44 protein-coding genes (1 of these 44 only partly in view) are annotated in these 57,671 nt (G+C 44.3%); 17 read left to right on the forward strand and 27 right to left on the reverse strand.

The features are described 5' to 3' along the window. Positions 1-32: 32 nt before the first annotated feature. Positions 33-1,232 (reverse strand): multidrug effflux MFS transporter, encoded by a 1,200-nt coding sequence (locus tag GQF63_RS05180; protein ID WP_160368050.1) that lies wholly within the window; start codon positions 1,230-1,232, stop codon positions 33-35. 44 nt (positions 1,233-1,276) lie between these two features. Continuing rightward, positions 1,277-2,107 carry a prolipoprotein diacylglyceryl transferase gene (gene lgt, locus GQF63_RS05185; RefSeq protein WP_160368051.1) on the reverse strand — a complete coding sequence of 277 codons (831 nt, stop codon included), beginning with the start codon at positions 2,105-2,107 and terminating at the stop codon, positions 1,277-1,279. A gap of 94 nt (positions 2,108-2,201) precedes the next feature. Here lgt and GQF63_RS05190 point away from each other — a divergent pair, with 94 nt between their 5' ends. The 3 genes from GQF63_RS05190 (at position 2,202) to GQF63_RS05200 (ending at position 5,493) form a co-directional block, all read left to right on the forward strand. Then, positions 2,202-3,317, forward strand: coding sequence for a M42 family metallopeptidase (locus GQF63_RS05190; RefSeq protein WP_160368052.1), 1,116 nt, complete (start codon positions 2,202-2,204; stop codon positions 3,315-3,317). A gap of 55 nt (positions 3,318-3,372) precedes the next feature. Further along, positions 3,373-3,693, forward strand: coding sequence for a DUF3467 domain-containing protein (locus tag GQF63_RS05195; RefSeq protein WP_160368053.1), 321 nt, complete (start codon positions 3,373-3,375; stop codon positions 3,691-3,693). Between the two features lie 291 nt (positions 3,694-3,984). Further along, on the forward strand, positions 3,985-5,493 hold the full coding sequence (locus GQF63_RS05200; protein ID WP_160368054.1) for a carbon-nitrogen hydrolase family protein: 1,509 nt from the start codon (positions 3,985-3,987) through the stop codon (positions 5,491-5,493). A 42-nt stretch (positions 5,494-5,535) separates the two neighbouring features. Here the strand turns inward: GQF63_RS05200 and GQF63_RS05205 are convergent, their stop codons facing one another. Further along, entirely contained in the window at positions 5,536-6,273 is a 738-nt protein-coding gene (locus tag GQF63_RS05205) for a 3-keto-disaccharide hydrolase (RefSeq protein ID WP_160368055.1), read from the reverse strand. A 78-nt stretch (positions 6,274-6,351) separates the two neighbouring features. Here GQF63_RS05205 and folB point away from each other — a divergent pair, with 78 nt between their 5' ends. The 6 genes from folB (at position 6,352) to GQF63_RS05235 (ending at position 13,732) form a co-directional block, all read left to right on the forward strand. After that, on the forward strand, positions 6,352-6,717 hold the full coding sequence (gene folB / locus GQF63_RS05210; RefSeq protein WP_160368056.1) for a dihydroneopterin aldolase: 366 nt from the start codon (positions 6,352-6,354) through the stop codon (positions 6,715-6,717). A 274-nt stretch (positions 6,718-6,991) separates the two neighbouring features. Then, the gene (locus GQF63_RS05215; RefSeq protein WP_160368057.1) at positions 6,992-7,435 is read left to right on the forward strand and encodes an Hsp20/alpha crystallin family protein; all 444 of its coding nucleotides are present in this window, start codon (positions 6,992-6,994) and stop codon (positions 7,433-7,435) included. Between the two features lie 140 nt (positions 7,436-7,575). After that, entirely contained in the window at positions 7,576-8,217 is a 642-nt protein-coding gene (locus GQF63_RS05220) for a TetR/AcrR family transcriptional regulator (protein ID WP_212592470.1), read from the forward strand. Positions 8,218-8,251: 34 nt separating this feature from the next. Beyond that, positions 8,252-9,616 (forward strand): TolC family protein, encoded by a 1,365-nt coding sequence (locus GQF63_RS05225; RefSeq protein ID WP_160368059.1) that lies wholly within the window; start codon positions 8,252-8,254, stop codon positions 9,614-9,616. A gap of 4 nt (positions 9,617-9,620) precedes the next feature. Next, complete coding sequence (locus GQF63_RS05230) at positions 9,621-10,670, forward strand: efflux RND transporter periplasmic adaptor subunit (protein ID WP_160368060.1); 1,050 nt, start codon at positions 9,621-9,623, stop codon at positions 10,668-10,670. Positions 10,671-10,678: 8 nt separating this feature from the next. Then, the gene (locus tag GQF63_RS05235) at positions 10,679-13,732 is read left to right on the forward strand and encodes an efflux RND transporter permease subunit (protein WP_160368061.1); all 3,054 of its coding nucleotides are present in this window, start codon (positions 10,679-10,681) and stop codon (positions 13,730-13,732) included. A 38-nt stretch (positions 13,733-13,770) separates the two neighbouring features. Here GQF63_RS05235 and GQF63_RS05240 read toward each other — a convergent pair whose 3' ends face one another. Next, positions 13,771-14,490 carry a superoxide dismutase gene (locus GQF63_RS05240; protein ID WP_212592471.1) on the reverse strand — a complete coding sequence of 240 codons (720 nt, stop codon included), beginning with the start codon at positions 14,488-14,490 and terminating at the stop codon, positions 13,771-13,773. A gap of 392 nt (positions 14,491-14,882) precedes the next feature. Next, positions 14,883-15,518 carry an HdeD family acid-resistance protein gene (locus tag GQF63_RS05245; RefSeq protein WP_160368062.1) on the reverse strand — a complete coding sequence of 212 codons (636 nt, stop codon included), beginning with the start codon at positions 15,516-15,518 and terminating at the stop codon, positions 14,883-14,885. Positions 15,519-15,754: 236 nt separating this feature from the next. Between GQF63_RS05245 and GQF63_RS05250 the strand changes: the two genes are divergently transcribed. After that, positions 15,755-16,267, forward strand: a complete 513-nt coding sequence (locus GQF63_RS05250; protein WP_160368063.1) for a PepSY-like domain-containing protein — start codon at positions 15,755-15,757, stop codon at positions 16,265-16,267. Positions 16,268-16,354: 87 nt separating this feature from the next. Here GQF63_RS05250 and GQF63_RS05255 read toward each other — a convergent pair whose 3' ends face one another. Further along, complete coding sequence (locus tag GQF63_RS05255; RefSeq protein ID WP_160368064.1) at positions 16,355-18,970, reverse strand: valine--tRNA ligase; 2,616 nt, start codon at positions 18,968-18,970, stop codon at positions 16,355-16,357. 171 nt (positions 18,971-19,141) lie between these two features. Here GQF63_RS05255 and GQF63_RS05260 point away from each other — a divergent pair, with 171 nt between their 5' ends. Both GQF63_RS05260 and GQF63_RS05265 read left to right on the forward strand, forming a co-directional pair. After that, positions 19,142-21,022 (forward strand): LTA synthase family protein, encoded by a 1,881-nt coding sequence (locus tag GQF63_RS05260; protein ID WP_160368065.1) that lies wholly within the window; start codon positions 19,142-19,144, stop codon positions 21,020-21,022. 11 nt (positions 21,023-21,033) lie between these two features. Then, a complete protein-coding gene (locus GQF63_RS05265; protein WP_160368066.1) occupies positions 21,034-22,956 on the forward strand; it encodes an LTA synthase family protein in 1,923 nt (640 codons plus the stop codon). Between the two features lie 9 nt (positions 22,957-22,965). Here the strand turns inward: GQF63_RS05265 and GQF63_RS05270 are convergent, their stop codons facing one another. From GQF63_RS05270 to GQF63_RS05285, 4 genes are all read right to left on the reverse strand, one after another. Next, the gene (locus tag GQF63_RS05270; protein ID WP_160368067.1) at positions 22,966-23,979 is read right to left on the reverse strand and encodes a hypothetical protein; all 1,014 of its coding nucleotides are present in this window, start codon (positions 23,977-23,979) and stop codon (positions 22,966-22,968) included. A 92-nt stretch (positions 23,980-24,071) separates the two neighbouring features. Beyond that, on the reverse strand, positions 24,072-25,310 hold the full coding sequence (gene odhB / locus GQF63_RS05275) for a 2-oxoglutarate dehydrogenase complex dihydrolipoyllysine-residue succinyltransferase (protein WP_160368068.1): 1,239 nt from the start codon (positions 25,308-25,310) through the stop codon (positions 24,072-24,074). A gap of 67 nt (positions 25,311-25,377) precedes the next feature. Further along, complete coding sequence (locus tag GQF63_RS05280; RefSeq protein ID WP_160368069.1) at positions 25,378-28,122, reverse strand: 2-oxoglutarate dehydrogenase E1 component; 2,745 nt, start codon at positions 28,120-28,122, stop codon at positions 25,378-25,380. Positions 28,123-28,315: 193 nt separating this feature from the next. After that, positions 28,316-29,554 carry a deoxyribodipyrimidine photo-lyase gene (locus GQF63_RS05285; RefSeq protein ID WP_160368070.1) on the reverse strand — a complete coding sequence of 413 codons (1,239 nt, stop codon included), beginning with the start codon at positions 29,552-29,554 and terminating at the stop codon, positions 28,316-28,318. 242 nt (positions 29,555-29,796) lie between these two features. Between GQF63_RS05285 and GQF63_RS05290 the strand changes: the two genes are divergently transcribed. Both GQF63_RS05290 and GQF63_RS05295 read left to right on the forward strand, forming a co-directional pair. Next, on the forward strand, positions 29,797-30,666 hold the full coding sequence (locus GQF63_RS05290) for a Rossmann-fold NAD(P)-binding domain-containing protein (protein ID WP_160368071.1): 870 nt from the start codon (positions 29,797-29,799) through the stop codon (positions 30,664-30,666). 62 nt (positions 30,667-30,728) lie between these two features. After that, positions 30,729-32,567, forward strand: coding sequence for a UbiD family decarboxylase (locus GQF63_RS05295; protein ID WP_160368072.1), 1,839 nt, complete (start codon positions 30,729-30,731; stop codon positions 32,565-32,567). A 351-nt stretch (positions 32,568-32,918) separates the two neighbouring features. Here the strand turns inward: GQF63_RS05295 and GQF63_RS05300 are convergent, their stop codons facing one another. From GQF63_RS05300 to GQF63_RS05320, 5 genes are all read right to left on the reverse strand, one after another. Then, on the reverse strand, positions 32,919-33,758 hold the full coding sequence (locus GQF63_RS05300; RefSeq protein ID WP_160368073.1) for a cyanophycinase: 840 nt from the start codon (positions 33,756-33,758) through the stop codon (positions 32,919-32,921). A gap of 12 nt (positions 33,759-33,770) precedes the next feature. Continuing rightward, positions 33,771-35,162 carry a RagB/SusD family nutrient uptake outer membrane protein gene (locus GQF63_RS05305; protein WP_160368074.1) on the reverse strand — a complete coding sequence of 464 codons (1,392 nt, stop codon included), beginning with the start codon at positions 35,160-35,162 and terminating at the stop codon, positions 33,771-33,773. Positions 35,163-35,174: 12 nt separating this feature from the next. Continuing rightward, positions 35,175-38,555 carry a SusC/RagA family TonB-linked outer membrane protein gene (locus GQF63_RS05310; protein WP_160368075.1) on the reverse strand — a complete coding sequence of 1,127 codons (3,381 nt, stop codon included), beginning with the start codon at positions 38,553-38,555 and terminating at the stop codon, positions 35,175-35,177. 87 nt (positions 38,556-38,642) lie between these two features. Then, complete coding sequence (locus GQF63_RS05315) at positions 38,643-39,815, reverse strand: FecR family protein (protein ID WP_160368077.1); 1,173 nt, start codon at positions 39,813-39,815, stop codon at positions 38,643-38,645. A 105-nt stretch (positions 39,816-39,920) separates the two neighbouring features. Continuing rightward, positions 39,921-40,571, reverse strand: coding sequence for an RNA polymerase sigma factor (locus tag GQF63_RS05320; RefSeq protein WP_246163324.1), 651 nt, complete (start codon positions 40,569-40,571; stop codon positions 39,921-39,923). Positions 40,572-40,831: 260 nt separating this feature from the next. On the opposite strand from GQF63_RS05320, the gene asnB reads away from it, so the two are divergent. After that, on the forward strand, positions 40,832-42,526 hold the full coding sequence (gene asnB, locus GQF63_RS05325) for an asparagine synthase B (protein ID WP_160368079.1): 1,695 nt from the start codon (positions 40,832-40,834) through the stop codon (positions 42,524-42,526). Between the two features lie 48 nt (positions 42,527-42,574). Here asnB and GQF63_RS05330 read toward each other — a convergent pair whose 3' ends face one another. Together GQF63_RS05330 and GQF63_RS05335 are read right to left on the reverse strand one after the other, a co-directional pair. Next, positions 42,575-43,270, reverse strand: a complete 696-nt coding sequence (locus GQF63_RS05330; protein ID WP_160368081.1) for a lysoplasmalogenase — start codon at positions 43,268-43,270, stop codon at positions 42,575-42,577. Positions 43,271-43,291: 21 nt separating this feature from the next. Continuing rightward, positions 43,292-44,722 (reverse strand): amino acid permease, encoded by a 1,431-nt coding sequence (locus tag GQF63_RS05335; RefSeq protein ID WP_160368082.1) that lies wholly within the window; start codon positions 44,720-44,722, stop codon positions 43,292-43,294. Between the two features lie 328 nt (positions 44,723-45,050). Between GQF63_RS05335 and GQF63_RS05340 the strand changes: the two genes are divergently transcribed. Further along, entirely contained in the window at positions 45,051-46,013 is a 963-nt protein-coding gene (locus tag GQF63_RS05340) for a helix-turn-helix transcriptional regulator (RefSeq protein ID WP_160368083.1), read from the forward strand. A gap of 46 nt (positions 46,014-46,059) precedes the next feature. On the opposite strand, the gene GQF63_RS05345 is transcribed toward GQF63_RS05340, so the two are convergent. The 9 genes from GQF63_RS05345 to GQF63_RS05385 form a co-directional block, all read right to left on the reverse strand. Continuing rightward, the gene (locus tag GQF63_RS05345) at positions 46,060-46,635 is read right to left on the reverse strand and encodes an HmuY family protein (protein WP_160368084.1); all 576 of its coding nucleotides are present in this window, start codon (positions 46,633-46,635) and stop codon (positions 46,060-46,062) included. Positions 46,636-46,686: 51 nt separating this feature from the next. Further along, entirely contained in the window at positions 46,687-49,923 is a 3,237-nt protein-coding gene (locus GQF63_RS05350; RefSeq protein ID WP_160368085.1) for a TonB-dependent receptor plug domain-containing protein, read from the reverse strand. A gap of 21 nt (positions 49,924-49,944) precedes the next feature. Continuing rightward, the gene (locus tag GQF63_RS05355; protein WP_160368086.1) at positions 49,945-50,730 is read right to left on the reverse strand and encodes a hypothetical protein; all 786 of its coding nucleotides are present in this window, start codon (positions 50,728-50,730) and stop codon (positions 49,945-49,947) included. Positions 50,731-50,740: 10 nt separating this feature from the next. Then, positions 50,741-51,478, reverse strand: a complete 738-nt coding sequence (locus GQF63_RS05360; RefSeq protein WP_160368087.1) for a hypothetical protein — start codon at positions 51,476-51,478, stop codon at positions 50,741-50,743. Then, positions 51,459-52,916, reverse strand: a complete 1,458-nt coding sequence (locus tag GQF63_RS05365; RefSeq protein WP_160368088.1) for a S8 family serine peptidase — start codon at positions 52,914-52,916, stop codon at positions 51,459-51,461. Before GQF63_RS05365 ends, GQF63_RS05360 begins: the two co-directional genes overlap by 20 nt. Positions 52,917-52,937: 21 nt before the next feature. Further along, on the reverse strand, positions 52,938-53,567 hold the full coding sequence (locus GQF63_RS05370) for an HmuY family protein (RefSeq protein WP_160368089.1): 630 nt from the start codon (positions 53,565-53,567) through the stop codon (positions 52,938-52,940). Positions 53,568-54,225: 658 nt separating this feature from the next. Continuing rightward, entirely contained in the window at positions 54,226-54,462 is a 237-nt protein-coding gene (locus tag GQF63_RS19940) for a FeoB-associated Cys-rich membrane protein (RefSeq protein ID WP_425500383.1), read from the reverse strand. Then, positions 54,384-56,486 carry a ferrous iron transport protein B gene (gene feoB / locus GQF63_RS05380; protein ID WP_160368090.1) on the reverse strand — a complete coding sequence of 701 codons (2,103 nt, stop codon included), beginning with the start codon at positions 56,484-56,486 and terminating at the stop codon, positions 54,384-54,386. The genes GQF63_RS19940 and feoB overlap by 79 nt, the downstream gene beginning before the upstream one ends. Next, positions 56,486-56,728: a FeoA family protein gene (locus GQF63_RS05385; protein ID WP_160368091.1), complete on the reverse strand. Its 243-nt coding sequence runs from the start codon at positions 56,726-56,728 to the stop codon at positions 56,486-56,488. Before GQF63_RS05385 ends, feoB begins: the two co-directional genes overlap by 1 nt. 104 nt (positions 56,729-56,832) lie before the next feature. On the opposite strand from GQF63_RS05385, the gene GQF63_RS05390 reads away from it, so the two are divergent. Next, the gene (locus GQF63_RS05390) at positions 56,833-57,312 is read left to right on the forward strand and encodes a MarR family winged helix-turn-helix transcriptional regulator (protein ID WP_160368092.1); all 480 of its coding nucleotides are present in this window, start codon (positions 56,833-56,835) and stop codon (positions 57,310-57,312) included. On the opposite strand, the gene GQF63_RS05395 is transcribed toward GQF63_RS05390, so the two are convergent. After that, positions 57,309-57,671 carry the end of a ZIP family metal transporter gene (locus GQF63_RS05395; protein WP_160368093.1) on the reverse strand. Its footprint extends 498 nt past the window's final position, so the window shows 363 of its 861 coding nt (coding positions 499-861); its start codon lies off the right edge, out of view; it ends in the stop codon at positions 57,309-57,311. The genes GQF63_RS05390 and GQF63_RS05395 overlap by 4 nt on opposite strands.

A 57,671-nucleotide genomic window follows, 5' to 3' on the forward strand; every position in this document is an offset into this window, starting at 1 on the left:
AAAAAGCGGGCATGATTTCATGCCCGCTTTCTTTATAGGTCAACTTTTACTTTCCGTCTTGCAATCAGATGCAGGGTCAAGGAAATAAGAGCTCCCGCACACATCACCGATAACATGGGCCATGGGGTTTCATTATGTAGAAAACTGACCATGCCCGAGGAGAAGGCGCCTAAGGCCATCTGCATGCAACCCAAGAGGGCAGAAGCGCTGCCCGCCAGTTGTCGCATCGGCGATAGCGCAATGGCTGAGGTATTCGGGAAGATAAAACCATACCCGAATAGGAAAAAGAAAATCAGCGCTAATAATACCGGTAGAGTCAATAGGTTGAGGCTTAACACCGATACCATACAGATTCCGATAAAGGCCTGCCAGATATTGGCCCATTTAGAAATTTCGGCACTTGTCCATTTTTTCAGGAACCAGCGGTTTAATTGGGTGGCCAATACCATGGCCGAGGCCACGAAAGCAAAGGCTAAACCATACTCGCTCTTGGTTAATCCAAAGTTCTTCTGGATAACGAAGGAGGAGCCTGCGAGGTAGGCATAGGTGCCCGAGGACGCAATGGAGCCTATTAAACAATAGGTAATGAAGACCTTATTGCTCAGAACGGTCCAAAAGGTTTTGACAATGGATTTTGGTGCCAAGGATAAGTCCTTGTTGCCTTGGAAAGATTCCGGCAGCAAAAATAGGGTCGCCATAAAGATAGCCAGCGCCATAAAGGCCAGAATAAGAAAGATATAATGCCAGTCGAGGTAGTTTAATAGCATGGCACCAGCACTGGGCGCTAAGATGGGAGAGATCCCGATCACCAGCATCAGCAAGCTGAATACCCTGGCGGCCTCCCGGCTGTTGTAATAATCGGTCACCATCGCACGGGCGCCCACCATACCGCCACAACTTCCTAAGGCCTGTAGAAAGCGTAGAAAAATAAGGTGGTTGATATCGCGGGTAAAGACACACAGCAGGGAGGCTATAAAATAGATGGCTAAGCCCACGAGCAGGGGCTTCTTGCGGCCATACTTATCGAGCAATGGCCCATAGATGATCTGTCCGAAAGCAATCCCGATAAAGAAACTGGTGAGTGATAATTGTACCTTTTCCAAGGGACTATTGAAATCGGCGGCGATGTTTTCAAAGGCCGGCAGATACATGTCGATGGAAAAAGGGCCAATGGCCGAGAGTAGGCCTAAGATCAATAAAGTGACTTTACGGTTGTTCTTGAGTTGCTGCATGGTATAAAAAATGCCCTCCTGATGGGGAGGGCAAAATTAGTGTTTTATTTGCTTTTAACCGGCTTCGGTTTTCGAAGTAACAAAAATATTCCAAGAAGGATGAACGGGATGCTGAGGATTTGTCCCATATTGATAAGCATACCTGCCTCAAAGTCTACCTGGTCTATTTTCACATACTCGATAACAAAACGAGCCCCAAATAAGAGAATCAAGAAAATGCCGAAAAGTTTGCCCGGTACAGGATTTTGATTCTTTTGGTACAGCATCCACATGATGATAAAGATAATAACGTAGGCAATGGCCTCGTACATTTGCGCCGGATGGCGCGGAATATTGTCGATGTTAGAGAAGATGATGGCCCAAGGAAGTTCCGACGGGTTCCCGATCATCTCCGAGTTGAAGAAGTTTCCTAAGCGGATAAAGGCGCCTGCAATCGGCACGACGAGTACCAAACGGTCGGTTATCCACATGAAGTCGGTTTTCGTATTCCGGGAGAATAGCCATAAGGACGTTAGAATACCTATGGCGCCACCATGACTGGCCAGCCCCGTAAAGCCTGTCAGGTGCCAGTTGCCGGAAGCATCTTTCTGGAATGGAATAAATATTTCAAGGATATGATCCTTATAATAAGCGAAGTCGTAAAACAAACAGTGACCCAAGCGTGCACCAATTAAGGTACCCACGAAAATGTAAATCGTAAGCTTGTCCAAAAGATCTTGAGACTTCCCTTCGCGCTTAAAGACTTTCAACATAAAGTAGTAAGAAACAGCGAAGGCAAGCAGCCAGCATAAGGAATAATAGCGAAGACCAAAAGAGCCTATTTTAAAGATTTCAGGTTTGGGATCCCAAATAATATAACTTAATAAATCCTGCATAATGGTTTTAAATGTTCGGTAAATATAAGGTTTCGGATTTTATTTTTGGGAAAATTGCGGAAATACTTAATTTGCAAGGATTAATTAGAATACCATGGCAAAAAAGAAGATCCAAGAGGATTTAACAAAATCCGTAGTAACCAAAGAGTCATTAGCCTTTTTTGAAAAATATATTAACAACCCTTCGCCAACCGGCTTCGAATGGGCTGGGCAACGCATGTGGCTCGACTATATCAAACCTTATGTAGATGATACTTATATCGATAGTTATGGCACTGCTGTAGGGATTATTAATCCGAAGGCTTCCTATAAGGTGGTAATTGAAGCACATGCCGATGAAATCTCCTGGTTTGTGAACTACATCTCCAAGGATGGCTTAATCTATGTGATTCGTAATGGTGGTTCTGATCATCAAATCGCGCCTTCTAAACGGGTAAATATTCATACAGATAAGGGAATTGTGAAAGCTGTTTTCGGATGGCCGGCTATCCATACGCGCTCCGGCGAAAAGGAGGAAGCCCCAACTTTAAAGAATATCTTTCTCGATTGCGGCTGCACCTCCAAAGAGGAAGTGGAAGAGTTGGGTATCCATGTAGGCTGCGTAGTGACTTACGAAGATGAATTTATGGTGCTAAACGACCGTTATTATGTGGGTCGCGCCCTAGATAACAGAGCCGGAGGCTTCATGATTGCGGAAGTTGCCCGCTTATTAAAAGAGAACAAGCAAAAGCTGCCATTTGGATTATACATCGTGAATTCCGTGCAAGAGGAAATCGGATTACGCGGTGCCGAGATGATAGCCCAATACATCAAGCCGAATGTAGCCATAGTAACCGATGTGACGCATGATACCAATACCCCGATGATCAATAAGGTTACTCAAGGCGACTTAGCCTGTGGGAAAGGCCCTGTCGTGTCATACGCGCCGGCTGTACAGATCAACTTAAACAGACAGCTCATCGAAGTAGCCCAGAAGAATAATATTCCTATTCAACGTCAGGCCTCATCACGCTATACGGGAACAGATACGGATGCTTTCGCGTACTCCAATGGAGGCGTACCATCTGCCTTGATTTCCTTGCCATTGCGTTATATGCATACTACGGTAGAGATGGTGCATAAGGAAGATGTAGACAATGTGATTAAGCTTATTTATGAGGTATTGCTGTCTATAGAGAAAGATCAGGACTTCCGTTCCTTCAGTAAATAAACAACAGTGCCCCTAGTAAATAAAAAAAGATAGCAATAAATAGTAAAATAAACCCATGGAAGACAATAATTTAAACAACCCGGAAGGGCAGGAAATCAGCATAGAATTGAGTGAGGAAATTGCCGAAGGGGTATATTCCAACCTGGCCATCATCACCCATTCTAACACCGAGTTTGTCATCGACTTCGTGCGCATTATGCCCGGAGTTCCGAAAGCCAAAGTGAAGTCTAGAATCGTGTTGACACCAGAGCATGCAAAGCGCCTCATGGGTGCCCTGCAAGATAATATCCAACGTTTCGAAAGCCTGAATGGCAAAATCGACTCTAAAGACGTTGCATTTCCGCTAAACTTTGGCGGCCCTAAAGGGGAAGCATAGATACAATCTTTAGACTGGAGATAGGAGATTTGAGATAGGAAAGTATAGCGGATCTCCCTAGCATAGAAAAGGCGCGGCTTAGCTGCGCCTTTTCTATGCTGTTAAATCGAGGAAGGCTACGCAAAGTTTTTATAAAAGCATCCTTCGAAAGTCTTTGGAAATCTCCGGTTTTTAAATATTATCGCCTTCCAGATTCTTTCTACGCTCTTCTGACTAAATATTGGAATGGGATTTGCATATCTTTGGGTATCATAGCAAATTGCTGGAAATCGCTATGCAATCAAATTATATATGGATATTAAAGTAAGAACCCTTAGTAAGAAAGATTACAAGGATTTAAAGATTTCTATGGAGGAAGCCTACCATGGCTTAGGTGATGTTTGGACCAAGGAAAATATTGTAGACCTGATTGATATCTTCCCGGAAGGGCAGATTGCCGTGGAAGTGGACGGCAAGGTTGTGGCTTGTGCCTTATCCATTATTGTTGACTCTGCAAAGACTAATATTTACGATAAATATTATTCCATTATTGATGATGGAAAGTTTGATAAGCATGATTATCAAGGGGATACCATGTATGGTATCGAGGTGTTTGTGCACCCTGACTTTCGTTCCTTACGTTTAGGACGTCGGCTTTACGATGCGCGTAAGGAGCTTTGTGAGCAGATGAACCTGCAGCGTATCGTCGCTGGTGGTCGCATCCCGAATTACCATAATTACTCGGATAATATGACGCCGCGCACCTACATCGAGAAGGTGAAGCGCAAGGAGATCTACGATCCGACCCTAACCTTCCAGTTGTCCAATGATTTCCATGTTAAGAAAATCCTAAAGAATTATTTGCCAGAGGACACCGAATCAAAAGAAGTGGCTACTTTACTGGAATGGAATAACATTTATTACGAGCCTAATACCCCATCTTATTCGGCAACCAAGAAGACCATCCGATTAGGTCTGGTGCAATGGCAAATGCGTCTGTTTAAAGACTTGCAGGAGTTCTATGATCAAGTGGAGTTCTTTGTGGATACCGTAAGTGATTACGGAACAGACTTTATTATGTTTCCGGAGTTCTTCAATACGCCATTGATGAGCCCTTACAACGAGCTGCCAGAGCGTATGGCCATGGAAAAACTGGCCGAGCATACCAAGGAAATTATCGATAAGATCCAGCAGTTTGCGGTGTCTTACAACGTCAATATCATCTCCGGTTCCATGCCTTTAATGGAGCGTGGAAAACTCTATAATGTGTCCTACTTATGCCATCGTAACGGTAGTTTGGATGCCTATAAGAAGATTCACATTACCCCAAATGAGCTTAAATACTATGGCCTTGCGGGTGGTAGTGAAGTTCGGGTGTTTGATACCGACTGTGGAAAGGTCGGACTGTTGATCTGTTATGATGTGGAGTTCCCGGAACTTAGCCGTATCCTTGCCGATCAAGGGATGCAGATTCTATTTGTCCCTTACATGACCGATACGCAGAATGGTTATATCCGGGTGAGAAGCTGTGCACAAGCGCGTGCCATCGAGAATGAGTGTTATGTAGCGATTGCTGGGTCGGTAGGGAACTTGCCGCGGGTAAACAACATGGATATACAGTACTCGCAGTCTGCTGTGTTTACCCCATCCGATTTTGCTTTCCCGAACAATGCGATCAAGGCCGAAGCAACGCCCAACACCGAGATGGTGCTGATTGCGGATGTGGATTTATACGCCTTAAAAGACCTTAACGAATATGGTACCGTGAAGCTTTTACGCGATAGACGAAAAGACCTCTACGAAGTGAAACTACTTAAATAAACATCAAAAAGCCCGCAACAACAGCGGGCTTCTTTATTGGGTTTACAATTCTCTTACCCAAATATTTCGGAAGTTCACCAAGTCGCCATGATCTTGTAGCGATATAGGTCCTGGGCCATGAGCTTTAATCTGCGGAATACCGATATAGCGCGTAGGGCCTTGAATTTCGGTGTTATTTTGCACTAAAACCCCATTATGCAATACGGTCAGCAGGCCTCTTTTTATCAGGTGTCCGTCTTTGTTAAATCGCGGTGCCGTATAAATAATATCATAAGTATGCCAGCCGTCTTCGGGTTTGCGGGCTTCCACCAAAGGTGGATTCTGCTTATACAAGCTTCCTGCTTGTCCGTTTACATAGGTCTTGTTATCGTCATTATCTAAAACCTGAATCTCGTACAGGCCACCAGCCAGAAACACACCACTATTTCCACGGCCTTGGCCTTCCCCTTTTATGGTTTCCGGGCTTTTCCATTCCAGGTGCAGTTGCACATCGCCAAAGCTGCGTTTGGTTTCAATGCCACCTGTTTTTGGCTTTACCGTTAACACCTTATTATGCACCGTCCAGGGGGCGGGGCTCTTTTTATCCTTTTCGCTTACCCATTCGTTCAGGTTGCTACCATCGAATAAGACAATAGCATCACTGGGGGCGGCATGCGCTCGGGTAGTTACCACACGCGGAACAGGCTCGTAAAATTCAGTGTCTTGGGGTTTAAATTCTGTTTGCGCCTGCGCATAAAAGGCGCTAGCCATAAAGGTTAATAAAATGCAATACTTCGACATAGGTTTAAGTTATTTTAGGTTAATATAAGAAATTATGTCTAATTTTAATGTTCTACAAAAGCTAAAATAATTGTTACTATGGCGCAGATCACACAGAAAATTGCACTCGAAGATGTTCGTTTTTTTTCACCTATCGGATTTTATGAGGAAGAGCAACTCTTAGGGAATGAGTTTTTTGTGCATGTATCCGTTAGCTTTCCGTTCAAGAATCCGGATGCCGAGAATATTGAGAATACCCTCAATTACGAAGATCTTTACCGCATTTTGAACGAGGTGATGAGCCCTAGGCGCAAGCTCCTGGAGTCGGCCGCGGAGGATATCCTAAACAAACTCTTGGAAGGCTATGCCTATATTGAAGAGGCGGAGGTGCGCATCAAAAAGATGAATCCCCCCTTCGGAGGCGATTTAGCCAACTCCGTGGTTAGCCTTTCGTTCAAACGCTAAGTCCCATTTTCCTATTTCTTCCTTCAGGTGTTTTTCCTATTTATTCATGAAAAGCAACTTGCAGTATATCATTTTTCCATCCCCAACGTTACTAATACAATGGAGGAATTCGCGGTACATTACGATTAAGCCGACTTTTTGACAGCTAAAAAGCCTTCGGTAATGTCAAAATGACTGCTTATTCCTCGTTTTTTCCCTTGGTACGTAAGTTGAACCAAGGAAGATGTATAACAATGCAAAACATAAAATATTAATAAATAAGGAGGAATAAAACATGGCATTAATTAAGTTACCTGGAAAATCTTACAACACCGATGCAGTGAACCCATTCGTAAACAATGTGTTTGATAACCTGTTCAACGATTCATTTATTTCCGATCGTTTGGTTACCCGCGTTCCTGCAGTAAACATTACAGAGTCTGCTGATGCATTCAACATCGAAGTAGCAGCACCAGGCTTACAAAAATCAGACTTCAAGATCAATGTAGATAAAAACATTATCACGATTTCTGTTGAAAAGCAAGAAGAAAAAGTAGAAGAAGGCAAAGTATATAGCAAAAAAGAATTTAGCTATTCAACCTTCTCCAGATCCTTCACTTTACCAGAGGTAGTTGATTATTCTAATATTGATGCAGCCTATGAAAATGGCGTATTGGATATTAAAATCGGCAAAAAAGAAGAAGCGATCGTTGCAAAGAGACTTATAGAGGTTAAGTAATAAGATTAGTTGTGGTTAGTTGATAGGGGTAGCACTTACGTGCTGCCCCTTTTTTATTTTCCTTCCCTTTTGTCGTTTAATTGTCATTTATGTTCTTTCATTTTTATTTACTTAACACTGTTAAGTAGTTTTGTTTTGCCATGATAGAAAACCAAGCAAAGAAACAGAAGCATCGGGAGGATTTGCGGTTGGCCATATTAGAAGCCGCCAAGAAGCTCTTTGTGCAGGAGGGCTATGAAGCAACCTCCATCCGAAAGATCGCCAAGGAGATTGGGTTTAGCCCAACAACCATTTACCTGTACTACCGTGATAAAAATGATATTGCCTATGCCTTGCATCAGGAAGGATTCCTATTGCTTCGCGATCGTTTTATGGCCCTCATGTCGGTTGATAACCCTTTTGAACGCTTGAAAGCCATAGGTCGTAATTACATTGATTTTGCCTTTCAAAACCCCGATTACTACCAGGTTATGTTTATGATGAAGGAGCCTATGACCTTCCTGGATATGCACTGTGTAGAGGAAGAATGGCCAGAGGGCAAGCGGGTTTTGGATTTTCTGCTCGGTACGGTGCAAGAATGCCAGGCAGCAGGCCTATTTACAAACATGCATCCCTCGCTATTGGCTTTCCAAGCTTGGTCCACCGTCCATGGCCTTGTTACCTTATATATAACCCATCATCTATCAAAAATTACGGAAACTTTTGCTATCGATTTCAACGCAAAGGAATTGGTAAGCCAAACCTTTGAGCAATACATCAGCTTTCTAGACCGGATTAAATAATATTTTTTTAGCGAATCACTTAACACTGTTAATAATGAAGAATAAGCTACTCACACCATTGATCATCCTGTTCATGGGCTTGTTTATCCAAACGGGCACGGCGCAAGAGCAGCTGTTGGATCAATATATTCGTGTAGGCTTGGATAGCAACCTGGTGCTGCAAGAGAAAGGACTCTCTTTAAAGAAAGCCCTGAACGGATTGGAGGTTGCACGGAGTATGTACCTGCCCAATGTTCAATTCGACCTGACCTACTCACATGCCGATGGCGGTCGGTCCATCGACTTACCCATTGGCGATATGTTGAACCCCGTGTATACTACCCTAAACCAATTGACCGGTTCCCAGGCCTTCCCGCAAATCGCCAACGAGTCCATCACCTTTCTACCGAAAAACTATTACGATGCCAAAATCCGAACCTCCGTTCCCTTGATCAATACCGATATAAAACATAACCGGGTTATCCGGGAACAGATCGTCAAGATGAGCCAGCAAGAAATTGAAACCTATCAGCGCGAATTGGTGAAGGATATTAAGATTGCCTATTTCAATTACCTCAGCGCATTAGATGGGCAAGCGATTTATAAAAATGCGCTAAAACTGGCTGGGGAGGGGAAGCGCGTGAATGAGAAATTGTTGGAAGCCGGAAAGGGACTTCCTGCCTATGTCATCCGTGCGAATGCTGAAATGGCGCAACATGAAGCCAAGCTGGCGGAGGCCGAGCAGCTGGTGCGGAATGCGCAGCTCTATTTTAATGCGCTTTTAAATCGGGAACCGGAAGCAGCCATTCAGGTATTTACGCAGCCTATTTCAAAGTTGCACGCTGCAGCCTTGCAGGCCGACGTCAACATTGAAGGCCGGGAAGAGCTGAAGACCTTAACGAATCAGATCCAGATTCAGGAAACGCTGGTAGATATGAACAAGCAGGTATTTGTGCCCAAGCTGAATGCCTTTTTAGATTTAGGCTCGCAGGCCGAAGGTTTGAAAGTCAGCAGTAAATCGCAGTATTATATGGTTGGTGCCCAACTCAGCATCCCTATTTTTGCGGGTAATCGGAACCGATTGAAGATTCAAGAGAGTCAGATTGCCGTTGCCGAGGCGCAGAATAAATTGCAACAGGCCAAACGCCAATTGGAGCTGAAGGCTCAAATGGCACAAAATGAACTAATGAGTACGCACAAAAACTATGAAAGCACGCGGGTGCAATTGGAGGCTGCGGCCACCTATCAGCGCCTTATTCAACGTGGCTTCAACGAAGGCGTGAACAGTTATTTAGAAACGATCGATTCGCGTACGCAATATACCAATGCGCAATTGGCGCATAATATTGCTGCCAATAAATTATTAACGGCCATGGCCAAGTTCGAGCGTGAAAACGCCTCTTATCCCTTAACAAAATAACTTCATGAAACTAATCATAAGCAGCATAGCCCTTTCGGTCTTGTTTTTCAGCAGCTGTCAGCAAGCCGAGCGTAAAAATGCCATACCCGTTCAAGATACCATCCCCGTGAAATTAATGCCCTTAACGGCGACCGGCGAGCAGCAAATTATTGAAGCCACCGGGGTGTTCAGCACCGATGATGAAACTTTGTTGGGTTTTAAAAATGGGGGAGTTATTGCAAAAATTCTGGTTAAAGAGGGGGATGCGGTACGTAAGGGCCAGCTTTTGGCCTCGGTGCATACCTCGGAGGTTGATGCCAAGGCTGGGCAAGTACGTTTATCGGTTGAAAAAGCACGTAGAGATTATGAACGTGCCAGTAAGCTATACCGCGATAGTGTAGCCACGTTAGAGCAATTGCAGAACGCCAAAACAGCCTTAGCAGTGGCTCAAGAAGACTTGAAGTCGGTAGGCTTTAACCAACAATTTTCTCAGATCCACTCGCCTGTGTCGGGTTTTGTATTGGCAAAATTGGCCAATGAGGGTCAGGTGGTTGGCCCCGGCACCCCGGTGTTGCAGGTAAATGGTGCCGGCAGTGGGCAATGGTTGTTGAAGGTAGGGGTAAGCGATAGCCAATGGGCACGCCTAAAAGTGGGCGATAAAGCCATCATACAAACAGATGCACTGCCTAACGATAGTTTGCAAGCCTACGTGTTCAAGAAATCGGAAGGCCTAGATCCGCAATCCGGCACCTTCAGCATACAGTTGGCCTTGCAGGGCAAACCTGCCGGCAAGCTGGCATCTGGGGTCTTTGGGAAATCAAAAATCTATAGCCAAGGGCAAACGAATGCCCAAGGCTGGCGTATTCCTTTTTCTTCCCTGTTGGATGGAAATGGAAAAGAAGGCTATGTTTTCATCACTGAAGATGGTAAAACCGCCAAAAAACAAAAGGTTAGCATCCAGAACATGGAGAAGGATGAGGTATTGATATCTTCCGGATTGGAACAAGCACAGGCGATTATTATCTCCGGTTCGCCTTACCTACAAAATGGATCGGCTATTCGCGTACAAAAATAATTCCCCACATGAGCTTAATTAAATACCCCATAAGAAACTATCAGTTCACCTTAATCATGGTGCTGATGATTATGGTTGTGGCTGCCTCGGCGCTACTGACCATGCCTCGGGCGGAAGATCCGGATATGAAACCCGTGAACTTCCCTGTTATTGTTGTTCATCCGGGAACCAATCCTAAGGACATGGAACAACTCATTGTGAAACCATTGGAGGCCCGCTTCTATGCCTTAGACGATATTAAACGCATTAAAACCAGTATTAATAATTCCGTTGCCGCTTTTTTCGTTGAATTTGAATACGGAACCGATTACGACGATAAATATCAGGAGTTGGTACGCGAGTTAAATGCAGCCCAAACCGAATTGCCCGATAATATCTACAGCATGGAAGTCAAAAAGATTGACCCTACCAACGTATCGGTTATTCAATTGGCGCTGGTTTCTGAAAATGCTTCGCAAAGCAGCATGAAGCAGCTGGCCGATAAGTTAAAGCAGAACCTGGAAAAGGTGAAAGCCTTGAAAGAGGTGGAAATTTCGGGGCTACCCGATCAACAGATCCGCATCGATTTAGATCAAGCCAAAATAGCGGAACTCGGCATCCCGATGAATCGAATTGTTCAGGCTATTCAAGCGGAAAACCAGAACATCCCAGCAGGCAGTGTAAACGCTGGAGCGAAGAGTTACAGTGTGAAAAGCTCGGGCAATTACCAGGATATTGCCGACATCAACAATACCATTATTGCCTCCGGGCAGGGCAAAAACATCCTGCTGAAAGATGTCGCGCAGGTTTACCCCAGCTTCGGAACACAAACCCATATTACGCGCTTGAATGGTTTTCAATGTGTGCTGATAAACGCCGCCCAAAAGGTGGGGATGAATATTTCTGATACACAGGTTGAATATCAAGCCGTAATTGATGCCTTTAAGGCCGATTTACCTGCCAATGTAGCTCTAATTGTGAACTTTGACCAAGCCGAAAATGTAAACAACAGGCTCAGTGGCCTTGGCATCGACTTTATGATTGCCATCAGCCTGGTGCTTATCACCTTATTGCCCTTGGGTACCCGGGCTTCTATTGTGGTGATGATTGCCATACCCTTGTCGCTTGGCTTAGGTGTTATCGCTATGAATGCCTTTGGCTATTCCCTCAATCAGCTGAGCATTGTGGGTTTCGTAGTGGCCTTAGGCTTAGTGGTCGACGATAGTATTGTGGTGGTGGAAAACATCGAACGCTGGATGCGCGAAGGTTATAGCCGTTTTGAAGCTGCCGTAAAGGGAACCGAACAGATTGCTTTGGCGGTATTGGGCTGTACGGTCACCTTGGTCATTGCCTTTATGCCGCTGGTGTTTATGCCTGAAATGGCCGGTGAGTTTATCCGAAGCATGCCTATCGCCGTAATTTCCTCGGTCATCGGCTCCATGTTAATCGCCCTCTTGGTCGTTCCCTTTTTAGCCAGTAAGATGCTAAAACCCCATGAACATGAGGGTGGAAACGCTATTTTGCGCGGCATGCAAAGCCTGATTCATAAAAGTTATGGCGTGTTTTTAGATAAAGCCCTGAAGCATCCCGGCAGAACGACCTTAATTGCGCTGGCCATTTTCTTAGCATCCTTGGCACTGATTCCATTGGTGGGCTTTAGCTTATTTCCGCCTTCGGAGAAACCGCAGTTTATGATTCATATTGATGGGGAATTGCAAGATAATATTTTGACCACCGATAAAATTACCAAACAGATTGAACAGGAGTTGAAAGGGATGGCCGAAGTGAAATATTACACCTCCAATGTAGGCAAAGGGAACCCGCGGGTATATTACAATATGCAACAAGGTGGGGAAGATGTATCTTACGCAGATATTTTTGTGCAGCTCCATCCGGATGTGAAATCGCATGAAAAAATCGCCTTGATTGAAAAGCTCCGCAAGAAATGGACACCCTATCTAGGTGCTAAAATTGAGGTGCGCAATTTTGAACAGGGCGTGCCCATTATTTCACCGGTGGAGGTTCGTTTGTTTGGCGAAAACCTCGATACCCTGCAGGCCATGGCGGCTCAGGTAGAAGAATTGTTGAAAAATACTGCAGGTGCTGAATACGTGAATAATCCGGTAAAAAGCAATAAAACCGATATTAAGGTCAACATCAATCGGGAAAAGGCCATGGCACTTGGGGTACCCACTTCGGCCATAGACCAAACCATTCGCGTGGCCTTGGCGGGCCATGAGGTGGGCACCTATTCCGACCCCACTTCTGACGATAACGATTATGCTTTAGTTGTTTCGGTGCCGCGTCCGCAGCATGCATCCTTAGCTACCTTAACCGGCATATTTGTGGATAATGTTGCCGGAAAGGCCATACCGCTACAGCAATTGGCAAGCCTGGAGTTTGAACCTTCACCTGCCAATATTTTCCATCAGGATAAGGAGCGTACCGTTGCGGTGAATTCTTTTGTGCAGAAAGGTTACAGCAACGATGAGGTCATTAATGCCGTCATCAAGCAGATGGATGAATTCCCTTTCCCGGCAGGTTATAACTATGAAATGGGCGGCGAGGTAGAGAGTAGAGAGATGGCCTTCGGCGGATTTGGAACCATTATCATGATTACCGTTTTTATGTTTATCGCGGTATTGATTTTGGAATTTAAAACCTTCAAAAGCACCCTGATTGTCTTATCGGTCATTCCATTAGGTATTGTAGGTGCCGTGTTGGCCTTATTGGTCACCGGGAACACCTTATCTTTCGTAGCTACTATCGGTATTGTGGCCCTGGCCGGTATTGAAGTGAAGAATACCATTCTGTTGGTCGATTTTACCAATCAGCTGCGTCGAGACGGTATGGAATTGAACAAGGCCATAGAAATGGCTGGAGAGTTACGATTCCTGCCTATTATTTTAACGTCATTAACGGCCATCGGTGGTTTAATGCCTATTGCTTGGTCATCCAATCCCTTGATTTCACCACTGGCCATCGTCATGATTGGCGGTCTCATAAGCTCCACCTTATTGTCCAGAATTGTAACGCCGGTGGTTTACAAGCTTATTCCACCCAAAATTGATACAGCCGACTAAGAAAAAAAGCTATCCGCATCCGGATAGCTTTTTTTTATTTATTTCGCCTGGGTATAATAGGCTGCAACTTGATCCCAATTTACGATAGACCAGAAGTTTTTAACATAATCGGCCCGCTTATTTTGGTAGTTTAAGTAATATGCGTGTTCCCAAACATCCAATCCTAAAATCGGTTTGCCCTGTAGGGCAACGCCTTTCATTAATGGATTGTCCTGATTCGGGGTGCCGCCGATTTTTAGCTGGCCTTTATCAACCACCAACCAAGCCCAACCTGATCCAAACTGACCGGTTGCTGCTTTCGCAAATTCTTCTTTGAATTTGTCGAAACTGCCGAAGCTGCTGTTGATTGCTTTTAATAAGGCGCCGCTCGGTTGGTTGTCGGCTTTTGCAGGGCGCAACAAGCGCCAGAACATGGCATGGTTGTAGGCGCCACCTGCGTTATTTCTTAATTTTGCACTGTATTTATCGATTTGAGCAAATAGGGCTTCTGCCGATTTTACCTGTACGTTTTCTGCTTTTAAGGCATCGTTAGCATTGTTTACGTAGGCTGCATAATGTTTGCCATGGTGAATTTCCATGGTTAAGGCATCAATGGCACCCTCTAAAGCATTGAAAGGGTAGGCTAAAGGCTCTAGGGTAAAGCGGAATTCAGCGGATAATAAGCCGTCTGCTAATCCTGTTGCGAAGGCCGATTGGCTTAGCAAAGTCGCCGCTGCTAATCCCATACTGCTTTTAATGAAATCTCTTCTATTTTTCATGATTGCTATGATTTTATAATCACGTAAGTTTTTATTGTAATTCAATGCTAAATATACTTGTTATACCATACAAATCTAATTAAATGAATGTAAAATAATTAAGATGTTGCAAAGAAGCGATGCTGGCGGTTGAAGATAAGCGCTGGGCGAACAGGGACTGGCATCCTTCGCCTTTTTAAACGGGCCTTCGCCCGATTTTCGAAAGGGATGCTTTTGGCTAGATCCCTTCCATTCCCCTTTCACTTCCCTTTCACTCCCCTTTGAAAGCCTTTGGCAAAGGGGGCGGATAAGGGAGTGAAAAGGAAAGGCATTTGTACATAAAAAGGAAATCGCAGGAGGATGTCCTGCGATTCTTGGAATAAATTTTATGTTAAGTTTCTAGTCTATACCGTTTATTTCTTCGATTGGAAGAATTCCTGACGCAATTGCTCATAGCGTGCTTTCCAATCGTCTGAAATATGATGGACAATATGGTTCAATCGTTTTAATTGGAAGGCTAACACGATGGAGGCAAAGCCCGCCGAAATAATGGCCAAGCCGGTCCAGATAACCAAGGTCATGCCCGCAAAAATCGGGTTCCAAATTAAGATAAAACTGAAGATAATCCCCATGACGCTAAAGGCGGTAATCCAGCCCCAGTTTTGGAGGCCATAGGCTTTCATATCCATGGATATGGATAGCATTTGAAAGGATTTGAACAGGGCATAAAAGCCGATCACAAAGGGTAGGGTGGCCATCGAGATGGCAGGATTGCCAAGTAATAGGCAACCGAAGAGGGCATTTAAGATGCCGGCGGCAAGGTACCATCCCCAGCCTTCGATTTCATTTTTATTATTTAACGCAAAAATAATCTCCAACAAACCCGAAATCAGAAAATACATACTGAAAATGGTGGTCAAAGCCAGGTAGGACGCCAAAGGGGTGGCCATGCTGTAAATGCCGAGGATAATCAGTAAAATCCCGATAATTAAGGGGATATACCATTGTTTAACGGAGCTTTTAATGCTCTTTATGAAATTCGTTTCCATTATACTGTTGAAATAGATGTTTGAACAAATTGTTTTAAAAGTCAATAATTGAGTAAAGGTAGCTAATTAAAAAGGGATAATAAAGGATTTTAGCCTGCGATTTGGATACTTTAGTTTAGGTTAATCTTTTGGAATTTAGCTAAAAAAATAGGTGTTGTAAATCCCTGAAAATGAGGGTTAATGCATATTTTTCTAAACAATTATGGGCAATACTTGTTCTTAAAGAAAAAAAGACGATGAAACAGTTAATGATATGGGCTTCAGCCGCATTACTTATCAGTTGTAATCAGGAACAGAAGAAGCAACAACAAGTGCCGGCTCCAGATGTGGAGATGAGCCCGGCAGGGCCGGTAAATTCCAATGCTACAACCGTTAATACGGGCACTGTGTCCTTACCAGAAGCAGCGCAACGTTTTATTGGGCAGCACTTTAAGGAGGCTAGCATCAGCAAGATTGAAGGTAAGGCAGCCCCCTCAAAAGATGGTACGATGTATGAAAGCAAGCTTAGTGAAGGCACGGAAATAGATTTTGATCAGGATGGCAATTGGACGGAAATCAGTACCGAGGGTACGGTGGCTATTCCGCTAGCCGTATTGCCACAGGAGATTCAAGATTATTTGAATGCGAATTATAACGGCTTAGCCGTAACATCGGCCGATAAGGAGCCTAGCGGCTATGAATTGGAATTGGCCAACGATACAGAATTGTACTTTGACGCAAACGGAAAGTTTGTGCGCAAAGGCAGATAAACGAACAATCAGGTAGTTTAAATAACAGTAAAAGGAGCTGAACCTTGCGGGCAGCTCCTTTTTTAATGCTATTTGAAGGGTTTAGGACTAGCCTAAACTTGCTAAGCTCTCTTGTAAGATTTGAATTTTAGCTTCTGCATCGGCTTTTTTGTTCTGTTCATTCTGCACAATTTCAGGTTTTGCATTCTGCACAAAACGCTCGTTAGAAAGCTTTTTATCTACAGCAGCCAAGAAGCCTTGCAGGTATTCAATTTCCTTGGCAATGCGTTCTTTCTCAGCCTCCACATCAATATTATTCTCCAGGGCTACAAAACACTCGTTTTTACCCGCCAAGAAACTAACTGCGCCTGTTACTTTTTCGTTAACAAAGCTTAGCTCTTCAATATTGGCCAGTTTAATAATACTGTCTTGGTAGCGATCGTAATTCATATCTACCGCATTGATGGCCAATGGAAGGCCCACCTTCGGTGAAATACCTTTGGAATTACGGATGTTACGTACCTCGGAAATAATCTGTTGTACCGTGGCAAATTCCTTGATGATTTTTTCATCATAAGCAGCCGCTTTCGGGAAGGAAGCCACAATAATACAGTCTTTCTCTTCACGTTGGCCAAATAATTCATCATGCCACAACTCCTCGGTCAGGAATGGCATAAATGGATGCGCCAGGGTTAATACCTTCTGGAACAAGCCTTTTACGGTTTCCAAGGTTTCGGCTTCTATGGCGGTTTGGTAGGCTGGTTTTACCAACTCCAGGTACCAGGCACAGAAATCATCCCAAATCAATTTGTAGGTGGCCATTAACGCATCCGATAAACGGTAGTTGGCAAAATGCTCATCGATTTCTACTAGGGCTTGGTTAAAGCGGCTTTCGAACCATTGTGCTGCCGTTTTTTGTGCTTCGGTTGCGGGTTTATCCACCGTTTCCCATCCTTTTACCAGGCGGAATGCGTTCCATATTTTATTGGCGAAATTACGCCCTTGCTCACAATAAGAAACATCGAACATCAGGTCGTTTCCGGCAGGAGAGGAGAGCAGCATGCCCACACGTACACCATCGGTACCGTATTGTTCCATCAATTCAATCGGGTCGGGCGAGTTGCCTAAAGACTTAGACATCTTACGGCCTAATTTATCGCGTACAATACCCGTAAGGTATACATTACGGAATGGCGGCTTTTGCGTATAATCATGACCCATAATAATCATGCGGGCTACCCAGAAGAATAGAATCTCTGGTGCGGTAACTAAATCATTGGTAGGGTAATAATAGTTAAACTCTTCATTGTCGGGGTTTCTAACGCCGTCGAACACCGATAGTGGCCATAATCCGGAGGAGAACCAGGTATCCAACACATCGTCTTCCTGGCGAATGCCAGCAGCTGTTTTGCCTTGCTGTTCAAACTCTTGTACGGCTTCCTCCTGTGTTTTGGCAACTACCCATTCGTTCTTTTCGTTATACCAGGCCGGGATACGTTGTCCCCACCATAGTTGACGCGAAATACACCAGTCTTTTACATTCTCCATCCAATGTTTGTAGGAGGCAAAGAACTTGTCGGGTATTAATTTGATTTCGCCGTTTTCTACGTAATCTAAGGCTGGTTTGGCCAATTGATCCATCTTACAGAACCATTGCATGGAAAGCTTAGGCTCGATAACAGCATCGGTACGTTCGGAGAAACCTACTTGCGATTTATATTCCTCGATTTTTTCAATCTGTCCGGCTTCTTCCAAGAGGGCAATTACCTTTTTACGTGCCGCAAAACGGTCTTCACCAATTAAGATTTCAGCCTTTTCGTTTAAGGTACCATCATCGTTTAAGATATCGATAACCGGCAAGTTATGCTTCTGGCCTAACTCGTAGTCATTTAAATCGTGCGCCGGAGTTACTTTCAAACAGCCCGTACCAAATTCCATCTCCACATAGCTATCTTGGATAACCGGGATTTCGCGGTTCACAAGGGGTACCAATACCGATTTCCCTTGCAGGTGTTTGTAGCGATCGTCCAATGGGTTGATGCAGATGGCTGTATCGGCCATAATAGTCTCCGGACGGGTAGTCGCGATGATGATATACTCTTGGCTATCTTTAATAAAGTAGCGGATGTAGTATAACTTTTGGTTTACCTCTTTACGGATTACCTCTTCATCGGAAAGGGCTGTTTTCCCTTGCGGATCCCAGTTTACCATCCGTACACCACGGTAGATGTAACCTTCCTTGTAAAACTTGATGAAGGTATCGATTACCGCTTCGGAAAGATCCGGGTCCATGGTAAACTTAGTGCGGTCCCAATCGCAGGAAGCACCGAGTTTCTCCAGTTGCTTCAAGATAATACCTCCGTATTTCTCTTTCCACTCCCAGGCGTATTTTAAAAATTCCTCGCGGCTAATGGACTTCTTGTCGATTCCTTTTTCTTTCAGCATAGCGACGACTTTGGCCTCCGTAGCAATCGAGGCATGGTCGGTTCCAGGAACCCAACATGCGTTTTTACCCTGCATACGGGCACGACGAATCAATACATCTTGGATGGTATTGTTCAACATATGGCCCATGTGCAATACACCAGTTACGTTTGGTGGCGGCATCACGATGGTATATGGCTCACGCTCGTCTGGAACGGAACGGAAAAACCCTTTTTCCATCCAGTAGCCATACCACTTGTCTTCTGCTTCTTTCGGATTGTACGTTTTTGCTATGCTCATTATCTATTATTATGCTAAAAAGAAGCACAAAAATACGCATTTAACTGCTTATTTCCCACTTTGTGGACGTAAATAAACTCTTGACTGTTAATTAAAAACAAAAAAAATGTTAAGATAATGTTTACAATCCTGAATTAAATGTAAATTTGGCGGTTTAGTATTTAGTTTCACATGCAAGATGTTGTAAATGAGTTGAAAACGGTAAGTCGTTATTTCGTTTTTTGGCTTTTTATCTGTTTTATTGACCGCCTTCTATTTATCATTTCCTTCTTCGAGAAAATTGGCTGGCCCCATTTTCGAGAAATCTTTAGGATCTATTACCATGGCTTAAATCTGGACTTTTCAGCAGCAGCCTATATTTGTGCCTTGCCTTTTTTGGGCTATTGCATCGCTAGTTTTTTTCCTAAGCTTAAATTGAGCCGAAAACTGCTTGATGCCTATACTTTTTTAGTACTCTTGCTGTTTTTTGTCGTTTCGTTTATCAACATTAACGTTTATCGGGAATGGGGCGACAAGATTTCTAAAAGGGCGGTTTATGCTTTTATGGCTTCCCCATCGGGGGCGGTGGCATCTGCCGAGTCTACGCCTATCTTTATCCCAATCCTGGGCATGATTGTCTTTATTGCGGGTGCCTATTTTCTGTATAAGCGCTGGTTTAGCAAGTTGAACTTCGGGCATATTAAACCCTATTGGGGTCAAGCCCTGCGTTTGCTATTGGGGGCTTTCCTCTTGTTTACTTTTATCCGTGGCGGCTATGGTAGGGCTACCCTAAATCCGAGTAAGGCTTATTTCTCGGAAGAAGCGTTCTATAACCATGCGGCCGTGTCTACACAATGGGCCTTGCTGCGCGATTACTTTAAAAGCAGCACCCTGAAACGCTCGCCATACCAGTATTTCCCAGCCAATGAATCCCAAGCAGCACTTCTGAAGCCTGTGTTTAGCCATAATCCGGATTCGGCAGTTTCCATCCTGAAAACGGAGCGTCCTAATATCGTATTCATCTTGTTGGAGAGCTTCGTTGGCGATTTGATTGAATCCATGGGGGGCGAAAAGGGGGTGACACCACAGTTCGAAAAGCTGATTCAGCAGGGTGTATTCTTTGATCGCATCTATGCAGCGTCCGATCGTTCTGATAAAGGGATAATCGGTACCTTTTCGGCCTTCCCGGCGCAAGGCCCTGAAAGTGTGATCAAGTATATCGATAAGCACGAAAATATGCATGCCTTTATGCAGGAATTGGACTCCGCTGGCTACTATAATTCCTTTTACCATGGGGGGCAAAGTGAATTCTATAATATTAAATCGTATATGCTAACCCATGGCGTGGCCAAGGTGGTCGACAATGCGAACTTTCCGCCTACAAGCGAACGGGTTTCCTGGGGCGTGCCAGATCATTTGGTATTTAACCGAATGCTAAAAGACCTGAAAACCGAGCAATTGCCTTTCTATGCGAGTCTGTTTACCCTGGTGAATCACGAGCCTTTCCAATTGAATGGACCTTATAAGTTCGGAAAAGAGAACAACGCCAATAAGTTTCGCAGCACAGCCTACTATACGGATTCTGTGGTTTATGATTTTATTGAGCAGGCGAAGAAGGAAAGCTGGTATGCCAATACCCTGTTTGTATTGATTGCTGATCATGGTCACCGATTGCCGGCAGAGAAGTATGAGCTTTCGCACCCGAATCGTTTCCATATTCCTTTGCTCTTTTTCGGAGAGGCTATTAAACCGGAATTCCGGGGAAAGCGGATTTCGCACATCGGGAATCAAACCGACCTGGCGGCGACCCTCTTGCAACAATTGCAGTTGCCTAGCCAGCATTACCCTTGGAGTAGGGACTTATTTAATCCGACAACCGCGCAAGTGGCTTTTTATAATTCAAAGGATGCCTTTGGAATCATTACCCCAACGCAAACGATTTCCTATGATAACGTGGGTAATTCCATTAATTACTTGGCCAATAAGGAGCTGCCGAAAGCGCAAACAGATAGCCTGCTAACTATTGCAAAGGCCTATTACCAAGAGGTCTATAAAGAATTTTTAAAATATTAATACCCGGGGAAATGAAATTAAAAGGTTGGTTTGCTCCATATTTTGCCTTGGCGATGCGCTTTGTGTTGCTATTAGGGCTATACGCTTTGCTGCGTCTAGGCTTTTACTGGTTTAATATCGAGCAATTCCCGAACATCAGCACGTCCGAATTGATGCGTATGATGGTCGGCGGATTGAAGTTTGATATCGTCGCACTTCTTTACCTGAACATCATCTATATTCTGATGATGGCTATTCCTTTGCCTTTTAAATCTACGCCCAAATACCAACAAGTTGCCAAATGGATTTTCGTGGTCTGCAATAGCTTGGGTATTGCCCTCAACCTGATCGACTTCGCTTATTATCCTTTTACCCTCAAACGAACCACGGGTACTGTCTTTAGTCAGTTTTCCAATGAAGAGAACTTGGGTACGTTAGCAATCGACTTTCTATTAGATTACTGGTACATTCTTTTGCTTTTTGTGGGATTGGTATACTTGCTTATAAAGTCCTATAATTGGGTGAAATTGGCTGTAGAAAAACCTGCTGGTTGGTTGTTCTATGTGGTTCAGCTGGTTTGCCTGCTCTTTGTTGCCTTCTTGTTTGTTGGCGGCGTGCGTGGCGGATGGGCACATAGTACCCGCCCGATTACCCTCAGCAATGCCGGCGATTATGTGAAATCGCCCGAGGAAATGAATATCGTGCTGAATACGCCTTTCTCGGTGCTTAAAACCTTAAAAGCGGTTAGCCTAAAAGAAAAGGATTTCTTCCCGGAACAAGAAGTGAATGCGATCTACCCGGTTATCCATCAAGTCCAAGATTCTGCTAAATTCAAGCCGCTGAATGTTGTTTTCCTCATTATGGAAAGCTTTGGAAAGGAGCATATCGGCTTCTTTAACAAAGACCTCGATAACGGAACCTACAAGGGCTATACGCCTTTCCTGGACTCGCTGATTCAACATAGTTACACCTTTAAACGCTCCTATGCGAATGGCCGTAAGTCTATCGATGCGCTGCCGTCCATCATCACGGGAATCCCTTCCATTGCGGAACCTTTTGTGTTGTCTATTTACTCTGGAAATAAAACGACCAGTATTGCAAACCTGCTTGGCAAGAAGGGCTATGAAACGGCCTTTTTCCATGGGGCGCCAAATGGCAGTATGGGCTTTTCGGCCTATATGCAATTGGCCGGTATTAAAAACTACTTCGGCAAGAATGAGTACAATAACGATGCTGATTTCGATGGAATATGGGGGATTTGGGACGAGCCTTTTATGCAGTTTATGGCCAATAAGATCAGCAGCTTCAAGCAGCCTTTCTTCAGCAGCTTCTTCTCGCTGTCTTCGCACCATCCGTTTAAGGTTCCTGAGCAATATGCCGGGAAATTCCCGAAGGGGACACTGCCTTTGCACGAGCCCATCGGCTATGCTGACCATGCCTTGAAGCGCTTCTTCGAGACGGCCTCCAAAACTGACTGGTATCCGAATACCTTGTTTGTTATTGTTGCTGACCACGCCAGTATGACGCATTTTCCGGAATACAATACCGTACCTAACTTCTTCTCAATCCCGATTATCTTTTATTACCCGGGTGGGGAGCTGCAAGGCTTATCGGATAAGCTGGTGCAACAGATCGATATTATGCCGACGGTATTGAATTACCTGCACTATGATGAGCCTTATTTCGCTTTCGGATCCGATGCCTTCGACCCGCGAAGAGATAACTTCCTGGTGAATAATATCGGCGGTACCTATAACTTCTTTATGGGCGACTATTTTCTGACTTACGATAATAACAAGCCAAGCTCCTTGCATAACCTGAAACAGGATCCGGCGTTAAAACAAGACTTATTGGGGAAGGAGCCTGCCGTTCGCGATTCGTTAATGCGCCATCTCGAAGCCTTTATACAACAGTATAACAACCGGATGATCCACAATAAGCTGGTAGCTGAATAGTTTCTCGACTTACCTAATCTTTTGTCCAAACTTATAGCGCAGGATGAACATCTGCTGATTGTCTACAAAGCCCGGCGAGAAATGGAAGGAGGCGGTAAATTTGCCTTCAATGCGTTTAGACTTAAAGGGAACCCAGCCTAAGTCCAATCGATCGTAGCTTTTCCGATGGTAGAAGGGATCTCCGTTGGGAAGATTCATAGGGTCGCCAAGATACAGGGTATTCGCCACGAAGAACCGCTTGTAGCCCAAGTGAATTGTACTGATAAATCCTTTATTCTTTTGTTCATATTCGGTCCGAACCCGATCAAAGCCTAAGGCGACACCAGCGTCCAGCGTCAAGGAGTCCAAGAAGGTCTTTCCGGAAAAATCAGCACCTAGCTTGAGCATCAACACGGCGTTATCCTGAATATGCTCGTCCAAGCTATCGTTACTGGTAAGTGCGTTATGATAAAGCAATCCATCGTTGCTCAGGTAGAAATTACCGAAGGCGTATTTACCCGATATCCCGGCTACAAACTGCTCTCGTTTGCTGTAGCTTTGCTTACTCAGCCAATCGATATAAACTGCCTGCTTAAACTTACCTTTGTTGTATTGAAAATACATCCCCTCCACATTAGGTCTGTCGTATTGTAAGGTATCAGCTAGCACCATCTTCGGGACATCCTTTAACCGATCATAACGCGGAATAAGCCCGATCGCAAAGTCGATATGCGAAGTCTTGTAATTATAATACGCAATCGGTTTTACCCGCGTACCATTATCCTGATGGCTCCCGAACTCCTGATTAACATGAACCCCGCCATAAATCCGATGATTCTTTTCCAGTTGGAAATACAGCTGCGGCGATATGGTAGCCCCAAAGAACGTCTTGGGAATGGTATAGGGTGCCTTATATTCTCTATTATCTACGTAGCCAAGGAAGTCAACATGATATCCTAATTGCTGCGCCTTGCTAACGCTTAAATGAATAAGGAGGGTAATGACGAGGAGAACTTTTACAAATACAGAGGACTTCACAAACATGCTTCTAATACTAATTTGGATTCGATTCTTACAAATATAAAAGGTCGCTAGATATTCCAGCGACCTTTTATAAAATATTGTTAATCGGAAACTTATACTTCCAATAATAATCTTGCAGGATCTTCTAAAAGTTGTTTAACACGAACTAAGAAGCTTACAGACTCACGACCGTCGATAATACGGTGGTCATATGATAACGCGATGTACATCATTGGACGGATTACCACTTGACCGTTCTCCGCGATTGGACGTTGAACGATGTTGTGCATTCCTAAGATTGCCGATTGTGGCGCATTGATAATCGGAGTAGACATCATCGATCCGAAAACACCACCATTGGTGATGGTAAAAGTACCGCCAGTCATTTCCTCAATAGTCAATTTGTTGTCACGTGCTTTACCAGCTAACTCTGCAATTGCTTTCTCGATTTGGTAAAGTGCCATGCCTTCAGCGTTTCTGATTACCGGCACTACTAATCCTTTCGGAGCAGAAACAGCAATCGAGATATCCGCGAAATCAGAATAAACGATTTCGTTTTCATCGATACGTGCATTTACAGCAGGCCATTCTTTCAGGGCAGTTGTTACTGCTTTAGTGAAGAAGGACATAAAGCCTAAGCCAATGCCGTGTTTTTCTTTGAAGGTATCTTTATATTTCGCACGAAGATCCATGATTGGCTGCATGTTAACCTCATTGAAAGTTGTTAACATCGCTGTTTCATTTTTCACAGCTACTAAGCGTTTCGCGATGGTTTTACGTAAGGAACTCATTTTCTCGCGACGCTCGTTTCTTTCGCCAGCAACAACAGGCGCTGCAGCCGGAGCAGGGGCAGCAGCAGGTTTTGCCGCAGCTTTAGGAGCCGCACTTACTTGTGCTTTCTCTGCATCTTCTTTGGTAATGCGGCCATCTTTTCCTGTACCTTTAATGTTTGCAGGGTCGATGCCTTTTTCTCTTAATATTTTTGCCGCAGCAGGAGAAGCTGTACCAGCAGCGTATGTTTCCGGACGCTCATCGTCTTCTGCCTTCGCAGCAGCAGCCGGAGCCTCTTCCTTCGCAGGAGCTTCTTCTTTTTTATCAGCACCCGCCGCAGGAGCACCGCCTTCTTCAATTGTACATACAACAGCACCGATCTCTAGGGTATCACCTTCTTGAGCGATGATGCGTAAGATACCGGCTTTCTCTGCAGGAAGTTCAAAAGTAGCTTTATCTGATTCCAATTCGGCGATATTTTCGTCCATCTCGACATAATCACCATCTTGTTTTAACCATTGGGCCAAGGTTACTTCTGTAATTGACTCACCAACTGTAGGGACTTTAATTTCTAAGCTCATATGATATGCTTTTAAACCAACCGTTTTAATAGGCTATACCTTTAAAACGGATGGTTACATAAATTGTTTATTCAAAAGATTTATTTACGATTGCTTCTTGTTGGGCTACGTGTTTTTTCATGTAACCAGTTGCAGGGCTACCACTTGCGGAACGTGCGATATAGTCGGTAAACTCGATATCTGTTCTACGCAAGGTGCGGCAGAAATGTGGCCATGCACCCATGTTTTCATTTTCTTCCTGAACCCAGATGAATTCTTTCGCTTTGCTATATTTCTTATGGATTGCTTGAAGCTGCTCAACAGGGCTAGGGTATAGCTGCTCGATACGCACGATGGCAACATCGGTACGTTTATCTGCTTGTTGTTTTTCCAATAGATCGTAATAGATTTTACCAGAGCAGAACAACACACGTTTCACTGAAGCTGCTTTTACGTAGCTATCATCGATAACTTCCTGGAAGTTAACTTTCGTAAAGTCTTCCATTTTCGAAACTACTTTCGGATGACGCAATAAGCTTTTCGGAGTAAACACCACCAAAGGCTTACGGAAATCACGCACCAATTGACGACGCAATAAGTGGAAATAGTTGGCAGGGGTAGTACAGTTCGCAATAATTAAGTTATCGTTGGCACAAAGCTCCAAGAAACGCTCGATACGGCCAGAAGAGTGCTCAGGACCCTGTCCTTCCATACCGTGAGGCAACATCATCACCAAGCCATTCGATCTTCTCCATTTGGTTTCCGCACTACTCAAGTACTGGTCAACAATGATTTGCGCACCGTTGTAGAAGTCGCCGAATTGTGCTTCCCAAATAGTTAATGAACTAGGGTTAGCCAAGGCATAACCGTATTCAAATCCTAATACTGCGTATTCAGATAATAAAGAGTTGTAGATATTGAATCTTTCACCACCGTTTACCTGTGCTAATGGAATGTATTTTTCTTCAGAATCTTCCAAAGTCAATACGGCATGGCGGTGCGAGAATGTTCCACGTTGCACATCCTGACCTGAAATACGAACGCGTTTGCCTTCGTTCAATAGGGTAGCATAAGCCATTAATTCGCCCATTGCCCAATCGTACGAGTCGTTTTTCACCATGGCAGCACGGTCTTCAAACAATTTAGAAATCTTACGGAAGAACTTCTTATCCTTCGGTAATGTGGTGATTTCTGTCGCTAATTGCGTGAATTCCTTCGCGGTAACTTTGGTGTTTGCCGTAGCGAAGATATCGCCTTTTTTAGCTTGGCGTAATCCTTTCCAGGCGCCTCCAAACATCGGAACTTCATCCTCTAGGGCTTCTGCTTTTTTAGAAGCGTCTAATTGTGTTTGCAGGTATTCTTTAAATTCTTTTTCAATGTCTTTCGCATAAGCCGCATTGATGGTTCCTTCCTCCTCTAATTTCTTTGCATACACATCTTTCGGATTCGGGTGCTTTTCAATGGCTTTGTACAACAAAGGCTGGGTGAATTTAGGCTCATCCGCCTCGTTATGGCCATAGCGTCTGTAGCATAATAGATCGATGAAAACATCGGTCTTATATTTCTGGCGGTATTCTACCGCTAAGTTAATCGCATATACTACGGCTTCTGCGTCGTCACCATTCACATGGAACACCGGCGAAGAAGTGATTTTCGCAACGTCAGTACAGTAAGTTCCGGAACGTGCGTCTTTGTAGTTGGTGGTAAAACCAACCTGGTTGTTAATCACGATATGAATGGTACCACCTGTGCGGTAGCCCTCAAGTTTCGACATTTGCGTCACCTCGTAAACAACACCCTGACCAGCGATTGCCGCATCACCATGAATTAAGATCGGCGCAATTTTCGAAGCATCGCCATCGTATTTCATGTCAATTTTCGAGCGAACCACACCTTCCACAATTGGATCAACAGTTTCCAAGTGTGATGGGTTAGGAGCTAGGGAAAGGTGAATTTGTTTACCTGAATCGGTTGTGATATCGGAAGAGTATCCTAAGTGATATTTCACGTCGCCACCGAATTGTAATTCAGGGTCTTCGTCGATATACATCTTTCCTTCAAACTCCGATAAAATGGTTTTGTAAGGTTTACCCATGATGTTGGCCAGGACGTTTAAACGACCACGGTGTGCCATACCAATCATGAATTCCTGAATACCTAATTCCGCACCTTTCTCGATAACCGAGTCTAAGGCCGGCACTAAGCTTTCCGCACCTTCCAAAGAGAAGCGTTTCTGACCCAAGAATTTCGTTCCTAAGAAGTTCTCGAATACAACGGCTCTGTTTAATTTTTTAAGGATGCGTTGTTTAGTTTCTTTATCGTAATTCGGTTTATTACGATCGGCTTCCATACGATCTTGAAGCCATTTAATTTTCTCCGGGTTACGGATATATTTAAATTCTGCTCCGATTGAGCGGCAGTACGTATCTTCAATTAACTGACGGATATCGCGTAGTTTGGCAGGACCTAAGCCAACTTCCACACCTGCGTTAAAAATGGTGTCCATGTCAGCTTCCGCAAGGCCGAATGTTTCTAATTCCTTGCCAGGATAGTATTTACGGCGTTCGCGAACTGGGTTAGTATGCGTGAAAAGGTGTCCACGGTCTCTATAACCGTGAATCATATTAAGAACATCGATTTCTTTTAATGCATGCTCCGAAACATTTTCAACATCTACTGTGCTTGAAGTACCTTCAGCACCTTGTCCAAATTCAAATCCTTCAAAAAACTTTTGCCATCCAAAATCTACTGCGTTTGGATCCGCTTTGTACGCTTGATATAATCCATCGATATAACTCGAATCGGCATTACTCAAATATGTCAATTTGTCCATGTGGATAGGTAAGATAAAATTTTGCCAAATTTAGGAATAATAATATTAGTTTTCCGCATTTAATACCGATAAAATACAATGTATTATGTGGAATTTCCACATTTCCATTCTATTAAAAATTAAATGTCGATTTTAAATAAAAAACCTATTCATCCTACTAATATAGCCAAATTCTACGAATTTAAAATATGATTTATAATTTATGTGTTTCTAGTTTTTTTGCTAAGTCTTGCCATTTGTTGGCGGTGTTTTCCTTATCGCTTGTGCCTACGCCGGCAATGTGCGACCAGTAGCCATAATTGGATGCTGGAGCGTAATCTAGCAAATGTTCTTCAAAGAAGGAAGCACCCACCAACCAGTTCGGGCTTATCTGCTGGGTAAAGTAGCTTGCCAAGAGTTTCCTATTGCCGTAGGTAATGTTGCCATCCTTGCGTAAGCTAAAGATAGCCTCATCCACCAGTTCTTCACCCGTGGTTCCGTTTTTCCAATTGTTGATGCTCTCGCTCTCCATTTCTTCGGAAATTTCCAGGTCTTCCAGCAAGCCAGAAGGCTTAAAAAATACGTTTGGATATTTCTTGAGCATAAAGCGGAAGTAATCACGCCACAGCAGGGCCGTCAACAAGCGGTCGAAGCGTTTCTTGTTCAGGTGCAAGTTCGAATGCTGCATCTCTGCATAGACATACATGGGCGATAAAGCCCCCGTAGCAATATAGGGCGAAATCAGGGTGTAATTCTGCACGCCGTTATAGTCAGGGTTTAATATTTCCTGCAATTTGGCCATGCCGGCATCCTCACCGCCGTCGAACGACTTTCCAGCAACGGTCTGTATGTCTTCCGCTGAAAAACCCAGTTCTTCCAGTCCCGGAATCTCGGTATGCTCCAAGTGTTGGGGGGAATGAATTTCCTGTGGGGCCTCCAAAGGCTTCCTTACCGTGCTTTCCCGTTCAATTTTTTTACGAAAGATGTTGAATTTATTGGGGATGTCTTTAATCGGGAAGGGGAGGTCTTCTTTGTGGTAGAGGGTATGTCCGATGAAATGGCGCAGGTTTATTTTGTTTTCCCACAAGGCCGCTTCCACCAATTCCGAAATCCAGGTTTCCCGATGTGCGACTTCCCGATGATGGTACACTTCATCGACCTCATACTTCGCACATAACTGCGGGAGAATTTCCTCGGGGTAACCCACAAAGGTCATTAAATCACTATGGAGTTCTTGTAATTTAGCCTTGAGCTGTGTTACCGTTTCCAAAAGAAAACAGGTGCGGTTAATACCGGTATTCTTTTGTTGGAATTTATTGACTTTATAATAGCGTGGGTCGAAACAGTAAACAGGAATAATCAGGTCAGATTTATGAATGGCTTCCACTAAAACTTCGTTGTCATGCAAACGTAAATCATTCCTGAACCATACCAGTACAACTTTTTTACCCATTTTTATAATCCCCTAACTAATTGTAATTTGAACAAATATAAATTATTACCTTCATTGCAGCCTGTTTAAAAGCGTATTTTTACATCTTGTAGACAATATTAGGGAAAGCTGTAGCGTGGGCAATTGTAAAAAAAAGAAATTCACTAAACATTCGAAAAGGTTTCACTGTTTAATCATTCAAGAGAGGGCAAATAAAATGAAATTATGATTAATGTTAGGGTTATGTATTTGAAGGAGGATTGATGGAAGTACTTATTTCAGGTCTGAATTCCTACTTAGGGAAGCGGGCCATTAGTCATTTGCACAAGGAAGATTTCCATGTACATGGAATTGTTCGAGACTTGGATTTATTCAAATCGAAAATCAGCGAAAAGCCAACAGCTACACTGAATAAGGTTGATTTGCTGCGCAAAGGCAGTGAATACGAGGATTTTAATATCGATAATGGATTAGATTTAGCCATTTATATCACCCATGTTCCTGAACTAGGGGAGATGGTCAATTTAAATATGGAAGTCATCACGCTGAATAATTTCATCGAGTTAACGAAGCGAAATGGTGGTAAACGCCTTTTATACATTGCCCGGTTAATGGATAAGCCCTTTATATCGGTGATTCGCTCGATTCTGGAAAAAGCCGAAATTACCTTTACGATTATACTTAAAAACCTGGCTATCGGCAAGGATAGCGTGCTGGATCGCTATATGCGCCAATTGCTGCAAAGTAAGTACCTGCCCTACGATTCCAGCTTTGCCAATGTAAAGTTTAGCCCCATTTCAGCCTTAGATCTGCTGCGTTGGATCTATAATGTTGATTGGAATAAGAATTTCATCAACACGCAAATAGAAATTGGAGGGCCCCGCACCCTCACGGTGCAGGAGATGTTTCGCTTGTATCGTAAAACGCTCTTTCCCAAATCCCCGGTGAAGAGCATCAAGCTGCCCCATTTTATCATGAGTATGTGCTACAAGAAGTTTTACCATATCCATCGGGAAGACCTGGTGGAGTTTAAACGCTTGATGAAAAAAGAATACCCGATTGACAATTCCAATTGGAAGCAAATTATCCTCTTTTCTTTCACCCCATTAGACCAAGTGATTATCGGCAACTAGGCCCTTAAAATTTCCTTTATCGATCGATTTAGCCTACATTTGTTTTCGTCTATATTGAAGATATGGGATACAAAAGCTTACACGACTGCGTCGTAGATTTAGAAAGACATGGCCATTTAATACGTATTAAGGAAGAGGTAGACCCCTACCTCGAAATGGCCGCTATCCATATGCGCGTTTATGATGCGCAAGGACCAGCGCTATACTTCGAAAATATTAAAGGTTCGAAGTTCCCCGCGGTGTCAAACCTTTTTGGTACGCTAGATCGATCGAAGTTTATGTTCCGCGACTCCCTAGAACATGTGAAGCGCCTGGTGGATGTGAAAATGAACCCCATGTCGGTGCTGAAAAAGCCTTTGCAATATGCAGGCTCCTCCATGGTGGCCTTAGGGGCGCTGCCTTGGAAGAAAAAGGCTGCAGCACCCATTTTATATGGACAAACCAAAATCACAGAATTACCCCAGATTGTGAACTGGCCGATGGATGGTGGTGCTTTCGTCACCATGCCGCAAGTTTATACCGAAGATATACAGCAACCGGGCATTATGCATGCCAACTTAGGCATGTACCGGATCCAGCTTTCGGGGAATGATTATATTCCCGATCAGGAAGTAGGTTTACACTACCAATTGCATCGCGGCATTGGGGTGCACCAAACCAAAGCCAACCAATTGGGCAAGCCCCTAAAGGTGAGCATATTTGTGGGTGGGCCACCTTCACACCCCTTGTCGGCCGTAATGCCACTTCCGGAAGGTCTCTCTGAGATGATCTTTGCCGGGGCACTGGGCAACCGTCGTTTCCGGTATTTTTATGATGAGGAGGGCTTCTGTATTTCTGCTGATGCCGACTTCGTCATTACGGGAACAGTGTACCCGAATGAAAATAAACCGGAAGGTCCATTTGGCGATCATATCGGGTATTATTCCCTCATTCACCCCTTCCCTTTAATGAAGGTGCATAAGGTGTACCACCGTAAAGACCCCATTTGGTCGTTTACCGTGGTGGGGCGCCCGCCGCAAGAAGATACCAGCTTTGGTGCCCTTATTCACGAAATAACAGGCAAGGCCATTCCACAGCAGATTAATGGCTTGCATGCCGTGCATGCGGTAGATGCCGCCGGGGTTCACCCTTTATTGTTTGCTATTGGTAGCGAACGCTATACGCCGTACCAAAAGGTGGAAAGACCGCAAGAGGTGCTGACTATCGCAAACCAGATATTCGGTACCAATCAGCTTAGCTTGGCGAAATACTTGTTTATTTCGGCCTACCAAGATAATCCAGCCTTAGATATTCATGATGTTACGGGCTTCTTTACCCATATTTTTGAACGCATCGATCTGAGTCGCGACCTGCATTTTCAAACCAATACCACCATCGATACCCTGGATTATTCCGGCGATGGATTGAATGCCGGATCCAAAGTTACCTTTGCCGCCGTGGGGGAGAAAAAGCGGGAACTGGCGCGCAGCCTGCCCGCCGGATTCAGCTTGCCACGACCTTTTCAGCATGCGAAATTGGCCATTCCGGGGGTCCTTGTGATCGATGGCAAAGCCTTCAGCAGCTATGAGGAAGAGAAACAAGCCTTGGCCGCCTGGACAGCCGCAGCAAAAGAGATGGATTGGAAAGGGATTGCCTGTATCGTCTTGGCGGATGATGCGGAATTTGTAGCCGCCAATGTCAATAACTTTGTGTGGGTAACTTTTACGCGCAGCAACCCGGCATATGATATCTATGGCATCGACAGCTTTAACAACTTTAAACATTGGGGTTGTTATGGTCCGGTTATTATTGATGCCCGAGGAAAACCTCATCATGCGCCAGATTTAATTAAAGACCCAAGCGTAGAAAAACGTGTAGACCAGTTGGGAGCCAAAGGCGGCTCGCTGCATGGTATCATTTAATAAGCTATTTGCATGTTTATGAAGCTGGCTGCCCATACTGGGTAGCCAACTTTTTTATTGCCGCTATTTAGATGGGATGGATATGCGCCATGGCTCTCGCCTAGCTGCTGCTTTTTTCTCCTTTTTCTGCGCCCTTGCTAAGCCCTTTGCAAAGGGGATTGATACGGGTGTGAAAGGGATGTGAAAGGGGAGAGGAAAGGGAGAATGCAGAAGTTGGTACATAGTATTTAGCAGGTAGTACTTAGTATTTAGTAGCTAGTATTTAGTACCTAGTATTTAGTATTTAGTCGTTTGGGTTGAGGGGTAGTTGTATAAAAAAGGGCTACCTTATTTCAGTAGCCCTTTTCATTTTTATTTCAGCTTAAAACTTTCGCCTTGCTGATAAAGTCCGAAGTCTGCATGCTCCCAACTTACATAACCATTGTTAGCAATTTTCAGCTTTTTCGGGTTTTTTACCACCAATACCTGCGCATCGCCGACCACCTTTACCTGGTTGCCGGAAACCAGCATGGCCGTACCTTCATCTACACCTATCGCTGCTAATTTAGGGTAAACGGCTAGGGTAGAAAACAAGCGGGTATACCGGCTGCGGGCAATAAAATGCTGGTCGATAATGGCACTTTTCAAAAAGCCCATACCTTCGCCAACTTCCACCAATCCTGCCGTTAATTGGGCAAAAGGGTTCTTGCTTTCCGTCACTTTTGCGGGGTGCCCGGTAATCATCTTCTCGCTCATAATAGCCGCTCCGGCACTCGTTCCGGCAATGAGGGAACCCGCCGCATAGGCTTGGTGCAGCGCATCGTACAAAGGCGTTGCCTTCACTACGTCCATAAAGCGGTTCTGATCGCCACCGGTAACAAAAATAAGCTTGGCATGGCGTACGGAGTCGACTAATACTTTATCGCTCGCCATCTTACGGGTAAAATTAATGCTGCGGATGCTGTTCTGGCTTACCTCCCGGAATTGGCCGGCAATAGCTTCTACTGACTCTTCCGGAATACCACTGGCCATCGGCAGTACCATGATGTAATCACTCGGTTTTAATTCGGCTTCCTCGACCATGGCTTTCATCAAGGCTTCGCCACGATCGCCGCCACCAATAATAAACAACTTGCCTTTTGGCACTTTCGTTTGCGCCATGGCTCCCGTCATGATTCCGATACCCAACAGCAGGCAGAAAATACGTTTCATCAGCATTATATATTAATAATTAGGATTCTGTTTAATGTTTTTGTTCACCTGCACCTCCAAGTTTGGTAAAGGCAGGTTGTACTGCGCCTGTGCAGGAGTCAACGTTTTGGCACCCGATGCATTCACCACATCCTCATCTAAGCGTTCTACATTCTTTTTGTGGCGTTTTAAATCGAAAAACCTATGCCCTTCAAACGCTAATTCCTTGAAACGCTCTAACGCAATCGCATTCAATAAATCCGTTTTGTTAGTCAGGTTTACAGGGCTATAGCCTGCAATTCTTGCCTGTCTAAGCGCATTTAAATCGGCATTGGCATCGCCTTGGCTTTCCGCTTTGGCTTCGGCACGAATCAGGTACATCTCCCCGGTGCGGAACAATTTAATATCCACTAAACCCGGATTGGCCGCACTACCCGCAAATTTGTTCACCAGGTATTTTGATTTATTGCCAGGGCGATTTGGATCGTGCTGTATATAGGCGGTAAAACGGATGTCGTTGTTTACATCGAAGCTGTTAATCAATTTAAACGAAGGCGCCAGGAGCACATACCCGCCAGACTGACGGAAATAGAATGCGCCAATGGAGGAAAGGTCGGTACCCACTGGTCGACTTAATTTCCAGGCCACCTCTTTGTTCGATTTATCTGTCCAGATGTCTTTAAATTCCGCACGTGCTGCTAAGGGTAAGCTGTTGATGACCTCGGAAGAATAGGTAATGGCATCGGGCCAGTTTTTTTCATACAGGGCCACCCTTGCCTGAATGGCTGCAACGGCCGTTTTATTGATTCGGTTAACCTTATTAAGGCCAGGTTCAACCAAAGGTTTTGCAGCCTGCAAATCGGCTTTCACCTTGCCTATATAGCTCATGAAATCTTCGCGAGCCGGGTAGCTGATTTCCGAAACCGTCATATAGGCCATGCCCATTTGTCCGGCTTCATAGCCCGAAGCATAGGCACGGGCCAATTCAAAATGAAGGTAGCCGCGTAAGGCCAATAATTCACCTTTATACTGGTTTAGCAGCGCCTCTTCGCCGGTATTGTTTAGTTTTTCCATACCCGCCAATACGCGGTTCGCCCGGTCTATAGCTTGGTAGCTTTGGTAATAAAAGCTGGTTACCGATCCGTTCGCTCCGGTATAGGTCCAACGGAAGGCATCCGAGTTGCCGACGGTATTTTCAATCGGGTACATGTTTTCATCGGATACGGTTGAGCTTAATTCGCCCAAATCGTTATCTATTAAGTTATATACACCCAATATCCCCATGTTCACGTCCTCCGCATTGCGGAAGGCCTTTGTAGGGTCTATGGTATCTGTAGGGCTTAAGTCTAATTTAGTACATGAGCTGCTGAGCCCCGCTAAGATAAGCAGCAGCATCACGATTCGTTGATTTTTAAGATAGTTCATGGTTTGCCTGCTTTAAAAGTTAACATTTAATCCACCGGTGAAGGTTTTCGAATTCGGGTACTGGAAACGGCCATACACCTGGTTGTTTTCCGGGTCTAAGCCTCGCCATTTTGTCCAGGTAAATAAGTTTTGACCCTGAACAAAGAGTTGGATGCCTTTAATCAGCTTGATGTTTTTTAAGGCGTCTGCATCAAATGTGTAGTTTAAGCGTACATTCCGTAAACGGATAAAGGAGGCGTCTTGAATATCTTTTGAGGTAAACACCCGCGGAATATCCAAGCGTTGTAAGATGGCTTTGTCGCCAGCATCGCCCGGGTTTTGCCAACGGTTATACAGCATGCGCTTGGTTTGGTTTGAGGTGGCATAACGCTGGTTTTCATTGTAGAAATCCTCGTTATTCCAACGGTCAACATCGGCAACAAAAGAAACTAGAGCCGAGGCCGAAAAACCCAGGTAGGATACTTGCGTATGCACACCGCCCGTCCATTTTGGATACATGCCAGCAGCTAAAGGAACACTTTGGGTAGCGGCATTGTAAGTTTTTGTGATGTTGCCATCTTTATCCAAGTACTGTGGTTCTCCGGTTTGGGTATCCACACCTGCCCAACGTGGCGCATAGTAGGTGCCATAAGCATGGCCCACTTTGATGATGCGGGTATCGCCATCCTCGAACTCGTCGGCGAAGTCGGATACACGTAAAATCTCATTTTTGTTATAGCTACCGTTGAAGCCTAAGCTCCAATTAAAGCGTTCGCCGCGGATGATGTCGGCATTCACGTCCCACTCGATACCCTTATTGCCCATTTTTCCGGTGCTTAATCTCAGTTCCTCGAAACCTGAAGTGCCCGGTGCAGGCTGTAGGATATACATGTTGTTCGTGATTTTATTGTAGTAGTCCACCGATAGCCTTAACCAGCGGTTTTCAAACAGCCCTAAATCCATACCTACGTTAAATTCATTGATGTATTCCCAGTCGAAGTCTTCGTTTCCGGCTTCCGTTGGGGCAATGGCGCTACCACCGCCATAGCCCGATAGCAGACCATAGGTGGCTAAGTAATCGAAATCATTCGCATAAGGGCTCGCCGTTGAACCATAAGAGGCACGGAAGTTTAAGGTTTGTACGGCATCTACCGATTTTAGGAAGTCTTCTTCTTTCACGTTCCAGTTGGCACCCAAGGAATAGAAGCCATGCCATTTGTTTTTAGGCGCCACCTTGGTGGAACCATCGTAACGGTAGCTTCCTGTTAAGGTATATTTACGGTCGTAAGAATAACGTGCCACACCCATAAAGGAAGTTAGGGCCGATTTTGTTTTGCCGCCTAAAATATTCGGCATAAAATCTACACTACCATTGGTTACGCCGGCAGGCGTTTCCGGCAAACGGCCATCGATGCCATAGGCATTGAACCCAAAGTTGCGGTAATCGTTGTAGAGGTATTCATAAAAAGCAGAAGCCTCGAAGTCGTGAACCTGATTGAAGATTTCGTTGTAGGTAATGCCTGTGGTTGAAACCAAGTTGAAGTTCTGCGGATTTGACTGCGATAAACGGCCTTGTCCGCCTAAGGTATTGCTGTTTTTACGGCTACCGTAGTAAGAATCAGGGTTGATAAATACCACGCGGTTCGAGTTGCGGTAATCCACACCGGCACGTGTTGAAACCTTCAATGTCGGCAAAATCTGGTAACTGATCGATCCGCCAAGGATGGTTTTTAACTGTGCACTTTTGTCTGATGAGTTGAAAAGGCGCTCTAAGCCGGCGCTACCTTCGCGTTGATCTAAAATAAAATAATCAGACTCGTTACCAAAATGGATCAAGGTGCCATCGGGCGCGTAAGGATACTCATAAGGAAGGGCATAATAAACCGATGCCATGGAAGTACCTACGCTGGTGGTTCCTTCACCTTCGGTGAATTGCGATTTAGAATAGCCTAAACCAAGGTTTAAGTTGGCGGTAAGTTTGTCACTACCAAAGTCTAAATTACTTTTTAAGCTGAAGCGTTTTAATCCGGTACGGATGGCTACGCCGTCTTGGTTATAGAAGTTTAAGGAATTGTAGTAGCGCACCTTATCGGTTCCGCCGGTAAAGGATACTTGCTGCTCTACAAAGCTTCCGTTCTTAAAAAACTGGTCGCGCCAGTCGATATTGATGCCACGTAAGCTGTCAAGAATCTGATCGGCACGCGCTCTAAAGGCTTGGGTGCCATTGATGTATTTCGGGTTTTTAGGCGAGTAAGTCCAGCCCGGGCCGTAGTTTTTGCCATACTTCTCCCCAGCTTCTTCTTCAAAAATCAAGCGTTCGCTGGTGTTCATCATTTCAAAGTTCGGGCGGCTTAGGGTTGTTACGCCATACTGCGAGGCATATTCCACGCGTAGGCTGCCTTCCTTACCTTTTTTGGAGGTTAATAAAACCACGCCATTGGCACCACGAGAACCATAAAGGGCGGTCGCCGAAGCGTCTTTTAATACCACTACGTTCTCGAAGTCGTTTTGGTTAAGGGTTTGCATATAACCGGCTTCAATCGGAATCCCATCCAATACATAAAGGGGCGTGTTGGAACCGTTGATACTACCCACACCGCGAATAACGACCGCTGCACTTTGACCCGGTTGGCCAGAGCTCGAGATGACACTCATGCCCGGTACGCGGCCTTGCAGGATCTGATCTACCGTTAAGCCGGCCACCTGATTGATGTCTTTGGCTTGTACAGTTGTGGTTACACTGCTGGAAAGCTTTTTATCGTAGGCGGTATAGCCTGTTACGGCGATATCTTCAATGGCTTGGATACTTTCTTCCATGCGCAGCGTAAGGTTCTGCAGGTTGCTGAGGGTGATTTCTTGCGACTTAAAGCCTACCAAACTCAGGCTGATTACCTGTCTTGGGGCGGCACTGATTTGAAAGCGTCCCTGGCTATCGGTACTTGTTGTTGCGCCGGTAGTTTTGTTGCGTATGCTTACAAAGGCTAAAGGATTGCCTTTGGCATCTAACACCTGGCCGGAAAGGCTTTGTTGCGCGTGTTCGTTATGGCCAGCGAGGAGCTCTTTCTTACCGACAATCGCGATATCGCGGTTTTTTACCGTGAATTGGATGCCGGTACCATTGAAAATAGCGGCTAAAGCCTGGCCTACGGATACATTTTTTAGGTTGATATCGGCAATGCGGATATGCTCGATTAGGGCATCATCATAGAACACATTATAGCCAGATTGTTTTTGGATATCCTTTAATAATTTCTCTGCCGTCGTGCGCTTGGCCGACAGGCTGATGGTTTGTGCAGAGCCTGAAAAAGCAAGTAAGGCATAGCATAAAAGGAATAAGGTAAGGGATAGCTTATGCCCGCTGATGAGCGTGCTGCGCTTCCTTTCCTTGACGTTAATGAGCAACGTTCTTTTCATTTGTGAATTGATTAGGTTAAGTATTTTGTTAGGTTATCATGCCTGACCTTGGTTTTGAAGGGGCCGAAGCATGGGGGTTACGGAAATTTAATGTTTGGTAGTTTTCAGGACATAGACTTTTCTCCCTTCTATTTTATAGTTAATGCTGTGATTTAGTGTAATTATGTTCAGAACTTCGGCCAGGCTACTGGAGCGGGCGATATTGCCGGAAAATGTTTTCGTTTTTAAGTCTTGCAGGTTATCTGCAAAGACAAAGTCTACATCGTACCAACGTTCCAGCTGCTTGGTAATTTGCTGCAGGTTTTTCTTGGAAAACACAATTCTGGACTGTGCCCAGGCAATGGCTTCTTCCACATCAACATCAGCCTTGCTCAGCTGGCCTTTTGCCCATACCGCTTGCTGACCGGGGTTTAAGAAAAGTTCGCCAGCAGGCGTTTTTACCGCTACTTTTCCGCTTACCAAGGTGGTTCTTAAAGCTTCTTCTGCATAGGCGGAAACATTGAAGGAAGTGCCTAGCACTTCAATTTGCTGGTTTGCCGAAAGCACCTGGAAGGGCTGATTGGCCTGATGGGCCACCTCAAAATAAGCCTCTCCTTCCAATCGCACCTCGCGAATAGACCCGCTAAAGGCCGAAGGGAAATGCAGCTTGGAACCGGCATTCAGATGAACGCGGCTACCGTCGGGAAGGGTTAATTTATATTCCGAAGCGCGTGGCGTTTCCAGGGTATGCCATACCACTTTATGAAAACGCTGGAGGGTGTCCTTATTCAGGAGTATTTGGTTGGATGCCAATTCGAGCATGCTATTGCTGTCTAAGGCTATGGGTGCTCCATCGCCGCTGGTTAAAATGGCATGCGTAGCTCCGGCAGCAATATCCATTTGCTGGGTTTGATTGGCTATCTGTTTAGTTTCTACGCCTTGCCGCTGCTGAAAAAATAACCAGGTAAATCCTAAGCCAAGAAGTAGCACCGCGGCATAAGGTAGCCATTTCAAATAGCTTGGTTTGCGCGTGCGTATAGGCAATATGTCCGGCGCAGGCTGCTGTAGCACCTGATTCTTAAAACGGGTAAAGGCCTCTTCGCTATCCGAAAGGGAAGGTTGGGCTTGAAAATCCTGAAAGGATTGGCCAATAAGTTCTTGCAATATAGGCTGATTTGCAGGGTCTTCCACAAGCTGTAGGAAGGTCATGAGTTCCTCGGCATGGAGGTCATCCTGCAGATAGCGCTGATAGAGCTTGGTTATGGTTTCTTTCTTATTCATAATCCGGTTTTGTAGGTAGGGGAAGCAATGGGTTGATAGCTTTCTTGCCTCCTTAGGGGTAAAGACGCAAAGGAAGGAAGGAGGAATACAGTTAAAATGAAATTTTTAGTGAAATTGTTGCTGTTGGGCCACAAGACTGGCCAATAGGAGCAGCATCGCTAGCTCATCATGGGATTCCATGAACTTACGGATGCGTTGTAGCGCCCGCACGACGTAGGTTTTGGACGAGAAGACTGAAATACCCAATTCCTTGGCAATTTCCTCATGGCTTAAGCCTTCCACGCGACTTTTGATAAATACTTCGCGCACCTGTGTCGGCAATTGAGCGATGGCATCCTTCAGTTTCTGGTCCAATTCCTTATATTCTAAAAGGCCGTCGGGTAGGGGTTGGGGATCTTGGAAATAGCCGATCAGGGTTTCCAGGTTGGCCGTAGTCAGGACTTTCTTCCGTAGAAAATCAATGCTAGTATTGCGGGCAATGATGAATAGGTAGCTTTGCAGGTCTTGAACGCCCTTGAGTTGCTGCCGATTATGGTAGAGCTTGGTGAAGATCTCCTGCGAAATATCCTCGGCTTGCTCCCTGGATTTAACCAAGCTGAGCACGACCCCATAAATATGCGACCAATATTGTTGAAATAATTGCTTATAGGCTTGTTCTTTCCCTTCCGCTAAGGCAATTAATAACTGGTCATATGGCATGGCTTGAGGCATCTCCTTCATAATCTTCGCGTTAATAGTAGGCTGCTTTCCTGCCATACTATAACGCGCTTAGCGAACTAAGATAACAATTTTATTCTACTTGATTTTTCAAGATTTTCAACTTGTAGAATGAGTTATTTAAATTGTGTTAGTTTCAATAAAAATAGATAATGAATGCTAAATAATCAAATAAACATTATTAATATTATGTTTATTTCAATAAAAAATGAAAAATATTATGATTTTAATTTTATTCTTATTTACTTTGTGTCATTCATTAAATAAAAAGAATTAAAAGCTATTAAAATTGAAATTTTATGTGTGGAATCGTAGGTGCATTTGATTTAAAACAGCCATCGGCAACATTAAGACCGCAGGTCTTGGAGATGGCCAAGAGAATCCGTCATAGAGGACCGGATTGGTCGGGGATTTACAGTGCCGAGCGCGCTATCCTGGCGCATGAACGCTTAGCGATCGTTGATCCGAAGTCTGGAAGCCAACCTTTGTTCAGCCCGGATGGACAAGTGGTGTTAGCAGTAAATGGGGAAATCTATAATCATCAAAACCTACGAAATTCGCTCCCTAATTATCAGTTTTCTACAGCTTCCGATTCCGAGGTGGTATTGGCCCTTTACTTGGAGAAAGGTCCTGCTTTTATCGAAGAACTGAATGGTATTTTTGGCTTTGCCCTTTACGATGGCCGTTCGGATACCTTCTTGATTGCTCGTGACCATATGGGGATTATTCCCTTGTATTATGGTAAGGATGAATTCGGACAGCTGTTTGTTTCCTCTGAATTGAAATCCTTGGAAGGCTTCTGTGTGGAAATGCAGCAATTCCCTCCGGGACATTATTTGTATAGCAAGGAAAGCATGGAGCCCCAAGCCTGGTACAGCCGCGATTGGGAAAGCTATGCTAGCGTAGCGCAGGCGAAAACCGACCTGGAAACCCTGCGTGAAGGTTTGGAAGAGGCTGTGCATCGGCAATTGATGTCGGATGTGCCTTACGGCGTTTTGTTGTCAGGTGGATTGGACTCTTCGGTCATCGCGGCGATTACTAAGAAGTTTGCGGCTAAGCGTATCGAGAGTCAAGATCAGGAAGAAGCCTGGTATCCGCAGTTGCACTCCTTTGCGGTGGGCTTGCAAGGATCGCCGGATCTGATTGCTGCGCAAAAAGCTGCAGACCATATCGGCACGATTCATCATGAGGTGAACTTCACCATTCAGGAAGGTCTGGATGCTATCCGTGACGTCATCTATCATTTAGAGACCTACGATGTGACCACCATACGTGCCTCTACACCGATGTACCTCTTGGCTAGGGTGATTAAATCTATGGGTATTAAAATGGTGCTATCCGGAGAGGGTTCCGATGAACTATTCGGGGGCTACCTGTATTTCCATAAAGCGCCGAATGCGCAAGAGTTCCACGAGGAAACCGTCCGAAAATTAAAGAAACTTTACCTCTACGACTGCCTGCGTGCGAATAAATCACTTGCCGCATGGGGCGTGGAAGGACGCGTACCATTCCTAGATAAGGAGTTTATGGATATCGCCATGGGCATCAATCCGGAAGATAAAATGATTAAAAACGGACGCATGGAAAAATGGGTCGTACGCAAAGCCTTCGAGGATTATCTGCCGGAAAGTATCGCCTGGCGACAAAAGGAACAGTTCTCCGACGGTGTTGGCTATTCCTGGATCGATACCCTGAAAGAACAAGCGGAGCGCCTGGTTACAGATACCGAATTTGAAACCGCCGCAAGCCGATTCCCACAAAATACCCCAAAAAATAAAGAAGAATACCTGTATCGGAGCATCTTTGAATCGCACTTCCCTTCGGAAGCGGCTGCCCTGACCGTGCCATCGGCTAAATCCGTAGCCTGCAGTACCCCGGAAGCCTTATTATGGGATGCCTCATTTCAAAACCTTAACGATCCATCAGGACGTGCTGTGGCTTCTGTCCATCAGGATAGCTATGAAAAGAGCCATCAATCAGCATCATGTTCTTAGTTAAATATGCTTAAATTGGGAGGGAGGTAGCAGTTTGTTGCCTCTTTTTTAATTGCGGTTATCGGTGCTGGATAGCTTCTCCTGATAGCTTTTATGCCATACGGCTCCTAAGCTAATACCGTATTGCGCCAACATGTAAGTCAGCATAATCATTAGCCCTGAATTGGGGACATAGGCCACAAACTTAGTAATCGCAAGGATGGAATCTGAGATGACAAAGAGGAGGGCGCCAAAGAAAATTGCTATAAAGCTTGCCATGCTGGTCCTATGCCGACGGCCATACGCAAAGACCGCCATCAAGGCAATCAGGAAGATATAGCAAATAACAGGGTATTTCTCTACCCCCAAGCTTGGGGCCAATATTTGATACAGATACAACGAATAGATGGCTAAAACCATCGTAATCAGGTACAAGAATCGATCCCTTCGCATATCGGCTTTCTTGAACTGTTCGAGAAAGGCAAAGAGGTAAAACCCATGTCCAATTAGGAAAGCGCCAAGTCCGAACAAGAAGTAATCGGGAAAAAGCAGGAAGATATCGCCAAGCCAACCGAAGAATAACCCGATGGCAATATGCTTGTAAAAGCTAGTGGATAAGCGAGTTTCTAACCAGAGAAAGCCGATCAACACCGGACAAATCAAGACCTTGCTCAGCATCCGGAGTTCATCTGCATAGCTATGGATGCTGTACAATTGCACAGCAAATACAAGCAAAAATAGAAGATGCGGAATAACTTTCTTCATAGGCATTAAACGGCTATTCGCTTATTCTTGTGGCTGTTTGGCTTTATTTCTTTGTACTAATTTATAACTGATAAATAAAATAACAAGCCAAATCGGAATCAATTCTACCGATATTTTCAAACCTGTAAACCACATCATCAACAATACCCCCGATAAAAACAGCAAACTAAAGTAATTACTGATGGGGTATAGGATGGTTGGGAACTTCGTTTTAATACCTTCGGCATCTTTCTTCTTGCGGAAGAACATATGCGTCAGGGTAATCATGATCCAGTTGATAATCAATGCGGATACCACCAAGGACATCAGGATACCCAATGCTTCCTCCGGAATAACCTTGTTGATAATAACCGTGACAGCCACAATGGCCGCCGATACCAAGATCGCATTCACTGGCGAGTGGTTTGCATTCAGCTTCTTCAGGAACTTCGGCGCATTGCCTTGCTCGGCCAATCCGAATAACATCCTTGAATTACTATAAACACAACTGTTGTATACAGATAATGCCGCTGTTAATACGATAATATTCAGGGCGTTTGCAATAATACTCGTGAAGTAGAAGGTCTTTCCGAACAGCTCGAATTCAAAGCCTTTGAGGGTGGCAAATACTTCCACAAAAGGAGAGGTATCTGCTGTAATGGAGCGCCAAGGCATCAGGGAGAATAGGATAAATAAGGCACCCACGTAGAACACCAATATCCGCCATAGCACCTGATTGGTAGCTTTCGGGATATTTTTTTCCGGATGTTCAGCCTCAGCCGCCGTAATACCCACCAATTCCAATCCCCCGAAGGAGAACATGATAATGACCAGCGCGGCCAGTAAGCCTTGATAACCTACAGAAGAGTCACCAGTGAGCCAGCCCTTGGGCAAAAAGCCATCGTCGTTATAGAGATTGGCTACCGTGGCCCGTTCGCCGCCATTCCCGGAGATCAGCAGGTAAGCTCCGAAGATAATCATCGCTATAATCGCGACAACCTTGATAATGGAGAACCAGAACTCCGTTTCCCCATACACCTTGACGGAAGCGAGGTTAATCGCATTAATCAGGAAAAAGAAGAACAGCGTCGATACCCATAATGGGATTTCCGGCCACCAGAACTGTACGTATTTGCCGATAGCGGTTAGTTCCGCCATACTCACCAGGATATACAAGATCCAATAGTTCCAGCCGGAAGCGAAGCCTGCAAAAGGCCCCCAATACTTATTAGCAAAGGAACTGAAGCTACCCGATATCGGTTCTTCGACCACCATTTCGCCTAATTGTCGCATAATGAAAAATGCGACCAACCCAGCGATCGCATAGCCTAGGATAACGGATGGTCCGGCTAGAATAGCAGCCTGCCCTACGCCGAGGAACAAGCCTGTCCCGATGGCACCTCCTAAGGCGATAAGCTGTATATGTCGATTACTTAAGCCTCTTTTTAGTTCTTTGTCCTTATTTTCTTGCACGATATTAGATTAATTATGGCAACGTAAATAGCTCGAATGGGGAATCTATCTCCAGTTTTTACCCCTTATAGGTTGCAAGATATATTTTTCCTTTTAAATATTAATACATTCCAGGGATAAATTGGCCTTGTGACAATGGTTAAAACAGAGTAATCAGGGTTAAAGCTTCATATACAGCGAGATACATCCTATTGCGCTGCCGAAAAGTTCCTACCCTTAGGCTATTTTCCTCATATTCTTTACTTATTTAGAATGATTATAAATAATATTGTTTACCTTTGAAACATGTTGTTTTAATTAGTAAGATAGCTTAGGAGCGAAATGTGCTATGATAGTTAAAAGTAAGATTTTAGAGTTAAATAAGTGGCTCTTCGTCGAGGAGGTACTTGATGAATATATACCAGAAAATCCACTGATTGAAAATAGGTCGAAAATAAATGTAGGATCCATTGAAATGGAGAACTTCCAGCTGTCCACCAGCGGATTATTTATCCTGCAATCCCGAATGAACTTTGCCAAACCTGTTCATTTTCAGACAGAAATTGAGGGCGAAGCGGTAACGAGTCAGTTTATATTCTACAGGCCTTTGAATGCCAGTCGGAAGCAAGAACGTAGTCGGCATAACATCCGTTATATTCCATCCTTCAATTCGGTACAGGAAGTACGGGAAGGTTTCGAGTACACGTATTTTATTGCGGTATTATCCAAATCCTATTACCTGAACCTGATTAAGCGGGAATCCCTATTGCATCGCAACTTTATCAAGGAGCTTGATCGGGGTCGCTATGTTTCCTACGCGAAGGAAGATCAGTGTGCTACCTTTGAGATGCAACAGGCTATAGCGGAATTGGTCGATTGTCGGAAGCTTGGCGAAATACGCCGCTTGCATACCGAATCGCGAATCTTAAGTCTGTTGATGTATCAGTTTGAGCAGTATTTCGAGCAGGCACCCAGCGTTTCGGAGCCTTTCAACCAGGAAGATATACAGCGATTGGAGAAAGCCAAGGGTATTCTAGATAACCGGATCAGTAATCCGCCGACACAAAAGGAGCTTGCGGCCGAGGTGCTGACCAGCGAAAGTAAATTACGCAAGGATTTTAAACGCTACTTTTCCATGACGATCCATGATTATCTCACCCGGATCAGGATGGAGCAGGCCAAGGCCTATCTCTTGGTTGAACGTCTTCCCGTTTATGAGGTTGCCTCCCTAACCGGCTATGGCCATCAGAACAATTTCAGTAGTGCTTTCAAGAAGTATTATGGGGTATCCCCGGTAGATATCAAGGAATAAATGCTGCAGAACTCCCTTTCTAGGGATCCGCAGCATGGGGATGGCCTTAAGAGAAAAGCTCTTGGTATTTAAAATGCAGGAAAGTGACCGGATCTTCCTTGGTTGGAAATTCAGGAGCACCCTGATAGATACTGACCATCATGATTTTGAATACCCTATTATTTCCTGTTTTCACAAAAATAGTCTTTCCTTTAACTGGTGATATCACGTGTGTCAATACATCGTATATATACCAGCCTTGTTCGCCATAGGCAACATTTCCTGAGGTCGATTGATTAAAAGGCAAGGAAGGTTTGCTGTGGCTTTTATCGTAGGGGCTGTTCAGCACCTCCATCCAAACATTTGCTTTGCTGTTGCTAATAATCTGCGTATTCGCAAGTCCGGAGAAGGCAATATCCCAGTTATCGTCTTTTTGCATCACTTTATTTTCCTGTAGGCTGAAGTAAATAGGAGCGGCATTGCCTTCCGGTCTTCCCGTAACGGAGGTACCGTTATTTAAATCGCGAACATACTGTTCCTTTCCAATTGCTGGGGGTGCAGGGGTTGGACTATCCTTCGAACAGCCGCTGGCCATGCATCCAAATAAGAGCAGAAAGAAGAAAATCATTTGTTGGTTTTTCATATGTTTTAAAATGGAGAAAGGGCCAAGGATAATCCTTGACCCTTTCAAGAGTTAGAAATTGATTTTTACAAACATACCGAAGGTTCGAACAGGCAATAAGGATGCATATTCGAAGGATCCTCCATTTTTATTGTTGTAGAACCCATCAGGATTCAAATGATAAGGTAAGTTTTTGTAGATATAACCAAGGTTACGACCTACCAAACCTACTTGAGCAGCTTCAGCATGCAACCACTTTCTTGCTAAAGCGGATGGAAGGTGGTAACCAAGGTTAACTTCGCGAAGCGCGATATACGTGTTTTCAAATACAGAACGGTCGCGAACACCGGCACGCTCATGGAAACCTTCGTAGTAGTCGCTGGCTGTTAATGGTTGCAAGATGTATTCGCCATTGGCGTCTTTACCAATTAATTTACGCGCTTCTTCAAAGGATAATCCCGAAACGTCTTTGCCATGCAAGTATACTTGTTGGTCGAAAACGCCTTGCGGAATGATTCCATCGAACGTAGATTTATAGATGGTTTCCAGTTCTCCGGATTCCGGATTCTCTTGGAAGGTCGCAATTTTACGCTCAACCCCACCTAATTCTTTGGAACGGCCAAATTTTGTATTGGCCAATACGCCACGTTGGTATAATAAGGCATGCGTACCGGAGTAGATATCGCCGCCGATTTTAGCGTCTAACAAGGCCGTTACTTGGAAGTTTTTGTAGGTCAATGCATTTTCAAAACCTGCAATCCATTTCGGTAAAGTATTACCAATAACCTTTGCTTCACCTGCCGGCACATACTCCATCGCACTGTTCAAAATAGCTTGTCCTTTCGCATTGGTCTTAGGTGCATAGCTCGACAATAAATTACCGAAGTTACCATTTACAGAAGCCACTAAGCTCACGTCGTTTTGGCTACCTAAGTTGGAAAGGTCTGCCGTAGACTGGCTGGTTAAAGCTAAGAACTTATTGTTGTTTCTCGCCAAATTCAAGGTACTGTGCCAGCTGAATGATTTGCTCTGCACCGGAACGGCGTGAACTAAAATCTCCAAACCTTGGTTTCTTACTTTCGCATGTACGTCACGTAGCGGTTTGTTAAATTGCTCTAACGGGCTAATCATGTCGTATAGGTAATTATCGATGGTGCGTTGGTACCAGGTGAAGTGCAAATCTAAACGGTTAGACCAAAGGCTAACATCGGTACCCAATTCCAACTCTCTGGCATATTCGTACGAGAATCCTGTCTGGTAATTACGTAATCCCCAAGTCCCAGAATTGCTGTAATAAGGTTTGTACACCGATTTTAAGCCCGGGTAAGGTAATTCTAAATCATCCGTTACTGCAGATTGGTAATGGTACAAGCCCGTTACATTTCCGGTGTAGGCCCAGTTTGCGCGTAACTTCGCGTAAGTCAAGGTTTTTTCCGGTAGTTTTAACCAGTTTTGAAGGGCAGAACCGTAAAGGTAGGATAGCCCGAAACTAGGATACACCTGGGTTAAATTCCCTAATTTACTGATGTTCTTCAGGGTTTTGACCTGATCTACACGTGTGCCAGCATTGGCATAGAAGTTTTGGCCATATTGGTAGTTCACCAATAAATGTGCACCGTGGATGCTTTTTTGGTTGGCATGCTGAATCGTGAATTGGTTCAATAAACGCATGTTCTCAGCACCTTCAAACTTCTTGATCGCTTGTTTTTCACCGCCATTTTTGAAAATATGGAAGTTAGCGTCATTTGGCACAAAAGATTGGCCATTAATGCCGCCCTCACTTTGCCAGTAATCGTAGCCTAAACTAGCGTGAAACTGCTGTTTTTCTAATGCTAAACGGTAATTGAATTCTCCTTTTAGCATCCAGTCTTTTCCGGTTTCGTTGGCTCTATTGCGGTAGGCATTTTCTTGGTGGAAAATACTTTGGTTACCCAACATTCGCTCGAAGAAACCACCAGCATATTCTTGGGTGCGGGTATTTTGATCGGAGTAATTACCGCCGAATTTAAACGCCAAATCATCGGTAATCTGCCAGCTGTTCTGTAAGAAGGCACGGAAGGTATCCCCAGACTTCTTCGCCTGATGGCCATATAAATGCCATGCCGATTCACTTTCAAAGGGATCGTTGTTTGAGGCTGCGGCAAAATCTACCGGATATTCCATAAACGTACGACCTAGGGACGCAAATTTCTGCGCACCAATGCTAGGCGCATTGCGAGAGGTACTGTTGTTATAAATAAGCCCCAATTCCGATTGGAATTTCTTCGTCCATAATTGATTGGCTCTTAACATCAGGTTATTTTTATCCAAGGTATTACGTACGTAAGTTCCTTTATTATAATCTGCGGTGTAAGATAAACGAAGTTTCGTACGATCGTTGGTATAGCTAGCAGCGATATTACCAACCTGCGAGTTTGCTACATCAAACGAGTTGTAGTATTTATCGCTGGCTGTAGATAGCCAGGCTAATCGATTGTCGTTAATTAACTGAATCGTCTCGTTGTTCAGCAATTCAGGCATACTGAATGCTTTCCCGAAACTACCGCCTAAATTGGTTTCAACAGTGAATCCTTCCGGACTGTTGTTGCCTTTGGTGTAGAGTTCAATAACCCCATTCATCCCGCGGGAACCGTACTTAATGGCTGCGGCTGCACTTTTCAATACTTGTACATTGTCAATATCATACATGTTCAAGTTTTTAAGGGCATTTCCCCAGTCTTGGCCACCGTTTTGGTTGGCACCTGAGGTTTCGTTCTCAATAGGAATTCCATCGATAACAATAAGAGGCTGGTTGGAACCCACAAGGGATTTCTGACCCCGGATAACCATGCCGCTGCCGGAGGTAACACCACCTGCTGTTGCGGTCATTTGCAAACCGGCAACACGACCACGTAAGCTGTTAATCGGGTTGGCTTCAAAGCTGTTGATTAATTTGGAACCATCTAAATGGGCGGTTTCATAGGCCTTGTCGTGGTTAGATTGGCCAAGGATATACACCTCGCTAATCGATTCCGATTGCTTGGCTAATTCCACCTTTAGCAGTTCGCTGGTTTCTACGGTTAAGGTTTTAACCTCATAACCTGCTTTTTTAAAGGTTATGGTACAAGGGAATTCACTAACCGTAATGCGGAAGCTTCCTTTTAGGTTGGTGCTTCCCAACAAACCTTCCTTGGCATCTGTAATTTGAACTTGCGGCAAAAAGGTGCCGTATTCATTCACGACGCGACCTTGCAGGATTTGTTGTGCCCAGGCCTGCGGAATGCACAGGATAAAGAGAATGGTGATATAGAGGATTTTCGTTTTTGTCATGACTAACATTATGGATTTTAATTATTCACTGTATATATAGCGGCGTTCGGAACCCTGACCCGTATAAGAATTGCTGGAAGTCGGGACATCGTATTTGAAATGATCATAGCGATAGCTAAAATCCTCTACTAATGGTTTTTCAACACTGGTGCTCACATTGATACCGTTTTGGTAAATGCGTTGCACATTTTTATTGGATATAAAACCCGCCAATTGGCCGTAAAACTCACTCACCGGGTATGCCAGTAATACCGGGAACAAGGCTTCATTCAAACGGAAATAAGGACTTTTATTATGGTCATAGCGGAATTCAAAGGCTATTTTCTTAGGCAACAAGGTGGCGTTGATGACCGTGCCTTTGTCATCCAATAAAAAAGTTAATGTATCCGAAAGGGTAGGCCTCGGACCCGGTACAATGGTGCGGGTGGTTTGAATCACCTCTATTTTATTGTGGCCATATTGAATACGGGCGGTTGAAAGCTCGGGCCCTTCTACAAGGGTCAATCGGCCTTGCGCGTCATAACTGCATTGGTAATCATTGAAGGCAATGGGTTTGTTGGCCGTGCTGTTGTAACGGAACGTAAACCTGTCGCCGCCAAATAATAAGGCTTCTTTTAACTGCTGATCTTTGTTATAGCTATATTGTTCTAACAATTCGCCTTGGTTGTTGCGCACTTCATTTAAGTTGAAGTTTTTGGCAATGCTCAAACGGTCAGTTTGTTCAAAGGCTACCTGTTTATTGCATGAGCTCAAGCTGCTACCTAAGGTTAAGGAGAGTAAGAGCGCAGTAATTGTATTAAATTTCATAAAACTGGAATTATTCTTCGCGGTAATTAATTTTTAATTGTTCGTAATCGGCATTTATGGCATCATAGAAGCCCATATCAATCGGATAACCGGAAGGGTTAAACTTGATGCGGAAATCGTCAAAATTACGTTTGGTGCCATCTGTTTTGTGCTGCACATACAATTGAATGCTGTCACGAAGGTTTGGTCTGTTTAAGTATTTCAAGAAGTGCATCATGTTGATGGTACTTCCCGAGCCCATATGGCCTGTTCCGGCCCAGTCTACCTTTTTACCGGCTACAGCCAAGGCAAATTTACCGCCCGCCACCGTTAACAATTTATTGTTGCGCGTTGGCCAGGTATAGCTTGCGCCTTTCTCTTCTTCCACAACAGGGGTAAAATCCTGCGCTAAGATGACCCCAGATTTAAAACCTTTGGTGTTGAAGGTGGATACGGAGTCAGGTAATTCCGTGTTGTTCTTCGGATCGTAATGGCTTTCTGCGATTAATTGCAGTTGAAAATCTTCTGCATAGCGTTCGCCACGGAAGACTTTGGTAACCTGGTATTTGTTGTTGTATTGGAATTTGTATTTCACCAAATACATGGTTTCATGGTCCAATACATAATCTATAACCGTTCTTTTATGCGATTTTAAATCGATATCGCTGGTTCCATTTTTCTGGCAAGATGCAGCAATCACCGTAAACAGCATGGCACCCACAGCATAGTGCAGGCCTTTGCGAAGGCTATTATTTTTTAGATTTTTCATATGCGTTTTTAAAATTTGGAATACCATAGCCTATCTTGTTGTCTGGAGTATCGGCTTGGCTGGCGGTTTCTTGAATCAGGGTTTTAATTTCCTTAGCGGTTTTTCCGGGCAAGGCTTCCCATAAACAGGCGATTAAACCCGCAATAATTGGCGGGGTTTCTCCCGAGCTGTAGGAATTGCTATAACCGTAGATTACGGGAATGTCAAAAGATAAGGCCCCTAATTCAGGCTTGATACGTCCATCGGCGGTAGGCTTGTTAATCGCTGAATAGATCGGTTTATTCTTTCTATCTATATTTCCTACGGTAATGATGTTCTTAGCATCCGTTGGAGGCAAGGTAAAATTCAATGGACCTGATTTTTGAGGTTGCATTTGCACCGTCAATATCCCTTTGTTAAAGGCTGCATCGGCAGCAAGGCTACTAATCGCGCGGCCATCGGTAGTTTCGGGTGTGATATCAAACTCAGGCTGATTAAATTTAATGCCATACACCTGAGATGAGCTGACGATATCAACGCCGATGCTATCTGCACGCTCTAATGCTGCTACCCAACTGGTTTCAAAGAAAGGCTCTTGGTTACCGTGTTGGTCGGTACGGAAGAGGGCAAAATCAGCACGAGGAGATAGGCCGATGTAATGATTCGGCTTTAAGGCTGCCATTAATGCCAATTGATTATTTCCCTTATGCGTGGTTGTACGCAAATCGCTGCGGTTGAACAGGAAATCATAGGTGTCTACAATTTTCTTCTCACTAAGTAAATGGGCAATTTCGGCCTTTTCATTAATGTAACCGAAACCAATACCCATTAATGCAATCATTTTGCCCTTACCATAGAAGTGTTGCTCGTGTAAGAAATTGGCGTTGTATTGTTCCAACAAGAAGTAGGTATTGCCATACGTGCTTTGTGAAACTTCCATTTTATCTAATTCGGCTGTGCTCACCTTGCTATCGAGGATGTTATCATCGATAACCGGTGGAATAACCGGCTCTTCATAACCACGGTGAATACCTAAGGATTTCACTTTCGCTACAGTTGCTAGTTTCTGGATCGAACTCACTTCCTTATAATCTTTTGGAAGGTGAATAACCGCATAGTTCAACCATTTCGAGCAGTTTAACAGCTTGGCATTGGTATGCTTTAATAACTCTTTTATATAGGTAGGACTTACCGGTAAGTCCGTGGAATCGATAGCGATCTTTTGATCTTGACGACGTTTAATAGCACGTTCGCTAAGAAAGGCTGAAGCCTTGTTTATGCTGTATTCTTTTTGGTTTTTATCCTTAAAATAAACCAATAAAGCCTCACCGTATTCCGGATCCGGATCTGGTTGGTTTACATAAGTGCCATACGCATTTAATTCCTTTCGGCAAGACATACTAGTCGAAAGGCATGCAAGTGCCAAAGCTGCAGCAAGTATATTTTTTATAGTAATCATTTGGTTTGTGTTTGTTGGATTTTACTGGAAGCGTTGTCCTTTTTCAATGTATTGGTAACGGAAGGTGAAGTAGCCACCACGTGGACCCATAGTTTCATAGTTCTCGCCAATCATAGAAGGCATATCCCGATAGAAGCTTAGGATTTGCATCTTTACGAAGCCTTTTTTATCGGCAGTTTGGAAGAAGAGAGTTTTTTCAGGATAAGGAATGTAGAAGTAATTGGCATCCATAAAATACCAGGTCTTTCCACCACTGCGGTATCCTAAGGCATAATCTTCTTTCCCCACATCCTGACGTAAACCGCCAAGGTTTGGCACATTCTTCACGTTGAGGTAAGCCGTGTGTAAAATAACTGCTCTTGCGTCACCTGTACGGATCGGGTTGTCCATGGTACCCCCATTGATTTTGAGCTGGGCATGTTCAAAACAGATATCCCAATTGTCGCCAGCAGGTTTTTTTACCACCTCGCCCGTACTAAACTTGAAGAAAGGCTTGGTGCTATAATCACCTTTAAGATTTCGAATGATTTTTTCCTCTTGAACAGGTTGGGTGGGATTGAGAGGGGGATTATCCTTGCTGCATGCACTGAACAAAAAGATACAGTGGATGAGCCCGAATAAGACGCCTCTTACATTAGTGTAATTCATCATGTCTTATTTGTAATTATTCTAAATAATTGCAAAAATATAACATGCAGAAAAATAATTACCTATTAATTACGGTAAATAGCGTATGCATTATGGCATTTCCTTTCGCTTCAACCGATATGGGGCTTAGTATACTTTTTTCAATGACCTTGCTTAGCTTATTATTAACCCTTTGCAAAGGGGCATGAAAGGGGTGAGAAAGGGGAGAGAAAGGGGAGAAGAAGGGGGGAGAAATGGGGGAAAGCAAAAGCTGTATTTAACGTGCTGTCATGGCGTGCTGTCATGGCGTGCTGTCATCCTGAGCGAAGTCGAAGGACGAACGACTGGTACGTCAGTGCAAGCAGCAATGCCTAAAGCAATTGTTGTTGACAAAATCTTTGTGTAAGTAATTGATAATTATGCGTGTTAAGCATGATGGGTTGTACTGACGTACCAGTCGTTCGTCCTGCAACTTCGCTAAAGATGAGAGCTACCGATAAAAGCTACCGATGATATGGTTTTGTAAAGCGTTGTTAGTAAGCGTGTTAAGTATGGTTGATTGCACTGACGTACTAGTCGTTCGACTCCGCTCACGATGACAGCACTATAACAGCACGTTGACAACACCTAATACAAAAACGGCCCGCATTATTAAAATAACACGGGCCGCTTAAGTCTCTTTTTATTTCTTAGGGCTAAGGTCTACATCGCATCCGCAGCCTTTGCCACAGCCAGCTTTCGGTTTGTTTTTGTTCGGTATAAAAGAGCGTACAACGAAGTACACTGCTCCGACAAAAAGGATGAAAATAATAATGTATTGAATAAGTAGACCCGTTTCCATTATTTTAAAAGTTGGTATGCGATGAAGGCTGCCAAATAGGCTAGGCCAGTCATGAAGGCTGTTTGGATCAGTGTCCATTTCCAGGATCCTGTTTCCTTACGTACCACGGCAATGGTCGCCATACACTGCATCGCAAATGCGTAAAACAATAATAACGAAATTCCTGAAGCTAAATTGTAGGCGGGTTTGCCGGTATTGGCATTGATCTCCGATTTCATTTTGCCCAATAGGGTGTTCTTTTGCTCGTCGTCTTCAATGTCTACATCGTCGCCTAAACTATAAACCACAGCCATGGTTCCTACAAACACTTCGCGGGCGGCAAAGGAGGAAATCAAACCGATTCCCATCTTCCAATCGTAGCCCAAAGGACGTACAAATGGCTCGATACCCATGCCGATATAACCCAAGAAAGAATGCTCTAATTGATAGGAGCCTACCGCTTTTTCCAGCTCATCGCCTTGCAAATCCGGTGCTTGTTGCGTTACATAGTCTTCCGCTTGGTAGAATTTATCGTTAGGACCAAAGTTACCCAATACCCAAAGGATAATGGAAATCAGGAGGATAATTTTACCAGCATCTAACAAAAAGCCGGAAGCCTTATCCCAAACATTGGTTGCCACGTTTTTCCAATCGGGCATTTTATAGGTAGGTAGTTCGAAAATTAAAAAGGAGGAACGTACGCTTTTGATGATTCGGTTTAAGATTAAGGCCGAGAATAAGGCACCGATGATGCCTAGTAGGTACATTACAAATAAAGCCATACCCTGCATGTTAAAGCCGAGAAAGGTGTCGTCGGGAATAACTAAGCCGATGATGACAATATAAATCGGCAAGCGTGCCGAGCAGGTCATAAACGGCGTAACTAGGATGGTGAGCAAACGCTCTTTTGCGTTTTCAATGTTACGGGCCGACATCACCGCTGGGATGGCACAGGCAGCTCCTGACATCAAAGGGATAACAGACTTTCCGTTTAAGCCGAAAGGCTTTAACCAGCGATCCATTAAGAACACCACGCGGCTCATGTAGCCTGATTCTTCCATAATGGAAAGGAACAGGAAGAGGATTACAATTTGCGGCACGAAAATAACGATACCCCCGATACCTGCCACAATACCATAGATAAAAAGGGAGGCCAAAGGCCCATCGGGCAATACCTCGTCTAGGTAGCTGGTTAAATCGGCAAATGCGCCATCAATCCAATCCATTAACGGACCAGACCAGGCATATATGGCCTGAAAGATCAGAAACAAGAGGCCAAAGAAGATGATATAGCCCAAAACTGGATGCAGCAATAATTTATCGATGCTATTGGTGTTTCCTAACTTTTGGTTTTGCGATTTATTGACAATAGGCGTTAATTCTGCCGTTGTTTTATCGTTACGTAGTAATGATTCTTTTTTCTGTAAATCATGGGCCTGCAAGCCATGGCGGCTTCGGATGTCGGCAAGTTTGCTTTGCAGTTCCGGCGACAGGATGCCTACCTGTTCTTGGGCAAGGTATTGCCAGGTGAGGTAATCGGTGGCCAGTGGAAAAAGCTTGCGTGCTTCGTCCATCGCGGCTTGGTATTCGGTCGGGATTTGAAACCCTCCGAAATATAAACCGGGTTTCTCATCAAGATGTTTAATCAACTGCTCGATACCTTTTCCGGTACGGGCACTGATTTTATAGACCTTGGTTTGCAAGTAGGCTTCGAGTTTGGGGAAATCGATGTCGATTCCCTTATCTGCCATTTCATCGATCATGTTGACCACGAAAATGGCCGGGACTCCTAACTCTCGGGCTTGCTGATATAAAATAATAGACCTTTTGATGGTAGCCGGTTCGGCAACAACCACCGTCAGATCGGGATAGATGCTGTTGTTTTTATCGCTCAATACGTTGAATACGATCTCCTCATCTAAGGAATTTGGGAAGAGGGTATAGGTGCCGGGCAAGTCGACGACATGGTATTTTTTGCCGTTTGCTGTTAAGGTTCCTTCTCGTTTTTCTACGGTAATGCCGGGGTAGTTGCCGACTTTTTGATTGAGTTTGGTAAGCCTGTTAAATAGGGATGTTTTTCCAACGTTTGGATTCCCTAACAGAATAATTGTTGGGTTTGCCATTAGTAGATTTTTTCTGCAAGGATGAGTTTAGCTTCTGATTTTCGGATGGCTATTAAAGCGTTGTTTTCAAGGATATTGACACAGATAGGGCCGTTAAGCGGAGCTTTGTGTTTGATTTCGATTAAAGAACCCGGGTAGAATCCAAGTTCATAAAACTTGGCGGGGATTTCTGGGGATTGGATTTTATTAATTTTTACTTTTTCGCCGATTTTTAGCTTATCCAGGCTAATCACATCTTGCATTCGCTCTTATTTAGAATTAATTTGAATAAAAATATCTCAACGGGAGCAAATATAAACAATTAAAATCTTTTAATTTGTAGGTAGTCACACTAATATATTAAATTATGCCAAAGATAGAAGAGCTAGTAAAGGTTCGTAAATTTGCTAGTGCTTGGCATCGTGCTACTATTAATATAATTTACAGCAGCAATTGGCTGAATGTGGTATTAGAGAAGCGTGCCGGGGCTAAGCAATTGACATTGCAGCAGTTTAACGTATTGCGGGTTTTAAGGGGGCAGTTTCCTAATCCTGTAACGAACAATTTACTGAAAGAACGCTTGCTGACCAAGACGCCCGATATCAGTAGATTGGTGGATCGTATTGTGAGCAAAGGCCTGGTAACCCGTGAAAAGAACCACAGTGACAAACGTGCTGTGGATTTGCTGATTACCCAACGTGGCCTGGACTTGTTGCAGGAAATTGAAAGCTCCATGATGTTGGAGGATGTTCTCCCGAACCACATCTCCGAAGAGGAGTGTATGCTATTGAGTGAACTTTTAGATAAGTTCAGAGGCCCTTCCTACGAGGAAGAGCCAATTAGCTAATGTTGATGGTCGTGATCATGATCGTGGCCCTCATGCTCATGATCATGCCCCTCATGCGAATGGTCGTGGCCTTCATGCGAATGGTCATGATGCTCCTGTGGCTCGCCATGACTGTGCGGCCCGTGGTTATGCTCATGCGGTAATAAGAAGTTGACCAAGGAGACTAATACCCCACATAATACCGCCAACATTTTCTTCTTATTAAAGGTATGGTGATCGGCTGATCCCGATTCAAATAAAATGGTTGTAGAAATATGTAAGAAGATACCGATTACGACCGCCATCATCTTATCAAAGTATTGTGACACATCGCCGATATCACCTTGGGAGATGCCTTTACTAATTAGGAATCCTAGTGG

The organism is Sphingobacterium humi (assembly GCF_009768885.1).
Taxonomy (GTDB): domain Bacteria; phylum Bacteroidota; class Bacteroidia; order Sphingobacteriales; family Sphingobacteriaceae; genus Sphingobacterium; species Sphingobacterium humi.

Coding starts and splice junctions, on each gene's coding strand:
- folB (WP_160368056.1), top strand. CDS start 6,352: ATGGCGCAGATCACACAGAAAATTGCACTCGAAGATGTTCGTTTTTTT.
- GQF63_RS05270 (WP_160368067.1), bottom strand. CDS start 23,979: ATGTTTGTGAAGTCCTCTGTATTTGTAAAAGTTCTCCTCGTCATTACC.
- feoB (WP_160368090.1), bottom strand. CDS start 56,486: ATGGCAAACCCAACAATTATTCTGTTAGGGAATCCAAACGTTGGAAAA.
- GQF63_RS19940 (WP_425500383.1), bottom strand. CDS start 54,462: ATGGACACTGATCCAAACAGCCTTCATGACTGGCCTAGCCTATTTGGC.
- GQF63_RS05235 (WP_160368061.1), top strand. CDS start 10,679: ATGAGCTTAATTAAATACCCCATAAGAAACTATCAGTTCACCTTAATC.
- GQF63_RS05320 (WP_246163324.1), bottom strand. CDS start 40,571: ATGGCAGGAAAGCAGCCTACTATTAACGCGAAGATTATGAAGGAGATG.
- GQF63_RS05350 (WP_160368085.1), bottom strand. CDS start 49,923: ATGACAAAAACGAAAATCCTCTATATCACCATTCTCTTTATCCTGTGC.
- GQF63_RS05240 (WP_212592471.1), bottom strand. CDS start 14,490: ATGAAAAATAGAAGAGATTTCATTAAAAGCAGTATGGGATTAGCAGCG.
- GQF63_RS05305 (WP_160368074.1), bottom strand. CDS start 35,162: ATGAACTATCTTAAAAATCAACGAATCGTGATGCTGCTGCTTATCTTA.
- GQF63_RS05265 (WP_160368066.1), top strand. CDS start 21,034: ATGAAATTAAAAGGTTGGTTTGCTCCATATTTTGCCTTGGCGATGCGC.
- GQF63_RS05370 (WP_160368089.1), bottom strand. CDS start 53,567: ATGATGAATTACACTAATGTAAGAGGCGTCTTATTCGGGCTCATCCAC.
- GQF63_RS05225 (WP_160368059.1), top strand. CDS start 8,252: ATGAAGAATAAGCTACTCACACCATTGATCATCCTGTTCATGGGCTTG.
- GQF63_RS05360 (WP_160368087.1), bottom strand. CDS start 51,478: ATGAAAAATCTAAAAAATAATAGCCTTCGCAAAGGCCTGCACTATGCT.
- GQF63_RS05315 (WP_160368077.1), bottom strand. CDS start 39,815: ATGAATAAGAAAGAAACCATAACCAAGCTCTATCAGCGCTATCTGCAG.
- GQF63_RS05365 (WP_160368088.1), bottom strand. CDS start 52,916: ATGATTACTATAAAAAATATACTTGCTGCAGCTTTGGCACTTGCATGC.
- lgt (WP_160368051.1), bottom strand. CDS start 2,107: ATGCAGGATTTATTAAGTTATATTATTTGGGATCCCAAACCTGAAATC.
- GQF63_RS05280 (WP_160368069.1), bottom strand. CDS start 28,122: ATGGACAAATTGACATATTTGAGTAATGCCGATTCGAGTTATATCGAT.
- GQF63_RS05205 (WP_160368055.1), bottom strand. CDS start 6,273: ATGTCGAAGTATTGCATTTTATTAACCTTTATGGCTAGCGCCTTTTAT.
- GQF63_RS05260 (WP_160368065.1), top strand. CDS start 19,142: ATGCAAGATGTTGTAAATGAGTTGAAAACGGTAAGTCGTTATTTCGTT.
- GQF63_RS05385 (WP_160368091.1), bottom strand. CDS start 56,728: ATGCAAGATGTGATTAGCCTGGATAAGCTAAAAATCGGCGAAAAAGTA.
- GQF63_RS05295 (WP_160368072.1), top strand. CDS start 30,729: ATGGGATACAAAAGCTTACACGACTGCGTCGTAGATTTAGAAAGACAT.
- GQF63_RS05285 (WP_160368070.1), bottom strand. CDS start 29,554: ATGGGTAAAAAAGTTGTACTGGTATGGTTCAGGAATGATTTACGTTTG.
- odhB (WP_160368068.1), bottom strand. CDS start 25,310: ATGAGCTTAGAAATTAAAGTCCCTACAGTTGGTGAGTCAATTACAGAA.
- GQF63_RS05255 (WP_160368064.1), bottom strand. CDS start 18,970: ATGAGCATAGCAAAAACGTACAATCCGAAAGAAGCAGAAGACAAGTGG.
- GQF63_RS05220 (WP_212592470.1), top strand. CDS start 7,576: ATGATAGAAAACCAAGCAAAGAAACAGAAGCATCGGGAGGATTTGCGG.
- GQF63_RS05290 (WP_160368071.1), top strand. CDS start 29,797: ATGGAAGTACTTATTTCAGGTCTGAATTCCTACTTAGGGAAGCGGGCC.
- GQF63_RS05310 (WP_160368075.1), bottom strand. CDS start 38,555: ATGAAAAGAACGTTGCTCATTAACGTCAAGGAAAGGAAGCGCAGCACG.
- GQF63_RS05250 (WP_160368063.1), top strand. CDS start 15,755: ATGAAACAGTTAATGATATGGGCTTCAGCCGCATTACTTATCAGTTGT.
- GQF63_RS05215 (WP_160368057.1), top strand. CDS start 6,992: ATGGCATTAATTAAGTTACCTGGAAAATCTTACAACACCGATGCAGTG.
- GQF63_RS05340 (WP_160368083.1), top strand. CDS start 45,051: ATGATAGTTAAAAGTAAGATTTTAGAGTTAAATAAGTGGCTCTTCGTC.
- GQF63_RS05300 (WP_160368073.1), bottom strand. CDS start 33,758: ATGAAACGTATTTTCTGCCTGCTGTTGGGTATCGGAATCATGACGGGA.
- GQF63_RS05190 (WP_160368052.1), top strand. CDS start 2,202: ATGGCAAAAAAGAAGATCCAAGAGGATTTAACAAAATCCGTAGTAACC.
- GQF63_RS05355 (WP_160368086.1), bottom strand. CDS start 50,730: ATGAAATTTAATACAATTACTGCGCTCTTACTCTCCTTAACCTTAGGT.
- asnB (WP_160368079.1), top strand. CDS start 40,832: ATGTGTGGAATCGTAGGTGCATTTGATTTAAAACAGCCATCGGCAACA.
- GQF63_RS05195 (WP_160368053.1), top strand. CDS start 3,373: ATGGAAGACAATAATTTAAACAACCCGGAAGGGCAGGAAATCAGCATA.
- GQF63_RS05230 (WP_160368060.1), top strand. CDS start 9,621: ATGAAACTAATCATAAGCAGCATAGCCCTTTCGGTCTTGTTTTTCAGC.
- GQF63_RS05180 (WP_160368050.1), bottom strand. CDS start 1,232: ATGCAGCAACTCAAGAACAACCGTAAAGTCACTTTATTGATCTTAGGC.
- GQF63_RS05330 (WP_160368081.1), bottom strand. CDS start 43,270: ATGAAGAAAGTTATTCCGCATCTTCTATTTTTGCTTGTATTTGCTGTG.
- GQF63_RS05345 (WP_160368084.1), bottom strand. CDS start 46,635: ATGAAAAACCAACAAATGATTTTCTTCTTTCTGCTCTTATTTGGATGC.
- GQF63_RS05200 (WP_160368054.1), top strand. CDS start 3,985: ATGGATATTAAAGTAAGAACCCTTAGTAAGAAAGATTACAAGGATTTA.
- GQF63_RS05245 (WP_160368062.1), bottom strand. CDS start 15,518: ATGGAAACGAATTTCATAAAGAGCATTAAAAGCTCCGTTAAACAATGG.
- GQF63_RS05390 (WP_160368092.1), top strand. CDS start 56,833: ATGCCAAAGATAGAAGAGCTAGTAAAGGTTCGTAAATTTGCTAGTGCT.